Consider the following 57,671-nt stretch of genomic DNA (forward strand, 5'->3'; position numbering starts at 1 on the left):
CTTCGCACGCAGGACTTTTTGCTTCACTTTCTGCAGGTATTTCCGCTCTTTGGGGACCCTTGCACGGAGGTGCCAACCAAGCTGTTTTGGAAATGTTGGAAGCCATCGAGGCCGATGGTGGTGATACCAAAAAATACATGGCGAAGGCCAAGGATAAAAATGATCCGTTCAGATTGATGGGCTTCGGACACCGAGTCTATAAAAACTTTGACCCAAGGGCAAAAATCATTAAAAAATCTGCAGACGAAGTATTGGGCAACTTAGGAATTGAAGATCCTATTTTGGATATCGCCAAGGGATTGGAGAAAGAAGCCTTGGAAGACAAGTACTTTGTAGATAGAAAACTATATCCTAATGTGGATTTCTATTCGGGGATTATCTACCGTGCTTTAGGAATACCAACGGAAATGTTTACGGTAATGTTTGCTTTGGGCAGATTGCCCGGTTGGATAGCCCAATGGAGAGAAATGAGACTGAGAAAAGAACCTATCGGAAGACCAAGACAAGTTTATATTGGAGAGAAACATAGAGAATTTGTTCCATTGGAGAAAAGATAAGGTTTAGGACGAAAAGGAAAATAAAAGGGGCGATTTAAGCCCCTTTTATTTTTTTATAGCATTACAGATCAAAGCCTTCCAACGGTGTTTCCGTTCAATGATCTGTCACTATCATAGCAAATTCGCATAATTTCACATTGGTAATGTTTTTGAATGTCGGAAATGGCATTGTCGGTAAAAGCGCTTTTGGCTTTTTGAAACGTTTGGTGGATAAACTCGTGAGCGTCCACTGTGTTTAAGTTTTTTAGCGTCGAATTCATGGATTCACCGAATCTGTTCACAGACTCATTTACTTTCTTAATGCTCCAATCAACATGGTCCTTTACTTCTTTTGAGTGCATGGAATAGTCTATTGGAAAATCACTCTCTTTTATGCAATCGTCATATTTAACGGCATAAATTGTATCCATTGGTATGTTGGAATTTGCTTTAAAGGTAAAATTGAGGGTCTCAATTCTTTGGAAAGCATTTATGCCCCCCAATAAAACAAATACTGTTGCCAGTAAACCAGAAGCTAATAGCATTTTTTTCATTTGTAGGAAAAATCTTAATACAAATGTAATAATTAATAAAAAAACAGTCAAACGGATTAGATGTAAATTTTACATGAACAGCCATATTTTAACAAGGTGAGAGGCAATTGGTTATGTTAGATATAGTATTCCTATTTATCATGGGCATTCACTTAAATCAGATTGCTATTTTTCCCTTTCTAGGAGATGGTAAATAGTCAGCAAAACACTAGATTTGCCTCAGAAAATTTAAGGATTTCCTTTATCGCTTTCATTGGCCTACATTTTATGGGCATTAATACCAATTTTATGATTGAATTAAACGTTGTTGATGAGACCAGCAGGCTAAAAGCCGTGATATTGGGAACTGCTGAAAGTAATGGCCCCGTTCCTACAATTGAGGAAGCCTACGATCCTAAATCCATTGAGCATATAAAGGCAGGAACGTATCCCAAAGAAGCCGACATGGTTAAGGAAATGGAAGCCTTTGCCCAAGTATTCGACAAGTATGGCGTGAAAGTGTACCGACCTGAAGTGTTGGAAGACTGTAATCAAATATTTGCAAGGGATATTGCTTTTGTGATAGAGGACAAACTCTTCCATGCCAATATTTTGCCCGACCGCGAGCGGGAATTTATGGCCATCCATGAGGTTTTGGATCAAATTGATCCCACAAAGATTGTTCGCCCGCCCGAAGAAGTTCATATTGAAGGAGGCGACGTGATGCCGTGGAACGAACATATTTTTATTGGAACCTACACAGGCGAGGACTATGCAAGTTACATTACTGCACGAACCAATATCGAAGCCGTTGAATTTATTCGGGATATGTTTCCCCATAAAACGGTAAAATCCTTCGAACTTCGAAAATCCAATACCGATCCCAAGGAGAATGCACTGCATTTGGATTGTTGTTTCCAACCTGTAGGAAGGGACAAGGCGATTTTGCACAAAAATGGATTTTTGGTAGAGGAGGAGTACCAATATTTGGTCGACTTCTTTGGTCCGGAGAATATTTTTGAAATCAATAAGGATGAGATGTATCAAATGTTCAGTAATGTCTTTTCCATATCGCCCGAAGTGGTGGTGTCGGAAAAGCGTTTTACCCGGCTGAACAATTGGCTTAGGGACCAAGGATTCACCGTCGAGGAGATTCCCTATGCCGAAATAGCCAAGCAAGAAGGTTTGTTGCGTTGTAGCACTATGCCTTTGATCCGAGAATAATTTTTTAACCCTAACTTCCTGCTGCCACAGGTATAATCAAAACAGTCAAAGTATTGAGAAAACAGATTACCAACACCATTCTTATGGTGCGCCCCGTGAACTTTAGGATGAACGAGCAAACTGCGGTCAATAATTATTTTCAAGAAGACCCGCACCTCAAAAATGCCGAAATCAACAAAAAGGCACAGCGAGAGTTTGACCAATTTGTGGATGTGCTTCGGGAACATGGCGTTAATGTGATTACCATTGATGATAATATGGAACAGGACACGCCAGATTCGATTTTTCCGAACAACTGGGTTTCTTTTCATGAGAGCGGAACCGTTTGTGTATACCCCATGTTTGCAGAAAATAGAAGAAAGGAACGCAGGGAAGATGTTTTTGAGTTGTTGGAAGAGCATGGTTTTGTCATCAACAATATCATGGACTATACCGCTGCGGAAGATGAAGGTGTGTTTTTGGAAGGAACGGGCAGTATCCTAAAGGATAGGGTGAATCAAAAAGCATATTGCGCACTGTCCGAACGTGCCCACGAAGATCTTTTTATAGAATTCTGTGAAGATTTTGATTGCTTCCCGGTAATTTTTCATGCCAATCAAACTGTGGATGGCGAGCGACTGCCCATTTACCATACCAATGTGATGATGGCCATGGCAGAAACCTTTGCTGTGATCTGTTTGGACTCCATTGACGATAAAAAGGAACGGAAAAATGTGGTAGAGCACATCAAAATGGATGGAAAAGAAGTCATAAGGATCACGGAGGAACAAATGTGCCACTTTGCGGGGAACATGTTGCAGGTTATCGGTGCAGATGACCAACGTTATATGGTGATGAGTACACAGGCCTACAATAGCCTTACTGAACAACAGATCAACGCAATTGAAAAACACTGTGCCATAATTCACAGTCCTCTGGATACCATTGAGACCTGCGGCGGGGGTAGCGCTAGATGTATGATGGCCGAAGTATTTTTGCCAAAAGCTTAAATTGCACTTTTGAAGGGATTTTAGAGGTGTAGCCCATCGATAATTTTAATTGAATAACTTCGACCATGCGCAGAAATTTTGAAATATTGGGTTTGTGTATGGGATGGTTTGCCGTTCTCGCCCAACTATACTTAATGCTACAGAACCGAGAGGCAGGTGTTATGGAGAGTTTGGTGCGATTTGTAAGTTTCTTTACCATACTCACCAATACCCTAGTGGCATTGTTCTTTACCGCCCGTGTATTTGGTGCGGACCAAAAACGGTTGGCACTTTTCCATAAAAAAGCAACGCCCATGGCGCTTACGGTTTTTATTGTGGTTGTGGGCCTAGTGTACCAATTGGTGTTGCGTGATATTTGGAACCCAACAGGTTTGCAAATGGTGGTGGACGAACTTTTGCATACCATCATCCCTGCGTTTATGTATGTGTATTGGCTCATGTTCTGTGCTAGGACCATTGTTACTTGGAAGCAACTCTTTAAATGGTTGCTATACCCTTTAGGGTATTTGGTTTTTGTGATGGTCCGAGGGCATTTTTCCGGATTTTATCCCTATCCTTTTTTTAATGTGACCGAACTTGGTTGGGGAACAACCTTGTTGAATGTTGGGTTGGTATTTTTGCTAATACTTCTGATCATGGCAGCACTTTTTTTTCTGGGGAAACTACTTCAGCCAAAACACTGAACAATCAATTGGCAAGGAGTAATAAACAATTTGTCATTCTGAACAACGTTCAGCATCTTATTGTTCGACATGAATGACACGGATTTTCTCAAAATCGTTTTTTTGTCATTTCGAGCGCAGTCGAGAAATGTCTTGTTATGACACAAATTGCACGAATTTTCACGAAGTATCAGGTTTCACATCGAGTTGGTTCCTGAGCGGAGTCGAAGGAGCAGTCGAGAAACCTGGGAATGGTCCGGATTTCTCAATCCAACCACAATCCCTCGAAGCGCAGCGACCACTTGTTGTACCTCTTTACGGTCAAAGGTATCTTCTTCCAAATAAAACAGCATTTCTATAACCAAATCCAAAACTTTGGCCAGTTCTTCGGGAGAACCATAGCAGTCTTCAATCCAATTTGTTAAAACCTCACTATGTTCCATATCAATCCAAAACTTGCCATATATGGCATTAATAACCGTAAATATAACCCTTTTCTTGACTTGTCGAATATGGCAAGTATGGAAAGGTCGGAAGTTTTAAAGAGAATCGGCGAAAATGTCAAAAAAGCGCGGCTTGAAAAAGGCTATACCCAAGTAGATCTTGTTGGTAAAATTGAAGCTCGAATCGACACGACCAATATTTCAAGAATAGAGAAGGGTAGAACCAATGCCACGATTCATACCTTGTACCGTATAAGTCAAGCCCTGGAAGTTCCCTTGTCCGACCTCTGCAATCTTGCAACTGAGGACTAACATCTAATCTCTATTCCTCCTCAGCGGTAAACCCACGAATGGCCTGGTTGGGCTCCATAATGGTATAACCTTTCCAAAAATCGGGATCGTACCGTGGCAGGTAAGTGGCCCGAACCGTTTTATCTTCCTTATACGACTTGAACTCGTTTTCGGCAATGTTGTCTTGGTTGAACACTACCAGTTCCCATTTGGCGGTAATGTTCATCTGGAAGTCGATGTTCAGCTTTAATTCGTTTTGTTTACGGCGACCCTTTACGTGCTTGTTCTTTTCCACCACTTTTAATGGTCTGTCCACACCAAAGAATTTACCATCGGCCAATTCCATAAACTGAAGATCGTACTTGCCGTTGGGCAGTTTGGCAAATCGCATAGTGCCCTTGTACACCGTTTCGCGATAGGTAATGCCCAACAACCTGAAATTCCGTAGGCGTTGGGTGTTTGTAAAGTCCAGCCGCATTACAGCAAAGTCCTCAATGTTAATGTAGAGCCGCCCCCTAAAATCCGCGCTGCTTCGCTTGGGCCAAAAATCAACGACGTATACTCCTGCATCGCCAATATCGGCATAGCCTGCCAGTTGAAATTCGTAACGGCGGTTTTTGTCCACCAAATCCAATTTGGTGTCTTCTTTATAATACAATTGGCTCAGCATTTCCTTGAACTGCCAACGTTGGCTGTCCGTTAAGCCGGAAACGCTGTCCTTCTTCACCTGTGCCTTTACTTTTTTCATTTGCTCCATCCGTTCATCGTCCATGGTGTCCAAAATGGAATCCACTTGTATTTTTTCGCTAAAAATCCCTGATTTGATTTTGAGGTAGGAGCCGGGCTTTACATTTTGAGCAAAGATGTCCTCCATATGTTCTGCCAATTCTTCAAAGGAGCTTACATCTCTCTTATCGTACAGGTCGGCCGCTTTTATAATGCTGAGCTTATACTCGGTGTTGTTCTTGTAGAGGTCGCCAAAACTCTCGGTATAGTGCGATGCATTTTTGGGGATCGATCGGGCAATACTGTCCATCAACTCCTTGTTCAGTTCCTTGATGGAAGATTTTTCAAACCCAAAATCCACTTTGTGCATATTGGCCAGTTCAGATTTACGAAGGAAAAAGCGTTGTTTTATAGGGGCTTTATTCACATTCCGAGGAATGTTTTCTATCATTTTATCAATGATATCATCTACCTCAAGCTCCTTGTCGAACACATAGACTCCGCTCAATTCGATTGCCTTGGCATGTAAAGGAACTAAACTATCCTGTAACTGTTCCAAAGTGAAGCCTTTTTTCTCATAGCCCATTGAGGTAACGTAGATGGAGTCGGGCAGGATAGTGCCTTGTTCCAGAACAAAACTGAAACGTCCCTCATCGTTGGTAATAACGCCTTGGTGCTCCCCATACTGGATAGTGGCGTAGGGAATCCCTTTGTTGGTCTTGGCATCCACCAAGCGTGAACTAATGGTCTGGGCGGCCATGGGAAGTGCCATCAAAAGCGAAAAATAGGTAAGTGAAAAAGTCTGTTTAATGGACATGATCAAATGTAGGGTTTCATTAATTAGACGCCTTTTGGGGGAGGAAAGGTTGTCTGCTAATTAGACGAACTTGGCGCGATTTTGTGACAAAGTGCGAAGAAAATCGGAATAGCCGATGGGGCTTAATAGTATTTTAACAGGATGGGATTGGGTGTTGGGCCAAGGGTCAAAGTATTTGACACGAATTTGACGGATAATCCTGAATACTCTTTTCTTTGTCATTTTTGAGCGGAGTGAAGATTCTTTTTGCTCCTGAACTCGAACTTGAAAAAAGGGATTCTTCAGTAGCTACGCTTCTTCAGAATAATAGCACTGCGCTTGATTTTTGAAATTGTGCCCGCAAAAAAAAATCCAATCAATGCTTTGCATCTCTTTTGGCTGGATTCCGTGCCATAATTTAACTTCGCTCAGTCATCGCACGGAATGACATTTAAAATATAAACATTGGGATTAATCAGTTTTGGCAATATTCTTGATCATGTTCCCAAAAATAAAGAGATGAAACGGCAGGACTGAATACCAATACAATCGTCCCAATAAACCTTTCGGGCGGAAGGTTGCGGTTTGGTTCAGTACGCCGTCTTCGATTTTAAACTCCAACCAAGCTTCTCCAGGGGTCTTCATTTCGGCAAATAGGAGTAGACGCTTGGATTTTTTATCGGCCAGTAGTACTCGCCAAAAGTCCAAAGCATCCCCGGGAAAAATTTTATCGGGATGGGTACGTCCGCGTCGAAGTCCTGGTCCGCCGACCAACTTGTCCAGGAACCCTCGGACTTTCCATAGCCAATTACCGTAGTACCAGCCATTTTCGCCACCAATACGCCAAACGTTCTTTAAAACGGCCTCCTCATCTTTGATTCGGATGGATTTTTTGTCCCGTAGCACACCATATTTGGGTACTTGAATGTAATTTTCGAGGTCTTCTTTGATTTGCCCGCTAGCGATACTGTCCTTCCAACTGCTGATTACGAGGTTTTGTTCAATTTTTTTGAAGGCCAAGTCAATAGCTTCTTCATACGTGTGGGTTTCAATGCCCAACATCTCTTGTAATCGATTGTCTTGGGCCACGACCTCCATTTTCATACTGTCCACAAGGTTCATGGCCAATTTGTAGGAAGTGGAAGTGACAAAATAGAGCCAGTAAGAGGATAATTTTGGGGTCATCACAGGAACGGTAAAAATCCAATTTTTAAAGCCCCGTACCTTGGCGTAACCGTGGAGCATGTCTTTGTAGGTGAGAATATCTGGCCCGCCTATATCAAAAGATTGGTCGTAGGTTTCTTTGTTGCCCAGCACTTCGGTAAGGAACTGGATGACATCGCGAATGGCTATGGGCTGTGTTTTGGTGAGCACCCATTTCGGTGTGATCATCACGGGCAATTTTTCGCATAGATCGCGTATAATCTCAAAAGAGGAACTGCCCGATCCCACGATGATTCCTGCACGGAGCACGGTAACATCAAAAGGGCCTTTGTAGAGGATTTCTTCCACATTTTTTCTGGAACTGAGGTGCTTGGAGAGTTCTTCATCATTCACAATACCACTGAGGTAAATTACTTGCTTGCATTGGGTGTTCCCTAAAATGGTATTGAAGTTTTTGGCAGCTTGCGCTTCCTTTTCATCAAAATCCGTCACCGAAGAGGCCATGGAATGTATCAAGTAGTAGGCGGCATCAATGTCCTTGGGCACTTGATGTTTTTCAGGGTCATCCAAGAAATCAACTTCAACAACATCAATTTTGGAACGGGTCTTTGCGTCGACCGAAAGCCGTTTTTCATCTCGTACGGCACAAACCACACTGTGCCCCATATCCAATAGTTTGGGCAATAAACGCATCCCAATGTAGCCATTGGCTCCTGTCAATAATATTTTCATAGATCTTCGAGGTTGGTGGGCAGGTTGTCCGCGCGGTGGTCCATTAATTTTCGGAAGAATCGTTGAATGGCCTTGGTGTCCGAACGTACTTTTATAAAGTAGTGGTCCATATAAATAGAGTAAATACCTATGTCTCCTTTGTACACATTCAATTTGTAATAGGGGATGATCAGCGCATAGGTCTCCAAACGGGAACGGAACCGGACAATTATGCCATTTGGGCGTATTTCAACATTACAGCTATTGGTACTATTGTCCAAAACAAGCAGGTTGTAAATGTCGATACTGGCCTCGGTAATGTGTAATTTTGGGGAGCCTATCCCACCCATGGCAAAGCGCTCTTTCAAGGGTATTGTTTTACCTACGGCCTCGTTAATTTTTTTGGTGATTTTTTTATCGTTGTAGGAGACGTTCAATAGCATATCTAAAATTAATCAAATTACGGCGGACCGTTTGGTTTTGGTGTGGGAAAAGCCCAAAAAATGCGTAGTTTTGCGCCCTGAAAAGCCTTTATAGATGAGTTTGCAGAACGATTTGACCCAAAAAGTAATCGAAGCGGTAAAACAACTGTACGAAGTTGAACTGCCTACGGTAGAATTTCAGCCTACCCGCAAGGATTTTGAGGGAGACATTACCGTAGTGGTATTTCCTATGTTACGCCACGTAAAGGGGAATCCCGTCCAGATCGGGACAAAAATTGGGGAATACCTGGTTGAACATGTGGACAAGGTATCCAAATGCAATGTGGTTCAAGGCTTTTTGAACATTGTTATCGAGGATAGTTATTACTTAGACTTCTTCAACAGCATTTTTGATGAAACCGATTTCGGTTATGTAAAAACCCAGTCGGATGATGCCGTAATGGTGGAATATTCATCCCCCAATACCAATAAGCCTTTGCACTTGGGGCACATCCGTAATAACCTTTTGGGATACTCCGTAGCGGAAATTTTGAAGGCATCCGGTAAAAAGGTATATAAAACCCAGATCATCAATGATCGAGGTATCCACATCTGCAAAAGTATGTTGGCCTGGCAGAAGTTTGGTGAAGGCGAGACTCCCGAATCCTCCGGTTTAAAAGGAGACCATCTAGTAGGTAAGTACTACGTGGCTTTTGATAAAGCATATAAAGAACAGATTGCCGAATTGATCGAGGCTGGGACAGAAAAGGAAAAAGCGGAAAAGGAGGCGCCAATTTTATTGGAAGCTCAGGATATGCTCCGTAAATGGGAAGCTGGAGATGCGGAAGTTGTTTCCCTTTGGAAAAAAATGAACGGTTGGGTGTACGATGGCTTTGATACCACCTACAAAAACTTGGGAGTTGATTTTGATACCCTGTACTATGAAAGCGATACCTATTTGTTGGGTCGCGACGTTGTAAAGGATGGATTGGAACGAGGCGTTTTCTTTAAAAAGGAAGATGGTAGTGTTTGGATCGATCTTACGGATGAAGGCCTCGATGAAAAAATCGTGTTGCGTTCCGACGGTACGGCGGTGTATATGACACAGGATATCGGGACGGCCATTCAACGGGTTACCGATTTCCCTGATATCAACGGAATGGTCTACACGGTGGGCAACGAGCAGGATTACCACTTTAAGGTGCTGTTTCTTATCCTTAAAAAGTTGGGCTATTCTTGGGCCGAGCAATTGTACCATTTAAGTTATGGAATGGTGGACCTGCCCAGCGGAAAAATGAAGAGTAGGGAAGGGACCGTAGTGGATGCGGACGACCTTATTAAAAATATGGAGGACACGGCCGAATCCATTTCCCAAGAATTGGGCAAATTGGACGGTTATTCGGAAGAGGAGAAAAAACAATTGTACCGAACCATAGGTTTGGGTGCCCTTAAATACTATATTTTAAAAGTGGACCCGAAAAAGCGGATTCTTTTTAATCCTGAAGAGTCTGTGGATTTTCAAGGGAATACCGGGCCTTTTATCCAATATACCTACGCTAGAATCCAATCTATCTTGCGCAAGGCGGACAATGTCGGTTCGAGCGCTGTGGAGACCTCTTTGGACTTGCATGAAAAAGAAAAAGAGTTGTTGAAGCAGATCCAATTGTTCCCAGAAACGGTTCAGTTGGCAGCAGAAAATTTTAGCCCTGCCTTGATTGCGAATTACACCTACGATTTGGTCAAGGAGTTCAATTCCTTTTATCAGCAAGTATCTATTTTAGGCGAGACCGATGAGCATAAGAAAAACTTTAGGGTACGGTTGTCCCAAAAAGTTGGCGAGGTGATTCAGTCGGCCTTCCGTTTGTTGGGTATTGATGTTCCTGAGCGGATGTAGAACCTCTTTATCTCCCTTTTAAAAAGGGAGAAGCTTATGGGGTTTGCTTAAAGTGGTCTGCGATTTCAGACAATACGGATTCCAAGTTTTCAAATACCATTTTATTCTCAAATCGTATTACTGTATAACCTAGTTCATTTATGACTTTGGTACGTTTTGCATCGTGCTCTTTGGCTTGAGGTGTATTGTGAACCGCTCCGTCCAATTCAATTACCAATTTTTCTGAAGCACAATAGAAATCAACAATGTAATTCTTTATACTGTGTTGACGGTTGAAACGTCTGCCTTTTAATTTTTTGGCTTTTAGATATCGCCATAAAAAGGCTTCGGCTGGAGTTAGGTTCTTCCTTAACTTTTTCCGAAAATGTTCTAGTTCTTTGCGGTTGTGGATTCTTTTTTTCATCAATCTCTACTTTAAAAGTTCCTCTCTTGACCCAAGAGGGGTGATTCAGACTTTCTGAATCGTGGAGATTGATTTTATAAATCTACAAAATTTAAAAACTCACCCTAAAACTCACATTGGGTGTAATGCCCAAGGAAAAGTTTTCTATCGTTTCAATTTCGTCGTCCTCGTTGACCCGATAATATTTGTTGAGGGTATTTTTTCTATCCGTAAAATTTAAAATGGACAGTCCGGCATTGGCGCGAATGGTCCTACTGATTTGAAAATTGTAAATCGCCGATGCATCTGCCCTAAAATATTCGGGCAATCGGCTATTGTTCGGGGACTGATAATTGATTCTGGGCGGATAATAATTTTGGTCCAAGCCCTCGTCACCCTCAACAGGTTCCGTAAAGGGTTTACCCGTTCTGTAATTGAGCCCGATACTTAATTTCAAATCTTTGTATGTGTAGGTGCTCGCAAAGGTAATGGTATGCCTAATGTCCAAATTGTTCGGGAAGGATTGTGGTACAATGGAATCGAAGGTGTAATCGTTCTTATTGTAAGTATAACTGAGCCAAGTACTGTAATTGTCCCCTTTTTTATTGATGAGCACTTCTACTCCCTTAACATCGTAACTTCCGATTTCCCCCGAAAATTGATACGGGTTTTGAAACCCTTGGGTACTTGTACTGATGCCATCCACGTTTTTGTAAAAGGCCTCCACACCCACATAAAAATTGTTTTTTTCATAATTGATGCCAGCCGAACCTTGTTTACTTTTGGTTACGGGGAGAGCATTGTCATTGGATATGATCCACCTGCGTTTTTCGATGCCCAAAAAGTTTTGCTCCAAATCTATAATCTGGTTCGTTGTCTGGCTTTTGAACTCTCCCAAAACTTCGGCCCGTATATAATTGGCCAGTTTAAAGTTTAGATTGACCCTTGGTTCGATAAGGACTTTCTGAAACGTGTTTAGGTTCTCAATAAAGTTGAAACGTGCTCCTATACTTCCAATGAACTTGTTCCCTGGAGAATTGTAGTTTACCTGGGAATAGGGAGCATGGGTTCGGATAACACCTTTGATTTCACTTTCAAAATCAGGTTCGTTGATTACAGTGGCGTTGGTGATTCCTGTTTCGATGAATTGATACCCGTTGCTCCAATTAAATTCGTCGCTTAAAATGTAATTCGTATTTAGTTTTAGGGCGTTTTCGGTGACTTGGTTGTTCTGGAACAACTGCTGCACTTGATTGTCATAAACATTTTGTGCATCTAAATTGTACTTGGAATAATAAATATTGAGATGTGTTGAGAATCTATCCGTCCAATCGCTCTGTAATTGTCCCCCAACGGAAATATTGCCCTGCTTCAATAAGCTGATGTTGGTTTCATTTGTGGAGGTATTGGTTTCTTCAAATTTTAAATTGTTTTTAATATGGATGGCACTCAACCTGATTTTATGGTATTGGTTGATGTCGTATAGGATTTTTCCAGAAAAATCGTAAAAGAAAAAGTCTTCGTCTCGAATAAAATCATCATCAACGGTGCTGTTGTTTTGAAGGGTTATTTCACTGTCCTGAAATGCTCTGTTGATGAATTGTTTGTATGTAGGGGTGCTCAAAAAGTCCGTGGCCGAACGTCTTGCGGCAAATTGAACGCCCAAGTTACTGGTTACAGGTACTTCTACGAAAACATCACCACTGATCAGATTAAATCCGCCGCCCCCTTTAAAAATTTCTGGAACGTTGTTGCCTGTTTCCATTTGGATAACGCTGCTTACCCCATCGCCAAAGTTGGCGGGCGTTCCGTTTTTATATATCGTCACCTTGTCTGTTTGGTAAGGATTAAACGCGGATATCAACCCGAAAAAATGCCCCGATTGATACATTTTTATACCGTTCCACAGGATGAGGTTTTGGTCGTTGGTACCGCCGCGTACATTGATGTCGGATACGGTCTCGTCTATACTTTTAATGCCAGGCAAAGCCTGTACGGTCTGTAGAATGTCGGGCTCAATAAGTCCTGGAAGTATTCCGAACTCGGCGGTGTTCAAGGTGATACTCGCATCCTTTTCCTTTATGATTCCCGAAGTAAGGTATTTGTATACGAATACTTCATCCAATTGTTCGTAATAGGGAGCTAAAAGTATTTTAGGGCACCCACCTTGCTGTAAAAGCGTTTCGACCTTTACATATTTAGTGACGTAGCCCAAATATCGGATTTGTAGTGATGCGTTTCGAGGAACGTTTTCCAGTGAAAAAGAACCATTGTTATCCGTGATCTTGGCGGTGTCTTTCCCCAAAACTTCTACCGTGGCCCCCATAACGGTGTTGTCCGCGAAATTATCCAAAACTATACCGCATATATTGACCTGATTGTTGGTGGAGAGAGTGTAATATCGGTCATTGAGTTTTTCTGTTTCAATACGGAAGGTCTCTTCAATATATTGAAGGATTTCTTCCAGTGTACCGAAGTTTTCGGGAATTGCAATGGTCATACCTTCCAAGTCCTCATCAATGTAGGAGAACTTGACATCAAAACGATTCTCTAAGTTTTTTATATAGGAAATAAGGTCAATGGGAGACTGTTGTTTTTCCTGTGCATGAATATTGCAAACCAGAAAAAACAAGAAGCCGAGGAGGAGGCCTGAATGTTTATTGTAGTGTGTTCCCAGCATAAAAAAGTACGTTGTCTCCGTCGATTGTAAAATGTGTTTTGGAGGGGGTACTTATACTTTTTAACGCCATATTTAGGTCTGTGTTGTTAAAAGACCCTGTAAATAGTAGGTTTGTGTCTATGTTTTCTGTAGTTACCTTGATATTGAACTGTCTTTCTAGTTCGGCAAACACATATTTTAGAGGAATGCTTTCAAAACTACTTTCGTTGTTCATCCAAGAGGGAGAGCTGCCATCTGTTGCTCCGGTACTTACAATGTTCCCATTGATTACCAAGAAAGAGGTTCCGGCAGGCAATTTGGACTCTTTATTGTTATGGGTCACACTGACCAATCCTTCGTAACAAGTCACCTCAAAGAAGCCTTTTCTATTTTCCACATTAAACTGTGTTCCCAAAACGGCAACGGTGCCATGGTCGGTGGAAACGGTGAATTTTTTCCCTTTGGCCACTTTAAAGAAGGCCTCACCCTTTAAATCAACATTTCTTTTATTGTCCCAATTCTTTTTGCTGTAGGATATTTGGGAGTCTGCGTTCAAAAAGATTTCGGAATCATCGGGAAGCACTACTTCGGAACGTTCGGCAAATTCAGTGCTCACTTTTTCGTCCAAAGTGTTTATGTAGAAATAAGAACCGGCAATTAGAACGGCTATAACTGCAGCGACCCTAAGGAATTTCTTGAACGGGTTCAGGGTAATCACCTTTGGTGCATTGTCGATGTGCTCGTCTTTTAAGCGCTGCAAAGCTTGGTCAGCATCAAATTGAGGAGCTGCCAACCTACTTGAAGCCTCTTTGAGCTTTTGGTAGGAAGCATACGCTTCGGAACTTTTAAATTCCCGAAGTTCTTCCTCTGAAAGCTCATCGCTCAGCCATTTTGCCAAATAATTTTCTTGCATGGGTTTATGCTTTACGTTATTGTAACAACTAACTTTTAAAATACCCTACCTTGTAATGTAAGGATAAACTCAAATTCTTAGATTCCATCAATCTGTTCCCGTAAACTCTTTAGGGCCAAATGCATCCTTTTTTCAATGGCTTTTACACCTACCCCTTCCATTTCTGCAATTTCCGCGTACTTTTTTCCATCTATCCTATTGAGTAAAAAAGTGGTCCTTTGGTTGTCGGGCAAAGCGTTTATGGCATCGTCCAGTTTTTTCTTGTATTCCTTTTCCTCCATCAAAAACTCTGGAGACTCATTGGTACGGTCTTTTACAAGACTGTCAGCATGTTTTAGTCTGACCTTTTCCGCCTTTAAAACATTTAAATAAAGGTTGTTGGCAATCGTGTAAACGTAGGATTTGGCTTTCTCGGGACTTACCTTGGCACAGTTTTGCCATAGTTTCACAAAGGCTTCCTGTACGGCATCGTGTGCTTTCTCCTCATTCCCAAACTTATAAAAGATATAGTTGAAGACCGTTTTGGAATGGGCCTTGAAAACTTTACTGAAAACATGGTCTTCGCATACATTGCTCATGGGTGGGAGTTTGTTTGTCGACTCAAATATATTTGAAAATTTTTTAGAAAAAGTAGGGTTTTTATCTGGATGGTTGTTTTAAAGTTGAATTATAACCCCAAAAGTTCAATTATTATGAAAAAGTTGATGAACAATATATTGCGCGCAACACTTGTTGTACTTGTTTTTAGTTTGTCCGCATGCCAAGAAGAATACGAAGAAGTTGGCGGTGGCAGTGAAAGTGAAACCATTGCCGCTAGTTCCACTACTGCGGTTTTGATTGAAAACACGTCTTCGAATGACGGTTCTTACGATAATATTGTAGATGGAGCCAGTTGTTTTGCCGTTCAATTTCCATATACCGTTAATGTTAACGGAGTTGATGTGACCATAGATTCCGAAAGTGATTTGGAAGTGGTTGAAGAAATTTTTGATGAATTTGAAGACGATGATGACATCCTAGATATTGCTTTCCCTATTACCATTACACTTTCTGATTTTAGTGAAATAAGCATCGAAAACCAAGACGAGCTCGAAGCCTTGGCAAGTGAATGTCTTGAAGGTGGTGATGATGATGACATCGAGTGTATAGATTTTGTTTATCCGATCACCCTGTTCACATTTGGTGTGGATAACCAACAAGCCAACGAAGTTCAGGTGCAGAGCGATCAGGAATTGAGAAGGTTTTTTGATGAGCTGGAAGATGATGACCTGATCAGCATTGAATTTCCGATTACATTAAAGAAATATGACGGTACCGAAGTAACGGTACAGAACAATGCCGAATTGGCGGCAGCCTTGGAAATGGCCAAAAACCAATGTGACGAAGATGATGACGATGATTACAATGATGATGATTTCACAGAAGAAGAACTAGATGCGTTTTTGGTTGCTTGCCCTCTTGAGGTTAGACAGGTAATCCGCGAGGAGATCGACAATTCAGAGCAGTACGTTGAACAACTATTGACATTCAGCGAGGACGGGACAGTTGTATTGTCCAATTATACAGGGGCATCTGTCTCAGGTTCTTGGAGCACTAGTATGACCGATAATGGAGCCCTATTGAGCCTAGAGTTTGAGGCGTTGGTTGACTTTTCTTTGGAATGGTATGTTTATGAATTGGAAGAAGGAGTTATCAAACTTTACAAAGATGGAGGGAACAGAATAATTCTTAAAAAAAGGTGTGATGTAGACCCTTCTGAAGGAATTGATAGGGAGGCTTTTGTAGCCCTGCTCAAAGAATGTGAGTGGGTAGTTAAAAAAGTTAAGAACCAAGGAGAAGAAATAGAAAGGCTTTTGGGTTATGAATTCCAATTTATGGCGGACGGTGCGGTAACCCTTGGAAATGGAGTGAGTACCATAGAAGGCACTTGGGAAATTGGATTGAACAGCCAATTCCAACTTTCGCTTATGATAAACATGGGTGACGAACCTGGAGTTAGTTTTGAATGGCCTATCAGGGAAATGTTGGAAACCCGTTTAAAGTTTAAGATAGAAGAAACAGACCACGAAATGGTATTGTTACGGGTCTGCGATGATAGTGCCAATGATGGCGATGTCACTGAAATTAGAGATATAGCTATGGGCGGACCATGGAATGTGGCCCTTTATCAAGAAGGAGAAGTGGATATGACCGCCTCATATGCCGGAATGGATTTTGATTTCTCTACAATGTATCAAATAGAAGTGTCTGTCAATGCCGACCCTATAGCCAATGGACTTTGGAGAGTGCTGAGAGACTCTAACGAAGGTTTGAAGTTCTACATCAATTTTGATACCGGTGATGATTTGGCCGATCTAACTGATGACTGGCAGATAGTTTCCGTTACAGCTACTCGAATCGAATTAAAGGATGTTAGTGATGATGGTTCGGTAGATACCCTGGTATTCGAGAAACCATAATCTTTAATTACAACGAGAACACTATATTTTATATTGAACAATTATGAAGACCTCATTTTTAAAAATAGTAACAATTGCAATGTTGGCGATAACATTGGGTTGTGAAAAAAGCAATGATGATGATATGTTGAATAATCTCTCCGCGGCTCAGATAACAGAGTTAAATGGTATAGCCACGAGCGGAACATGGATCATTGCTTATTACTATGATACTGATAAGGAAGAAACAGATCATTTTACTGGATATACATTTAGCTTCAACACTGATGGAACTTTAGTTGCTACGGATGGTGCCACGGATACTAATGGAACATGGTCCATTACAGATTCCGATGACAGCAGCGATGATAGTAGTGACGACAGTTCTGATGATGATAGTGATGTGGATTTCAATATTGCTTTTTCATCACCTGCAGATTTTGCAGATTTGACCGATGATTGGGATATTGTGGAATTTACATCTGTTAGAATCGAACTGATTGATGTCAGTGGCGGAAATGGTGGAACCGATAAATTGATTTTCGAAAAGAATTAAATAAGTTTTTCCCCAATCTTTTTTCCAAAAGAAGGACGGCTCTCCCCAAAGCCGTCCTTTTTCTTTTATATTATTCTTAAATTTGTCCCTCTTTAAAACAAAGAACACATGTTCGATAATTTAAGCGAAAAATTAGATAAGGCGTTCCACGTCCTCAAAGGGCACGGACAGATTACGGAAATCAATGTAGCAGAGACCCTTAAGGAAATTCGAAGAGCCTTGTTGGATGCCGATGTTAACTTTAAAATTGCCAAGGAATTTACCAATACGGTAAAGGAAAAAGCGCTTGGTCAAAATGTACTGACCTCATTACAGCCAGGTCAGCTTATGGTGAAATTGGTCAAGGATGAGCTTACCGAACTTATGGGCGGTGAAGCAGAAGGAATAGATTTATCAGGTAATCCTTCTGTTATTTTAATGTCCGGTCTTCAAGGTTCTGGTAAAACCACCTTCTCGGGGAAACTTGCCAATTATCTCAAAAACAAAAAAACAAAGAAACCACTTTTGGTGGCGTGCGATGTCTACCGTCCGGCGGCGATAGATCAGTTACATGTAGTCGGGGACCAAATAGGGGTAGAGGTATATTCCGATCGCGATAACAACGATCCCGTTGCCATTGCCAAGGCTGGTATTGCACATGCAAAAAGCACGGGGTGCAATGTAGTGATCATCGATACCGCAGGTCGTTTGGCCGTGGACGAGCAGATGATGACGGAAATCTCCAATATCCACAAGGCCATTGAGCCTCAAGAAACTTTGTTTGTTGTTGATTCCATGACCGGTCAGGATGCCGTGAATACCGCGAAAGCCTTTAACGATGTCTTGAATTTTGACGGGGTTATTTTAACCAAGTTGGATGGTGATACACGAGGTGGTGCAGCCATTTCCATTAAATCCGTAGTCGATAAGCCGATCAAGTTTATCGGTACAGGGGAAAAAATGGAAGCGATCGATGTTTTCCATCCATCCCGTATGGCGGACCGTATCCTTGGAATGGGGGACGTGGTGTCCTTGGTAGAACGTGCGCAGGAACAGTTCGATGAAGAGCAGGCACGAAAAATCCAGAAAAAAATTGCCAAAAACAAGTTCGGATTTGATGATTTCCTGAACCAGATACAACAAATCAAGAAAATGGGGAACATGAAGGACCTCATGGGAATGATTCCAGGTGCAGGAAAAGCATTGAAGGGATTGGATATTGATGACGATGCTTTCAAACACATCGAAGCCATCATCCATTCCATGACCCCAGAAGAAAGATCTACACCCTCTAAATTGAATGCCAGCCGGAAAAAGAGAATTGCTGCGGGTAGCGGAACCTCCATTCAAGAAGTTAATCAGCTGCTCAAGCAGTTCAATCAAATGAGTAAAATGATGAAGATGATGCAAGGTGGCGGAGGCAAGAAGATGATGCAGATGATGCAAAACATGAGATAACCTTAGTCAGAACAGAAATAAGTAGTAAAACCAACACGACCCATGGAAATCCTCGACGGAAAAAAAGTATCGAACCAGATTAAAGAAGAAATCACCGTTGAGGTGGCCCAAATGAAAGAGCGTGGGGAAAAAGTTCCCCATTTGGCAGCCGTTTTGGTAGGTAACGATGGTGCTAGCCTAACTTATGTTGGAAGTAAGGTACGATCCTGCAAAAAAATTGGGTTCGAATCCACATTGATCCACCTTCCAGAGGAAACCACTGAAGAAGATTTACTAAAACAAGTGCACCAATTGAACAACGATCCAGATATAGATGGTTATATTGTTCAACTTCCTTTGCCCAAACATATTGATGAGGAAAAAGTTTTGATGGCCGTAGACCCGGATAAGGATGTCGACGGATTTCATCCTACCAATTTTGGTAAAATGGCATTGGATATGGAAACCTTTATCTCTGCTACCCCATTCGGGATTATGGAGCTGCTAAGGCGATACAATATTGAAACTGAGGGAAAACATACTGTAGTGATAGGTCGGAGCCATATTGTGGGAAGACCCATTAGTATTTTAATGAGCCAAAAGGGAAACCCTGGAAATTCAACAGTCACACTTGCACATAGTAGAACCAAAAACTTAAAGGAATTGACACTTCAGGCAGATATTGTGATTTCTGCATTGGGGGTTCCTAAATTTTTGAAGGCGGATATGGTCAAGGATGGAGTAACCATTATTGATGTGGGCATTACCCGAGTACCTGACGAAACCAAAGAAAAAGGGTATTACATAACAGGGGATGTGGACTTTGAAAATGTCAGTAAAAAGGCATCGTACATTACTCCGGTACCTGGTGGAGTTGGCCCAATGACCATTGCCATGCTGCTCAAGAACACCTTGTTGGCGCGGGAACGCCACAACGCATAAAGCTTTAGTTTACATTTTCTTGTTCTGCTTTTAGTGCAGCATTTTGCTCTTCTTCCGGAGTAAGAAATTCAAATTCGGTATCACTTTCATCATTGGTACAACTGGATACGGCCATAGCAGAAAAAATAAGGGTGACCAAGAGTAAGATTGTCTTCATAACAGTAGGATTTGGGTTCGATTTAAATGTCTAATTGGTAGACTTATAACGAATTACATTTAAAATTCTTGTTTTTGTGTTCAAAATATCGATAACTTACCTATCGATAAATCAGGCATTATGGCTCAAACGGCAAGAAACAAAGTAGCTTGGGTGGTTTTCGTGTTCCTGGCCATAGGAATTGGTCTTTATCCTTTGGTCTATGTATTCGCTTCCGACAATTTTGGACTTTTAATGAATAAGTCCAATGAATTGTTGGCAAGCACCGTATGGAAAACAGCCTTTTACGGTCATATCAGTTTTGGAGGCTTGGCCTTGTTGGTCGGGTGGTCACAGTTTATTAAAAAACTCCGGGCCAAAAGACTGAAACTTCATCGAAACCTTGGTAAAATATATGTTATCTCAGCCCTGTTGAGTGGACTTTGCGGAGTATACCTCGGTTTTTTTGCCACTGGTGGTTTGGTTTCATCCATAGGTTTCATCAGTTTGGGCGTAATATGGATTTTTACCACTACAAGGGCATACATTGCAGTCAAAAACAAAGACCTTTCACTTCATCAAGGTATGATGATCTATAGCTATGCTGCTTGTTTTGCCGCTGTCACACTGCGTATTTGGTTGCCCTTGCTCACTATCGTTTTTGGAGAATTTTTAACGGCCTATAAAATAGTGGCTTGGCTATGTTGGGTGCCCAATATGATTTTCGCCCAAATATGGGTAAAGAAAAAAGGCCTGAACCTCGTTTGACCTATTTGGCAAAAAGTTGTCCCATATCTTTGAATGCCTTGAATTCCAAAGCATTACCTGCGGGGTCCAGAAAAAACATGGTAGCTTGCTCCCCAGGCTCACCCTTAAAACGGATGTAAGGTTCGATTACAAATTCAATTCCCTTTTCGATCAAGTCCTTGGAAAATGTTTGAAAGGTGTCCCACGGCAGAACAACACCATAGTGTGGAACCGGTACGTTTTTACCATCAACCGGGTTGGTATGGGTCTCTTCCTCGGATTTTGGTTTGTAATGAATCACAAATTGGTGGCCGAAAAAGTCGAAGTCTACCCATTGTTCGGCACTTCTCCCTTCTTTACAACCGAGTACATCTCGGTAAAAGGTTCTACATTCATCTAAATTGTGCACAGGAACGGCAACATGAAAGGGGGTTATTTTTTGCATGGTCTATTTTTTCTGAAAATTAGGACAACTTTATCAAGCTTCCAAAAATGATACGATTTGATTGTTCACATCATCTTGGTGCATGGAGTGCCCGAGGCCTTCGGTGCTTACCAGTTCACTGTTTTCCCAACTTTTGTTAACGGCTACAGATGCATGGTAGGGCGCAATTTTATCGTGTTTATCGTGGAAGAGCAACCCTTTCTTGCTGATGGATCGTGCAAATTTGGATGTGGAAAACTCATCAATTTTGAAGCCGAAACGATTATGGACATATTTATCCAATTGCTTCATCACTCGATTATTGAACTTTAAAATATCTTGAAAGTGTCCCATGATCTCATGAAACTCTGAAGGGGAACCAATAGTGACCATTTTTTCCACATGGGAGCTGGGGTTTTTATATTGATTGTAAACAATGGTCATACCTCCAACGGAATGCCCTACAAGGTGTTTTGGATTATACTTTTTCACCATGTAATTTACGGCCTCCTCATACAAGGGCACGTATAAGTGCTTACCGGACGAACAGCCATGGGAAGGTGCATCAAAAGCAATAATGTTAAAGTCGGCCTCCCTGAGTTTTTTAATGAGATTCCGCCATCTAAAGGTATTGCTCTCCCAACCATGTACCAGTAAAACGGTTTCTTTGTTCCCTGGCCAATGGTACGATTGTATTTTATGTCCGGCAACTTCTTCAACGGTGAGCTTAAAATCATCCAGATAAGAGGCCTGTTCCGGTTTGATACTACCTTTTCTTACAGTGCAAAATACGTGGAAAGCACTATTTGCCATCTTTTTTGGGGCAATAAGGCTATATGCGTTAAAGTATTGCCCATAGGCCAAAGGAATAATTTTGTTAAGTAACTTTTTCATTTGGGGACCTTGTTTGGAGCTTATTCCCAGCCCAACATCAAGTATTTGATCTTGGCATCGTCAGGAATTTGTACAGCCTCGATATCGGAAGTTGAAAAACGTAAATTTTCTGGCAGTTCTTCCTTATCAATAGTGAAATAGAGATTGCTGCCTTTTGGGAAAACAACAATACTGTTCAAGGTGGTCACAATTTTTTTGATGTCGTATTTGCTCTGAATATCCTTAAAGGTACTTCGAAGCCCAATACCTTTTTCTGTAACATATCGAGAATCCATAATCCTGATATTCTCAATAGTTGGTATACTGTCTGAATTTGAGGTAAGCGTTAAAAGATGTTTGCCTCCTTTTTCAAAAATCTCAATTTTTTTAGGTGAAAGCCCCAGACTGATTTGGGCGGTATCCCCTACAACGGAATCTTTTGCGAAAGTGGATTCCATCTCTTTCACTTTGGTAGACTGGGTCAATGGTCCAACACTGGTTTCGGTAATCAAAAATGTAGTGTCTTTTTGGCAAGAATGGAGCAATACAATCCCAAAAACGAGGGCAATGATTCTACTTTTCTTTTTCATATAATTTATCGAATGACTTTTTTTAATACTCCCAAAACCCCTCTTATAAATGTGGCACTGGTCAAAACTTTGACCACAGGGTTCATTCGGGTACTTCTTCGGCTCGATGACCGACGGCTTGTTGATTTTTCTTCTTTCTTTTCTTTCTCTGCCTCTTTTTCAGCTTTTTCTATTTTTTCCGACAAGATTTCATAGGCACTTTCGCGGTCTATTTCTTCATTGTATTTTTTGATCAATTTGGAACTGTCCAAAACTTCTTTTATTTCGGAGTCGCTTAAAATATCCATTCGACTCATGGGAGCTCTCATCATGGTCGCTGCCAAAGGAGTAGGGCGCCCTTTTTCGTCCAAGGCAGATACCAAAGCTTCTCCGGTTCCCAATGAAGTGAGTACTTCAGCGGTATCATAAAATTCAGAAATCGGATAGTTCTGTGCAGTAAGCTTAATGGCTTTTCTGTCCTTGGCGGTAAACGCACGGAGTGCATGCTGTATTTTTAATCCCAATTGTGCCAAAACGTCGTCCGGCACATCTGTTGGGTTTTGGGTCACAAAATAAAGACCGATTCCTTTGGAGCGAATCAGTTTTACAATACTTTCAATCTGATCTAAAAGTGCTTTGCTGGCATTGTCAAAAATCAGGTGTGCCTCGTCAATGAACAGGACCAACTCAGGCCTGTCGCTGTCGCCCTGCTCTGGAAAGGTAGAATAAATCTCGGCCAAAAGGCTCAGCATAAATGTTGAGAACAGTTTTGGGCGATCTTGGATATCGGTCAAACGGATAATGTTCACATAACCACGGCCATTTTCGTCAATTCTAACCAAATCGTCCACATCGAAGGATTTTTCGCCAAAGAAAAGGTCGGCACCCTGCTGCTCCAGTTCAATGATTTTTCTTAAAATGGTACCGGTAGAACTTGTAGAGATACGTCCGTATTCTTTACGGAACTCCTCTTTTCCCTCGCCAGTGGCATATTGCAGCACCTTTTTAAAGTCCTTAAGGTCTAGCAAGGGCAATTTATTGTCATCACAGTATTTAAAAACCACGGCGACGATACCTTCTTGGGTAACGCTCAGGTCTAAAATTCTAGACAGTAGCACCGGGCCGAATTCGGATACCGTGGCCCTTAAACGCACCCCATGCTGTTCCGAAAGTGATAAAATTTCCACAGGAAATCCCTTGGGTTCGAACGGAAGTCCGATTTTTTCTTGGCGCTCATCAATTTTGGGGTGTCCCGGGCTAGGTTGGGCAATACCGCTTAGGTCCCCTTTGAGGTCCATGAGCAATACCGGGATACCTTTGTCGGATAGGTTCTCGGCCAGTACCTGTAGAGTCTTGGTCTTTCCAGTACCTGTGGCACCAGCGATAAGCCCATGGCGGTTCATTGTTTTTAGAGGTACTTTTATGTAGGCATTGGTCATGGTTTCCCCATCCAACATTCCTGCGCCCACAGTAATGTAATCGCCTTTCATGGCATACCCCTGCTCTATATGCTCAAAGAATTTTTCTTTGTTGCCCATCGCGTTCAATTTGCGATAAAAATAGGGTAATTTTAAGCAAAACTAAAAACGAGATTATGAAACCTTTTCAGTATGCACTGTTGTCTATTTTGATGAGTGGGGTCATAGCTACTTCCTATGCGCAAGAAAGTACGGAGATTATTTTCCACAAATCACACGAACCAAAAAAGCAAAACGCTCCTTTTAGTGATGTGGTAGAAGCGGGCAATATGTACTTTTTAGCCGGGCAAATAGGGATGGACCATACCACTCGAACATTGGTTGAAGGAGGGATTAAAGCTGAAACCGAGCAAGCGATTCAAAATATTGAGGAGGTGCTGGCTCAACATGGACTAACCTTGGATCATGTGGTGAAATGCACGGTGATTTTAGCGGATATTGACGATTTTTCAGCGTTTAATGAAGTCTATACCCAATATTTCACCAAAAAACCAGCTCGGACAACCTTTGCGGCCAAGGGGCTTGCTGCAAACAGCAGCATAGAAATCGATGTTATCGCCGTAAAATAGGTGAAACCATAGAAGTGGATTATCTTTGCACCATGGTAGAAGAAAATGTAATGGATTTGGTGGAAAAGGGCCTGATGCTGCCCCTCATGGAAGAGTTTTATACCATTCAAGGGGAAGGTTACCACAAAGGAACCGCTGCTTATTTTATAAGGGTTGGCGGATGCGACGTGGGCTGCCATTGGTGCGATGTAAAAGAAAGTTGGAATGCGGAAACGCATCCCCCAACGGCTATTGATAGTATTGTGGCCAATGCTGAAAAATATTCGGATACCATTGTGATCACCGGAGGTGAACCACTTACTTGGGACATGGGACCTTTGACCCAAGCCCTTAAGGAAAAAGGCATGACCATTCATATTGAAACTTCGGGAGCTTACCCTTTAACGGGGGTATGGGATTGGATTTGCCTTTCGCCCAAAAAGAACAAACTTCCCGTTGGCGATATTTATGAGAAAGCACATGAGCTCAAGGTAATCGTTTACAACAAACACGATTTTATTTTTGCCGAGGAGCAAGCGGCCAAAGTCAATGATGATTGTATCCTTTATTTACAGCCAGAGTGGAGCGTTCGCGACAAAATGGTGCCGCAAATCGTGGATTATGTCATGAAACATCCCAAATGGAAGGTTTCCCTACAGACCCATAAGTATTTGAATATTCCTTAATCCAAGGAGATTAACGCCCCCCGTATTTTTGAAGGTCCAACAGGCATTCGGCATCAAAATCCGGTATGGAGGCCAAACCTTTGGAGGCATTTTTTTCCATCTGCTTTAAAAGGGAGGCTCCAAACTGCAATTCGGCACGCATTAAACAACCATCCACATTGCAATGGTTTTCAGCATCCACATCCTCATGGTCGTTTACCGATTCCGTGGACAAATTGACCAATCCGAACAAATGTCCAAACTCATGAAATAATGTAGCGGTTTCAACATCGGAAATGGTAACGGTCTCGCTGCTATTTGCCATCTCCTCCACAGTGGATTCATAGATCACCATAGAAGTATTGCGATACACCGCCCCCAAGGTTACGAGTCCTTCGTCGTCTTTATCCGAGTCGGCGGGAGCATCGGCGAAATAAATATATACCGCCAAAGTGTTGTCGTTGTTGTACTGGGTCCTGTTCTCTGATTCTAGGTCAACCACTTCTTCCAATGTAAGAGTTTCTTCCGAAGGGGTAGATAGGGAAGTATACTTGAATTCGATAGTTTGCTTATACGTTCTTTCGAGTAAAAAATCCTCAAAGTTGGCAATGGCCTCAAAAGTGGGCTCAAAACCAGCGACATAGGCAATCTCGATTACCAGCTTATCAAAATTCTCGTTGGATAACAGGTCTCTAGCCGATGCACCCGTTGATAGGAGATTTCCGGCTTTAAGGTTTGCTTCGGAATTGGATGAAGAAGTAACTTCCGAATCTTTGGAGCACCCTAAAAGCAGTCCAAAACTTAGAAGAGTGTAAAGAGCAATTTTTTTCATAGCAAGTGAATATGTACTACAACGTTTTATATCGGAATCTATTATTTCTTTAACGTAAGCTTTGCTAAATAGTCGTAATGTTCTCCCGAAATTACAAGCTCACAATTGAAACCATTGGATTCGCAGGCATTCTGCAAGGTATTGAAATCTATATAAACCCAATTAAATGGTTTGCTTTTTTTGCCTTTGTATTCCATGGTAAAGGCAACTTCACCATAATAAGCTTCATTGTTTGGAATCCAATATCCGCCATCTTCATCTTGTTCAAACATATAGATGATATCACTGGAATCCAACAAAATCTGTCCATTAGGCCGTAACAATGAGGCCAAATGCTGCAAAAAATGACTTAAGTTGTTCAGCTTTCCGGCCAACCCAATACCATTCATGAGCAAAAGTAGGGTGTCGTACTTTTCTCCTGAATAGTCCATGATATTGCTGAGCACCGTGGATTTTAGACCCCTCTGCTTGCACACGGTAATGGCACCCTCAGAATTGTCCAAAGCCGTTACCTCCAGTCCTTTCTTTTGCAGATAAAGGGCATGGCCACCTGCGCCGGCACCAACATCCAACACTTTACCGTTAGCCAATTGAAGTGCTTTCTGTTCAATTTTGGGCATCTCATCAAATGTTCGGAACAAATATGGAATAGGAATCACATCTTCTTCATCTAAAGATGAGTAGGTTTTTATGTCTTCTGTATACGCCCCATTTTGATAATCGCGCAGGGCCATTCCAAAAACATCTACCATAGCTAGAGTTTGTTTTTTGCAAAGGTGGGACTTTAATTGCTTGGAAAGGTTTAAAATGGATAAGTTTGTGCACTATGGATGAAATACTCAGGGATTTACCACAAAAGGCCAGGGAGAAACATTCTGAGAACAAAAAGTTCTTCGCCAAGCTTAAAAAGCGGCCCCCAAAAAATCTGGATTACACCATGCAGGAACTGCATGAGGCCGAGTTTGAACGAACCGATTGCCTAAGCTGTGCCAATTGTTGTAAAACCACGGGACCATTGTTCACCAATGCCGATATTGAACGGATTGCCAAACATTTTAGGATGAAGCCCTCACAATTTATTGATGAGTTTTTAAAGGTGGATGAGGAGAACGATTATGTGTTGCAAAGCGTTCCCTGTACTTTTTTAGGAGCTGATAATTACTGTTCCATTTATGATGTGCGGCCCAAAGCGTGCCGGGAATTTCCGCATACGGACCGAAAAAAATTCCAACAGATAGCGAACCTTACCATGAAAAACGTGGCGATTTGTCCTGCTGCATTCAACATTGTAGAAGAGATGAAAAAAAACATCAAATTTTAATGATTTGTTATATTTGAAGGGATGGAACAAATAATTTCATACTTCGAGACTATCCCTTCATGGCACCGAAGCCTAATTTTGGTAGGAGGGATTACTTTTTTCTGGATTTTGGAAGGGATGGTGCCCCTGTTCAATGTGCCCTATAAAAAATGGCGGCACTCCGTTCCCAACTTCTTTTTTACGCTGACCACCATTATTGTGAATTTTCCGCTCGCGTTTTTGTTGCTAAAATCGTCGGATTGGGCTGTTGAGAATCAATTCGGGATTATTAACTGGCTGCCAGAAATACCGTTATGGCTTTACGTGCTTCTTGGCGTAATGCTCTTGGATTTGATAGGGGCCTATGCGGCACATTGGGTGGAGCACAAGGTAAAACCATTGTGGATGGTTCATTTGGTGCACCATTCCGATCATAATGTGGACACGACTACGGCCAATCGTCATCATCCTTTGGAAAGTTTGATCAGGTATGCATTTACGTTGGCGGGTGTTGTTATTGTTGGAGCGCCCATCGGCATTATTATGTTGTACCAAAGTTTGTCCGTTGTGTTTTCACAATTCAATCATGCGAACATTCGCTTGCCCAAAAAAGTGGACAATGCCATCAGCTGGTTCATTGTAAGTCCCGATATGCACAAAGTGCACCATCATTATCAATTGCCCTATACCGATTCCAACTATGGAAATATTTTCTCTATTTGGGACCGATTGTTCGGCACATACATGTCCATGGATCCTAAGAATATTGTGTATGGGGTAGATACCTTTCCCGATGAAAAGGAAAACAGTAGCATTAAAGGCTTGCTGAAACAACCTTTTCATAAATATCGAAGGCCCACAACCGAGTGATAGAATGTCTTCAGATATGAAATGTAAAAACATCGATTGAGAACCGACTGAAGAATCGCTTTTTCGAGAGAAAGGAAAAACTTAGAGTCCAAAAATGAAAGATTCTTAGCTCTGCTCAGAATGATGAAGAAAGAATGTTCGGCTTTTCTAAAATTTGTGTCCATCACATTTCCTGTCATTCCGCGCCCGACACGGAATCCATAAAAGCGGGGTCATGAAACGAGTTCAGGTTGGTGAGATTCTTCGCTCTGCTCAGAATTACAAAGAAAGAATGTTCGGGTCAATCTGTGCAATTCATGTTAAGCTATGTATCAATTGTAAATTAAATACTTAGCCCGTATTTTTTTAAAGTTTTCCAGGTCGTCTTGCCAAGTAGCCTTGATTTCATTGTTGGACAAACCTTCCTCAATCTGTTTTTGAAGCAGGGGAGTACCTGCGTGTTTGGTGAATCCACTGGTTAAAAAGAATTTGGATTTGTCCAAAGTGTGGTTGTAAGCATCAATGATCCATTCCATGGTTACCTCGTTCATTCTTGGAGTATTGGACAAGTCTCGGCCATAGCAGGTTTTACCTTCTTCTTTGGGGTATTTGGAACCAAAATTGGGCTCGGGAACATAACTGAAATCATAGGCGGTACTATCCATAAAAGAGGCCCCGTACCTTTGAAACTGGAATTCGGTGCCGCGGCCGGCATTTACATTGGTGCCTTCAAACAATCCCAAACTCGGATATAATGTGATAGCGGTATCATTGGGCAGATTGGGTGAGGGTCGAATAGGCAGGTGATATTCGGAATCGTGGGTGTAGTTTTCCAGTTCAATTACGGTCAAATCAGCTTTATTTCCATTTTCCAGCCATCCTTCACCGTTCAACATTTGGGCATATTCGCCCATGGTCATCCCATACACTAAGGGAATCGTGTTCATTCCCAAATAGCTTGTATGTTCTTTCATCATGGTGGGTCCGTCCACATAATGACCGTTGGGATTGGGTCTGTCCAAAACCATTATAGGCGTATTGTTTTCGGCGCAGGACTCCATCACCAATTGTAAGGAAGCAATAAATGTATAGAACCGTACACCCACATCTTGAATGTCAAAAACAACCACATCCAAGCCGCTCAGTTGCTCTTGGGATGGTTTTCGGTTTTTACCGTAAAGCGAAATAATGGGCAAACCTGTTTGGGTATCCATCCCATCTTTTACGTGTTCCCCTGCATCTGCAGTACCTCGAAAGCCATGTTCGGGAGCAAAAACCTTTTTTACATCCACACCCAAGGAGAGCAAAGAATCCACCAAGTGAGTATGGCTTTTTCCCGTGAAGATGACACTTGTTGGATTGGCCACTATGCCAACCTTTTTACCTTGAAGAAGAGGAAAGTAGGCCTCGGTTCGGTTGGCTGCCACTTTTATGGGAGCGAACACTTCGGTTTTGGCATCTGAAGCTGAAATGGTTTCTTTTTGTTGTCCCTTGCATGCGGAAAACACCAAAAACAACAATAAAACTGTACTTTTGAATCTAGATAAAATGGGCATTCGTTGAATTTAGAATTATTTATTGCCAAACGCCTTGTTACAGGGAAGGAACATAAAATTAGTATTTCCGCCCCGATAATAAAAATTGCCATTGCCGCTATCGCCATCGGGGTGGTGATGATGCTCATTGCCATTGCTACAGGTGTGGGGCTTAAAAATAAAATACGGGAAAAGGTTGCGGCCTTTAACGGCCATATTCAAATTTCCAGTTTCGATAATAATAACTCCGAGGTTTCCCTGATGCCGATTCCCTTAAATCAGGATTTTTACCCGGAATTCAAAGATGTAGAGGGCATCAGACACGTTCAGGCAGTGGCCACCAAAGGTGGAATAATCCGAACAGCCGATACGTTTGAAGGGATGTTGGCCAAGGGAGTGGGAACCGATTACGATTGGAGCACTTTTGAAGAGTATCTGGTCGATGGTAGGATACCCGATTATAGTGGAGACCTCAATGAAGAAGTGCTCATATCCAGTTTAATGGCCAATAGATTGCAGTTGAAAGTTGGTGATAGTTTCTTTTCCTTTTTTCTTCGTGATGGTGATGCGTCCAAGCCACCGAACAATCGCAGGTTCGAAATAGTTGGTATTTATGACAGTGGTTTTGAGGAGTTTGATGAAACCTATGTGTTTGTGGATATCCGACATATTCAATTGATGAACAGATGGGAAGAAAACGAGATCGGAAACTTTGAGGTTTTTATTGATGATTTTGATCAACTTGATGAGAAAAGTAATGAGATATACAATAAAACGCTCTCCAACTTGGATACGCAGAACATTAAAAGTAAATACTTCCGCATTTTTGAATGGATCGGTCTTTTTGATTTTAATATCGCCCTGATCATTGGTATCATGATCATTGTAGGAGGCATAAATATGATAACCGCTTTGCTGGTCCTTATTTTGGAGCGTACCCAAATGATCGGGATTTTAAAAGCATTGGGGTCTGCCAATTGGAGTATACGGAAAGTGTTTTTGTACAATGCTGCTTATTTGATTGCCATCGGACTTTTTTGGGGCAACTTGATTGGTTTGGGGCTTATTTTTCTTCAGCATAAGTACCGAATGTTCAAATTCCCCAACCCCGAGGAATACTATATCGATTATATTCCCGTGCATATGGACTTGCCAACTGTCTTACTATTGAACATTGGGGTGATGTTACTTTGTTTGTTGATGCTTTTGGTCCCATCATACATCATCACCAAAATCACACCTGTAAAAGCCATTCAGTTCGAGTAGAAGATATGCTGTTGAGTGGGCTTTATCAATCTAAATTGATAACTTGTCGAACAAAATAACCCACCATGAGATTCAAATTTTATTCAACTTTATTTGCGTTAGCTATAACCGTTTCTTTATCAGCACAAAAACTTTCCAGGGCTGAAAAAAAGATTGTTTCCACCATTGAAAAAAATAATGCTGAAGCCATTGATTTTCTTGAAAAAGTGGTCAATATCAACAGCGGAACCCTAAATGCGGAAGGCGTAAAAAAAGTAGGGATGGTATTTAAGGATGCCTTCGATGATATCGGTTTCGAAACTACTTGGATAGAAATGCCGGCCGATATGAACCGTTCTGGCCATTTGTTTGCGGAAACCACGGGTTCAAAGGGGAAAAAGCTGTTGCTCATTGGACATTTGGACACCGTTTTTGAAGAGGACAGTCCTTTCCAGACTTTTGAAATGGTGAACGATAGCATTGCCCACGCCCCAGGTGGCAACGATATGAAAGGCGGGGATGTAATTGTACTATATGCCTTAAAAGCACTTTCTGATAACGGTTTACTGGACGATGCACAGATCATTGTGGCATTTACCGGGGACGAGGAGAGCACGGGCAAACCTTTGTCCATAAGTAGAAAAGATTTGATAGATGCAGCCAAACGAAGCGATGTTGCCCTTGGTTTTGAAACTTCCACAGGATTTAATTATGCCACAGTGGCCAGAAGGGGAGCGTCTGGTTGGGCCGTGGAAGTGGAAGGAAAACGTGCCCATTCCTCTGGAATTTTTAGCGAAGGTACAGGGGCCGGGGCCATATTCGAAATGTCCCGAATCCTTCATCAATTTTATACAGATGTCAAGGGCGAAGATCTGTTGACCTTTAACCCTGGTGTTTTACTTGGAGGAACTTTTGTCAATTACGATGAATTGACCAGCAAGGGAGATGCCTTTGGAAAAACCAATGTAGTTGCCCAAAAAGCCATAGTAAAAGGCGGACTCAGATTTATATCCGAGGAACAAAAAGAACGTGCCAGGGCAAAAATGAGGGAAATCGTGGCGAACAACTTGCCTAAAACTTCAGCAACCGTAAGTTTTACCGATAGTTACCCGGCCATGCAGCCAACTGAAGGCAACCTTGAATTATTGAGCACTTTGAACAAGGTTAGTCTGGATTTGAAGCAGGGGGAAGTGTTGGCCTATGACCCAGGAAGAAGGGGTGCTGCCGATGTTTCCTTTGTGGCTGAATACGTGGATGGGTTGGACGGATTGGGTACCATGGGTTCCAATGCCCACACCCCACAAGAAACCGTTAACCTAAATACGATTGAAGCATTGACAAAGCGTACTGCCATTTTGATCTACCGATTGATAAACACAAAATAATGGTAAAACTTAAAAGAAATAACACCACAGTTAAGATTGATGCTGGAGAGTTGGTGGGTTATGAAGTAAACGGATACCAGTTCATACATCAAAAGGGAAGCCCAGGATGGAGCAGTGCCGATACCGAAATGTTTCCCATAATCGGGCCTGTCAACGAGGCTGATTTTCGTGTAAAAACGCCTAAAGGCGAAGCGGTCCAAGACCAACATGGGCATTTACGACAAATGGATTACGAATTGGAGCATCAAACAGATACTTCTGCTGTTTTTGCCAAGGAATATGAGTCGGGAACCGAGGTTTCCAATTCAAAATTTCCTGAAAAATCCACGGAAGAGGCACTGTCCTGGCCATACGATTTTAGGTTTGAGAAATCGTTTTTGTTGACCGATGATGACCTTGAGGTTCATTTTAAAATTTCAGGAGAAGAGGGGATGCCCTTTATGTTGGGGTATCATCCTGCATTTAAACTGCATTCAAAATCACCGGTGATTTTGGCAAAAGGCAAAACGATTTCACTGGATGAGGTGTTGGCCGTTGGGAGTCGAGCATTGCAAGTGGCGGATTGTACTTCCATCACACTAAAGGACGAGAAGGAAATTACCATCGAGACCGAAGGTTTTGGGAATTTTATGTGTTGGACAGAGGTCAGGAACATGGTGTGTATAGAACCCATTTCCTTTTATCCCTATGCCGTTGAGCAAGTCAATATTCACCAAGGATTTCAAATGTTGAAGGATTCCGCTCAATTTAAGGTCGTTCTAAAACCTAAAGCATAGCTTTTAAGAAGCAGGGACTTGGTTATTGCTGTGCTTCAAAAAATAGTGGGTAAGAATACTTTCTGTTTCCAAAGTATGTTTCTGTGGACTGATAAAGGCCTCGACATCTTCAATGGAGGATACTTCAATGTCCGTATCGATAAAACCAAAGCCTTTGTAAATGCCATCTGCAATTAAAATAATCGCGCTTTCGTTTTCGTTCCTGCCCTTTTCTTTAATAATACGCACTTCAGAGGACAGCATTTTCATATGTGCTATCGCTTCCTCGACCTTTTGGTTATAATCCTTTGGGGACTCTTCGCCTCTGCAAATTCCTCCGCAGGTATTAATTTCATGATGGGAGCAAGCTGAATTGGTCTGCTGCAGATGGCAATACTTGGGGCAAAGCGCAAAACTTTTGCATACTTCTTCCAGATATGCTCGGCATTCGGTTTGATTATGAAACACTTTCAAGGGACTTGGAACCCCTTTAATGGTGTTGTAAGCCAGGTGTATAATTCCATTTCTGTCTTCATAGGCAAAAATAGCATACTGTCTACCTTGTCTTTTTTGCGCACGGTTATAGGGTGGAAAAAGCCGTTTTATTTCTGCGGATTCCATCAAAAGTGCCACTAATTCGCTGCCAGCCAGCTTAAAGTCAATATTTGCAGTCTCCCCGCACATTTGAATTTCTTTGCGGCTTTTGTCGTAAAAGTGTCCCAACACCCTTTTTTTAAGATTAATGGCCTTTCCTACATAGATGATTTCCCCATTTTGATTCATAAAATAATAGATGCCCGGTTTTTGGGGAATCTTATCAAAAACAGTTTTGGGCAAATGTGGCGGAAGGGTCGCTTCTTGACTTCGGGCATTCAAGAATTTTTTGAATACCATTTCGGATTCAGGTTTTTCCAAAAGTTTTTCGAACAGAAGCACGGTAGCATGCGCATCTCCGCGGGCACGGTGGCGATCTACCAAGGGAATTTCCACAGCGGAACACAATTTTCCCAAGCTGTAGGAACGGAGTCCCGGTATCAATTTACGCGATAGACGGACGGTACAGAGTTTTTTACGGGTAAAATCAACTCCTATTTGTCGGAACTCTTCTTTGATCACACCATAGTCAAAATTAACAGAGTGAGCTACAAAAATGCATCCCTCGGTAATATTCAGGATGTTTTGGGCAACCTCTTGGAAAGTAGGTGCATTTTTCACCATGTGATCATCAATTCCCGTTAGGCCTGTTATAAAATAGGGGATGGGACTTTCCGGGTTGACCAATGAGGTGAATTCGTCCACAATCTGTCCATTATCATATTTAAATATGGAAATCTCAGTAATCTTGTTCCCTTTGATTCCGTTTCCTGTGGTTTCTATGTCAATTATGGTGTACAAACTCGTAGTGCTGAATAAAGATTGAAATTATGGATAAAGTTTTCAGCATCCAAGGGGTAATGGTCTTGCCTTTAAAATTGATTACGGTATTGGGTTGGTGTGCAGTTTTTAAACGTTTTGAACTTGCGGTTAAAATTGGCAATATTGTTGAATCCGCATTGTTCCGCAATTGCGGCAACGGATAGCTCTGGGTTTTTGATGAGAATTTTGCAGGCGTTTTCAATCCGTATTTCAATCAAAAACTGAAAGAAAGTTTTATTGGTCCGCTTTTTAAAATATCTGCAGAATGCATTTTTGCTCATATTGGCTCTTTCCGCTATCTCATCCAATGTAATAGGCTCTGCATATCGCTCCATGGCATATTCGTACACCTGGCTCATTCGCTTACCCTCGTCATCGGTAAACGATTTTCGATAAACAAAGGAGGAAAGAGGAGTGGTTTTGGACTTGTTGATTTGATTGATGATCATTAACAACGATGCGATTTGTTCCACTTTGTTTTGATGTGATAGCGCATTGAACAAGGGAATGATTTTGCTTTTCCGAGAAAGGATACGCATCCCAAATACCGATTTCTTAAAGAAATTTTGGGTTGATGATAGGTCCGTAAGCTGAAAAAAATCCGTACCAAAAGAATCTTGATCAAAAAATAGGGTGTGCATCAAAGATTCCTCCTTGATACGGGTGTCGCTGCGAAACACGTGGGGTATAAAACTACCGATCACTAACACGTCCCCAGCCTTATATTCATTTATACTGTCGCCCACAATAAGAGAGCCTGCTCCTTTTTCCACATAGCTGATCTGAATTTCCCCGTGTTGGTGCAATTGGTCATAAAACACCTGTTCCCTGTCAATTTGATAGACAAGTGCCTCGTTTTTGGGTTTGGGTATTTTAAAGGGAAGGACTTTCATTGATGAGCCTAAATTATTTCAAAAATGTATTTTATGGCTAAATTAGGGTAATATAGTATAATAATAAGCTAATAATAGTATAAATGATAGTGTGTTCGGCTTTGTAATTTTAGATGGAAATAATTTAAGAAGACTATGGTAAAATGGGAGGGCGTAATGCCTGCTGTAACTACGAAGTTTACAAGTGACGACAAATTAGATCTTGTCATGTTCGAAAAGAACATCAAGGCGCAGATTGAAGCCGGGGTTCACGGAATAATTCTCGGGGGCACTTTGGGAGAAGCAAGTACCTTGGAGCAAGAAGAGAAAGAAACCTTGATAGAAAAGTCACTCGAATTGGCCAAGGGTAAAATTCCGGTAATAATGAATGTGGCCGAGCAAAGCACCAAAGCAGCCATTGAGGCAGCCCAACGAGCAGAGAAAGTGGGCGCAAACGGGTTAATGCTTTTGCCACCAATGCGCTACAAAGCGACGGATTACGAGACCGTTGCCTATTTCAAGGCAGTGGCAAACAGTACTTCGCTGCCCATTATGCTCTACAATAACCCAGTGGACTATAAAATTGAAGTGACTTTGGATATGCTTGAGGAATTGATCGAATGCGATAACATTCAGGCCATAAAGGAGTCCACTCGGGATATCACCAATGTGATTAGAATTCAAAACAGGTTTGGAGATCGAGTCAAAGTCTTTACGGGAGTGGATACATTGGGCTTGGAAAGCCTGGTAATCGGTGCTGTTGGTTGGGTAGCTGGATTGGTTTGCGCGTATCCTGCCGAAACAGTTGCCATTTACGAGTTGGTAAAAGCAGGAAGAATTCAGGAAGCTCTTGGGATATATCGGTGGTTCATGCCATTGTTGGAGCTGGATATAAGTCCGCAATTGGTCCAAAATATAAAGTTGGCGGAAGTCGCTACGGGAATCGGCACCGAACATGTACGTGCCCCTAGATTGCCATTGCAAGGAGCGGAAAGAGAAAGAGTTTTAAAAGTGATAGCAACCGCAATAAAGAATAGACCGGAACTTCCGGAATATAAAAATATAAATAGTGTAGTATGATTACAGGTAAAAACTGTATTGCAGGACAATTTAAGGCTGATGGGTCCGTGGAGTTCAGGACCATCGATCCGAAGGAGAATGTTCAGAACCCGACAGTATTTTTGGAAGCAACAAAAGAAGAAATAGAAAGTGCTGCCGAATTGGCTTGGGAAGCTTTTAAAACATTTAGAGGAATTCCAGGAAAACAACGAGCAGATTTTCTGAACACCATTGCCGATGAAATTTTGGCTTTGGACCAAGAGTTGACCGACACCTATATGTTGGAATCCGGCCTGACTGAAGGTAGGGCCATTGGAGAGCGTGGAAGAACTGTTTTTCAGTTGCGCTCGTTTGCTGAGCTTGTTTCCAATGATGACTGGCGTGAAAACACCTTTGATGCAGCTCAACCGGAGAGAAAACCCCAGCCCAAAGCAGATTTACGGAAAACTATGATTCCCTTAGGGCCCGTGGCGGTTTTTGGAGCCAGTAATTTCCCATTGGCCTACTCCACAGCGGGTGGGGATACGGCAAGTGCTTTGGCTTCTGGTTGCCCGGTAATCGTAAAAGGTCACCCTATGCATGCAGGTACCAACGAATTGGTGGCTTCGGCCATTGTAAAGGCTGCGGAAAAAACAGGAATGCCGAAGGGCGTTTTTTCGAGTGTTAATGGAGCAGTGCAGACCGGAATTGATCTAGTGAACCACCCAAAAATAAAGGCTGTTGGATTTACAGGTAGCATTGGAGGGGGAAGGGCACTTTTTGATTTGGCTGCCAAACGAGATGAACCTATACCAGTTTTTGCGGAAATGGGGAGTGTCAATCCTGTGATCATGACTGCAAATGCTATATCCAAAAGAGCGAGTGAGCTGGCAAAGACGTATGCTGGCTCCATTACTTTGGGTACAGGGCAGTTTTGTACAAATCCAGGACTTTTGTTAACGGTAAAGAGTAAGGATACCGAAGCCTTTATTCAGGAGTTGGCTAAAGAAACCATTGCCATTGCCCCCCAGACCATGCTACATCCCAATATTAAAAAAGGATACGAGTCCAAAGGAGAGGATGTTATCGCTCAGGAGGGAGTAGAGGTAGTTGGCAAATATGATGGGGATTTAAGCGTAAATGATGCAGCTTCGATTATTGCCAGTGTTTCTGGATCGGCATTTCTGAAGAACCCCAAAATGCATCAGGAGGTCTTTGGGCCGTTTTCCCTAGTGGTTCAATGTGAGGATGAAGCCGAACTTCTTCAGATTATAGAAGGATTGGAGGGCCAATTAACAGGAACCCTTATAGCGGAGAAGGATGATGATGCAAACCTATTGGAAATAGTGGAAGCGCTGCAAAATAGAGTGGGAAGGATCATTTATAATGGGGTTCCCACGGGAGTTGAAGTATGTCCGTCCATGCAGCATGGAGGACCTTATCCCGCGTCCACCGATTCAAGGTTTACGGCAGTAGGCATCCACTCGATCAAGCGTTGGGTGAGGCCTATCAGCTATCAATCTTTTCCCATGGAACTGTTGCCGGACCATTTAAAAAAATAGCGAGTGGCCAGAAAAACATTTTTTTGTGTAGACGCACATACTTGCGGGAATCCCGTGAGGGTCGTTGCAGGTGGAGCCCCTAATTTGGTGGGCAAGGATATGAGCGAGAAGCGTCAGCACTTTTTAAAAGAGTACGACTGGATCAGACGGGGATTGATGTTCGAGCCACGTGGGCACGATATGATGAGCGGAAGCATTTTGATGGCACCGCACAGCCCAGAAAACGATTTTGCCATCCTTTTTATAGAAACATCGGGCTGTTTGCCCATGTGTGGCCATGGTACGATCGGAACCATTACGGTTGCGATCGAAGAAGGACTGATTGTGCCAAAAACACCGGGCAAGATTAGAATGGAGGCGCCTGCGGGGCTGGTTGAAATCGAATATCAATTGACCGGCAAAAAAGTGGAATGGGTAAAATTGGTGAATGTAAAATCATATTTGGCGGCCGAGAATTTAACGGTGGTATGTCCAGAGTTGGGTGAGATTACTTTTGATGTGGCCTATGGAGGAAATTATTATGCCATTGTGGATCCACAACAAAACTTTACGGGATTGCAGGATTATTCGGCAGGTCAAATAATTCATTTTTCACAAGTGGTCCGAAAAAAAATCAATGAAAAGTATCCCGATAGGTTTGTCCATCCGGAAAATTCGACCATAAGGGATGTAAGCCACATGATGTGGACAGGACATCCCTTGGATGCCTCCTCATCGGGTAGGAATGCTGTTTTTTATGGAGATAAGGCCATAGACCGGTCTCCTTGTGGTACTGGGACTTCGGCACGTATGGCACAATTATATGCGAAAGGGAAACTGAAGCTGGGAGAACCTTTTGTACATGAAAGTTTTATAGGCAGCAAGTTCGTGGGAAAGGTCGAGGCAGAAACTACTTTGGATGGTAAACAGGCCATTGTCCCTAGCATTCAAGGTTGGGCGCAGGTAATTGGTTATAATAATATCATAATCGATGATGATGACCCTTATGCACACGGATTTCAAGTTCTGTAATGCAATAATCAGTTTATAAAATAAATGTTGAGATAATCAGTATGAAACCAATAAAATTATTCATTACGGTACTATTCTTACTCGTTTGGTCCACAAACTTTGTACAAGCACAAAGTGGCAACCAAATTTTGGATGGGATTGGTGAAACCGGAATGATTTCCCGCTATATTTTTGATGGAGATGCCAAAGATTGGTCTAGAAACAATCTTCATGGGAGAGTTTATGGCTCGGATACCCAGTTTGAAGATGATGGGCAGTTTGGCAAAGTGCTTTCTTTGTCTGCAGAAGACAAATCCTATGTTTCCATTCCAGGTGAATCTTTGGAGGGTGAAGAATCGTTGAGCATCACGACTTGGGTGAATTTCAATTCCTTGGAACAAGGTCAAACACTTTTTGATTTTGGGAAGGATGGCCGAACACACTTTTTCTTAGCTCCCGCAGGTAACTCTGAACAAGAGGGTTTTCAGGTTCAGGTTGTTAGAGATGGTGAAAAAGCGTACGGGATTTTTGTGGTCGATTCTAAAATTGAAACCGACCAATGGGTTCATCTTGCCTTGGTTTTCGATATTCCTTCAAAATCCATCAACCTATTTATTGATGGGAAGCAAGCAGGTACGGTAGATAATATGGAGATGCAATTGGGTGAAATGTTCACCCACGAAAACGTACTCTACATTGGTAGGTCAATTACATCTGGAAATCCCTACCTCAATGCCAGGATTCACGATTTTAGATTATACAGAATCCCATTGAGCGAAAAGCAAATAGCAAGGATTCGCTACATTGCTTTAAGGGGAGGCGATGAAGCGGTGAAAAGGGAGAAACCGGAAGATGACCTTCCAAAATTTGCTCCAAATAACCCACAATTGTACAATGAATATTTGGTAGGCGTATCCGATGTTGAGGTAGAAACCGCCGTAGGCTTTTTACCTAGATTGCCAAGGTTTGTTCAAGGAACGTACCGCAATGGTATAGAAGGACCAAAAGTGAGGGTGTTATGGCCAGCTCCAAAAGATAATTCCATGGTTTTGCAAACCGGGAATTACATGGTTACGGGTCGAGTAGCTGGAACAGATTTTCAACCTAAGGCAAAAGTAACTGTTGTTGCCAATAAAAAACCGGAAACGCCCAACCTTACATTGGATGTGTTTGGTCTGGACCAAGTTTCTTTGGATGTTGATGCGCATGGGAATCAAACAAAATTCATTGAAAATCGAGACAAGTTCATAAACACGCTCGCTCAAACCAATCCAGATTCTTTTCTTTATATGTTCCGTAATGCTTATGGTCAGGAACAACCTGAAGGCGCGCAACCCTTGGGAGTTTGGGACAGTCAAGAAACAAAGTTGAGAGGACATGCTACGGGCCATTACTTAACGGCCATTGCTCAAGCCTATGCTAGTGCCGGCTATAACAAAGAGTTGCAAGCCAATTTCGCCGAAAAAATGGATTACATGGTGGAGGTGTTGTACCAGCTTTCCCAGATGTCAGGTCGCCCCGCTAAAACAGGTGGAGCGTATGAAGATGACCCTACCGCCGTTCCTCCCGGTCCGGGCAAATCAACCTACGATTCCGATTTGAGTGAAAACGGTATACGTACAGATTATTGGAATTGGGGCAAAGGTTTTATAAGCGCCTACCCACCGGACCAGTTCATTATGTTGGAAAAAGGAGCTACCTATGGAACACAGCCTTCTCAAATATGGGCACCCTATTACACCCTGCACAAAATTTTGGCTGGGTTAATGGATGTTTATGAGGTCAGTGGAAATGAGAAAGCCCTGGAAATAGCGAAAGGCATGGGAGATTGGGTATATGCCCGGTTGAGCCAATTGCCTACAGATACACTCATTAGTATGTGGAACACTTACATTGCGGGAGAGTTTGGCGGTATGAACGAAGCCATGGCCCGTTTGGATAGAATCACCGACGAACCAAGGTATCTGAAAGTGGCGCAATTGTTCGACAATATAAAAATGTTTTTCGGTGATGCCGAACACTCCCATGGATTGGCGAAAAACGTGGATACCTTCCGAGGTCTGCATGCCAACCAACATATACCGCAAGTTATGGGCGCGCTCGAAATATACCGTGATTCGGAATTACCGGAATATTACCAAGTGGCCGATAACTTCTGGTACAAAGCAAAAAATGATTACATGTATAGCATAGGTGGTGTAGCTGGAGCAAGGAACCCCACAAATGCGGAATGTTTCATTGGCCAACCGGCCACGTTGTATGAAAATGGATTTTCATCAGGAGGCCAAAATGAAACATGTGCCACTTATAACATGCTTAAACTCACAAAAAATCTATTTCTTTTTGACCAACGAACCGAATTAATGGATTACTACGAGCAAGGCTTGTATAATCATATTCTAGCTTCGGTGGCAGAGGACAGCCCTGCCAATACGTATCATGTGCCCTTGCGGCCTGGTTCGGTCAAGAGGTTTGGAAATTCTGATATGACCGGCTTTACCTGTTGTAACGGTACAGCTTTGGAAAGTAGCACCAAACTGCAAAACTCGATTTATTTCAAAAGTCAAGACAATAGTGCACTCTATGTGAATCTATTTGTTCCTTCCACCTTGGAGTGGACCGAGAGAAATATCACCGTAGAACAGCAAACAGCTTTTCCTAAAGAAGACAACACGCAATTGAAGATAAAGGGCAAGGGTAAATTTGATTTGAATATTCGAGTGCCTCAATGGGCTACCAAAGGCTTTTTCGTCAAAATAAATGGGAAGAAGGTCAAAGCAAAGGCTGAGCCAGGTGCGTATCTTAACTTGAGCCGTACATGGAAAGATGGAGATGTAATTGATATAGATATGCCTTTTGAATTCCACCTGAACCCCGTAATGGACCAGCAGAACATTGCTAGTATTTTTTACGGTCCCGTATTATTGGTGGCACAAGAAACAGAAGCCAGAACCGATTGGCGGAAGGTAACATTGGATGCTAAGGATATTGGTAAATCTATTCAAGGGGACCCCGAAACATTACAATTTAGCATTGATGGAGTGCTATTTAAGACATTCTATGAAACGTACGGGCGGCATTCGGTCTACCTTGATATCACATTGGAATAAATGTCAATCAATATCAAATAAAAAACATTGAAAAAACCATTTACTACCTTTAGGTAGCAAAGCAATCAACTAAATATGACCAACATGGGTTTAAAAAAAATAGGAATTATAGTGGTGGCCATGGTAGGCTTTCATTCAACTGCTCAAACAAGCAAGTTAGCCGACCTTGTAACCGAGTTTGAAACGGATAATAGAGCTTTGAACCGCACTTACATTGTGGATGAATCGGAAGAATACTATCAACGACTCTCCAGATTCTATTCCGACTGGAAAAAAAGGATGAATGATGTAGATTTCGCATCATTGTCGCAACAAGGCAAGGTGGACTATATCCTATTAAAAAATTTGGTTGCCAAGAGGGAATATTTTTTAACCCAAGATTATGATGCCTTTAAACAAGTTAATCAAGTAAGCAACTTTGCCAAGGACATCTTTCCATTTATCGAAAATAGAAGAAGAGGCAAAAAACCAGATGCCAAACAATTGTCACAAGTCTTTCAAGATGCGACCGAGATTATTGATTCCGAAATGGAAAATTGGAAAGCCAAACCTTTCAAAGATTGGCAAACGGCAGATAAAGCTTCGGATGTGGTGCTCTCATTTCAAAAAGGGTTGGAAGAAGCTTACAATTTTTACTTTGGTTATGACCCGGACTTTACATGGTGGGTGGAAAAGCCTTATGAAAAGCTGAACGAAAAACTGACTGCTTATGCCGAGTTCCTAAAGGAAAATTATTCAGAAGACAGTGTTAGGGATGACGGTAGCGGAATTATAGGAAAGCCCATTGGCGAGGAGGCATTAAAAGAAAGCCTAGCATTGGAATTGATTCCCTATACACCTGAAGAACTCATAAAAACGGCACAAGAACAATTTGAATGGTGCAAAAATGAAATGATCAAAGCTTCTCGGGAACTTGGGTACGGCGATGATTGGAAAAAGGCCTTGGAACATGTTAAAAACACCTATGTTCCCGTTGGAGAACAACCACAGGCTATTTTTGATCTCTATCAACATTCCGTGGATTTTATTGAAGAAAGGGATTTGATCACCTTGCCCGAACTCGCCAAGGAAACTTGGGGCATGAAAATGATGAGCCCGGAAAGGCAAAAGGTAAGCCCCTTCTTTTTGGGAGGTAGGGATATTATAATTTCTTATCCCACTATGGAAATGGACCATAACGACAAGTTGATGAGTATGAGGGGAAACAATCCAAATTTCTCCTTTCCCACGGTACAGCACGAATTGCTTCCTGGACATAACCTTCAATATTTTATGACCAGTCGCCATAAAAGCTACAGAAGACCTTTTTATAATCCTTTTTGGACGGAAGGTTGGGCGCTTTATTGGGAAATTATTTTGTGGAACAAGGATTTTCCCCAGACTCCAGAGCAAAAAATGGGCATGCTCTTTTGGAGGATTCACCGATGTGCACGGATTATTTTTTCCCTTAAATTTCATTTAGGTGAGATGACCCCTCAGGAATGTATAGACCTTTTGGTTGATGAAGTCGGGCACGAATATGCCAACGCTGAAGCTGAGGTGAGGCGTTCCTTTACAACAAGTTATCCGCCATTGTACCAATTGGCGTATATGATGGGAGGGTTGCAATTTTATGCCCTTAGAAATGAAATGTTGGACAAAGGATGGACAGAGAAACAGTTTCATGACCGTGTCATGCACGAGGGCAGAATGCCCGTGGAAATGTTACGCGCTTTGTTGCAAGAACTTCCTTTGAACAAGAACTATAAAACCAAGTGGAAGTTCTCTACAGAGTTTAAATAGGGTGGTTAACCCACAACCTAAATCAAAGTCCAGGAAATAAACAGCGGGTTTATAGTTTAAAGATAAACCCGTCTTCCTCAACTTTTTTCTGATACTTTTCTTTATCAAAAACATATAAATAGGCCCCTTTTCTGGAAGCACTCATGTCCTTCTCATCCAGTCTCACAAGGATGTCAAGTGAATTTATTTTGTTAATGAAATTTCGCTTGTCAAGCTTTTTGTGCAAAATGGATTCGTATAAGTTTTGGAGCTGTCTCATTGTAAATTTTTCTGGAAGGAGTTCAAACCCGATTGGTTTGGTTAAGGCACGCCTCCTTAAACGGGCTTTTGCCTTTTCTACCATTTCGTTGTGGTCAAAAATTAGGTGTGGAGCTTCTTTGACATCAAACCAGTGGGCGGAATCTATCTGTATTCCGTCAAATTGGTGGCTCTCTACATCGATCAATGCATAATAAGCTACAGAAATTGTACGTTGTCCTGGATCTCTATCTATTTTACTATAAGTATGTAGTTGTTCCAGGTAAATATCGTTCAATCCTGTCAATGTTTCCAGGACGCGTACGGCTGCTTCGTCCAAGTTTTCATTTTTCTTCAGGAATCCACCGATAAGGGACCACTTCCCCTTTTCAGGATCAAAATTCCTTTTAATTAGTAAAATCTTAAGGTTTTCTTTATCGAATCCAAAGATAATGCAGTCGACTGCCAGTAGTACTTGATCTTCTTTTTGATAATAATTGAGATGAATATTTGGGTCTTCTGACACCTCTAAGTCTTCTTCAAACATTTTAATAGTATATAAAGTCCTAACAAAAATATAAACAATTATCTAATAGCGCACCCTTAAAATGATTTACAAGTGTTAAAAATACATTTTTTTAACGAAAAGTTTGCAAAACCAATATTTGTTTTATTACTTTACATGTGTACAAAGCACACTTAAAACAAATTAAACTAAACAAAATGCTGAAAAACAAACAATTACAGATAGAGAGGCTGTGGTTTTCAAAAAAGACTTGGATACTTTTTATGTTCTCTCTCTTCCTTGGACTGCAAATGCAGGCCCAAGATGTGAAAACTGTTTCCGGTACGGTTGCCGATTCTGCTACGGGAACACCTATTCCCGGTGCTAATGTGATCGTTAAAGGAACTACGAATGGTACCGTTACCGATTTTGATGGTAACTACACTATTGAGGCATCATCTAATAGCATATTGGTGTTTAGCTATGTAGGATTCAGGCCTCAAGAAATCGAAGTCGGTAGTCGGACAACGATCAATGTTGCAATGACTGAAGACGTTTCCACCTTGGACGAGGTTGTTGTTGTGGGGTATGGTTCCCAAAAGAAGGAAGATCTGACGGGGGCCGTAAGTTTGGTGGATCCAGAAGAAATGACCAAGCAAGCTACAAACGATGTAACCCAAATGATGCAAGGCCGTGTTGCAGGGGTTTCTATTACTTCCGATGGCCAACCAGGTGCAGCGCCAAGTGTACGTATTAGAGGTGTTGCTACTTTTGGTATAGGGGCCAGCGCTGAGCCCTTATACGTAGTTGATGGGGTGCCCATTGATGGAATTAGAGATATTAACCCTAATGATATTGAGTCTGTTCAAGTGCTGAAAGATGCATCTGCCGGTGCTATTTATGGTAACAGAGCTGGTAATGGGGTAATCATAATCACTACAAAATCTGGTAAAAGGTCTCAAAAGGTGACTTTTAGTTTTTCATCATATTTTGGTGTACAAAACATAACGCAGAAACTTCCAGTTCTGGATAGAGTGGGTTATCAAACCATTAATAGAGAGTTAATAAGTAATGGTGGAAATACAGTACCAATACCTACCGGGAATGATCCCAACTCGCCAGATTTTATCGATGATATTGATACCGATTGGCAAGAAGAAGGTTATGTTACAGGTTTTATCCAAAATCATAACTTTAATGTAACCGGTGGTACTGAGAGTACTAAATATTTTATGTCCTTGGATTATTTGGACAATGAAGGTACACTGGTGGGGCAAGGTCCAAATTATGAGCGTTATTCTTTTAGGGTTAATACGGAAGCAAAATTCGGGAAATTCACAGTTGGTGAAAATCTCTTTTTTGTGCGTTCGGACGAGAATCCTTTATTTGATACAGCTACCATTAATTTACCAGGCGGAAGACCAACGTTGGTCAATGACTTGCTTCAAGCTGCACCAACTATTCCAGTAGAGGATCCAAATCGTTTAGGTGGATTTGGTGGTGCAAATTCTGTAATACATCAATCAATAACACTTAATGTGCCCGGTATAAATACATTGATTGATAACCAATCAAAGGTAAACAGGTTAAATGCTAACCTGTACTTAAGTTACGAGCCAATTGACGGGCTGGTTTTAAAATCTAGTGCATCATACAATACTACTAATATTGAAGGTCAACTATTTGTTCCCGAATACGATTTGGGTTACTTTTTCCCGAATCCTTTGGCTCAGTTACGTGTTGTAAATACTAGTATTGACCGATTTTTGATTGAGAACACGGCCAATTATACCAAAGAGTTTGACAAGCATAATCTATCCGTCTTAGTTGGACAAACTTATCAAAAAGATAATTTTAGAGCTATTACGACTGTGGGTGGAGGTTTGACTGCGCCTTACATCTTAAACTTGGAAAATGCCACCGAATATAGTGTTTTCGATAACATCCAAGAATCGGCATTATATTCCTTTTTGGGACGTGTGAACTATTCTTTTGATGACAAATATTTCCTTACAGGAAACCTTAGATATGACGGTTCTTCAAGATTTAATCCTGATGTTCGGTACGAAGTTTTTCCATCAGTCTCCGCGGCTTGGAAAATACATAACGAATTCGATTTACCCGACTTTATAAGAAGCCTTAAATTAAGAGGTGGTTGGGGTGAAGTGGGTAACCAAGAAATTGGAAACTATCTTTACCAAAGAACCGTAAACAGGGGTATTCCTTATCAATTCTCGGGAGGGCCGACTGTTGTGGGCGGGGCTGTAACCCAGCTTATTGATGAGGATATCAAATGGGAAACCAGAAGAACGAGCAGTATTGGCATTGATGCTACCTTGTTCAAAGGAGGACTGGATTTTACTGCGGAATATTATAGAAATACATCTGAGGATGTTTTAGTTAATATTCCCATACCATTGTCAAACACGGTAGGTGCATTTAATTCTGAAATATTATCCAATGCAGGTTCAATTAGAAATTCAGGTATAGAATTATCCGCTGTTTATAGACAACCAATTGGTGATGATTTTTCATTTGAGATTGCCCCAAACTTTTATACAGTAAATAACGAGATACTAGAAATTGGCGGTCAAGAATTTATTACCGGTACGGGAAGCAGAAATATTGTAGGTCGTTCCTTAGGGGAACATTATGGTTGGGTTTATGATGGCATATTTCAAAGTGCTGATGAAGTAAGCAATGCACCTTTTCAAGCACCGGGAACGGCACCGGGAGATATTAAATTTGCGGACATAAGTGGTCCTGATGGAACACCGGATGGTGTTGTTAATGACGATGACCGTACTTTCTTAGGTCAAGGATTACCAACCTATTACTACGGTTTGAACATAACGGCCAATTATAAAAACTTTGATTTCACTATTTTCGGACAAGGAAGTGGGGGAAACTTGATCAACAGTAATCTGTATCGTGGTTTGATGCCAACTACTGGATATACCAACTGGCATGAGGATATTTTAGATCGTTGGACACCTTCCAATACAAATACCGATGTGCCACGTGTAGTTTTCGGAGATCCAAACAACAATCAGCGTGATTCCAATAGGCCAGGATGGTTGCAAGATGGAGATTATTTTAGGATTAACACCATATCGTTGGGTTATTCATTACCTAATAACATTCTCGAGAAGTTTCATATGTCCAAGGCGAGATTTTATGTTACATTCCAAAATGTAGCTGTTTTTTCAAAATATAAAGGGTATAATCCAGATTTTCAAGCTGGAGTCTTGAACCCTGGTTTTGATTTTGGAACATATCCAAGACCAATGACATCCATGTTAGGTGTTCAATTAAAATTTTAAAAGCTAAGAAAAATGAAAACATATTTCACAAAGATATTTTTACTTGTAGTTGTTTTTACACCACTTATTTCGTGTGATAATGAACTGGATATTAAAAACACAAACAGGCTTGCAACTGAAGAATATTATCAAAGTCAAGAGGAAGCTCAAGCTGCCGTAGATGCCATTTATAATGGACTTATTATAGATGGTAATTATCAGAGAATGACACCAATTATGGGTGACGCAAGAGGAGATGAAGCGCGATCAAGGAGTCCTTGGATATTTTTAGCTCAAACAGCTAATTTTACAGTGCCATCTACAGATGGAGCACTCGAAATAGCTTATTTAGGCTATTATACGGTAATCAATAGGGCTAATCAGGCTTTAGAAGCTATTGACCAAATAGAGGATATTCAACCAGAGCTTAGGGACCGTCTTCTTGGCCAGGCTTATTTTTTAAGGGCTTTGGCATATTTTAATGCTACGAATGTTTACGATAATGTCCCTTTGGTTTTAGAAGTGCAAACTGGAGCTGAAACTTTTTTTCCTTCTAATCAAGAAACTACCCAGGCGGAGATATATGCACAGATAGAATCAGATTTAAATGAGGCTATAACCAAACTTCCTGTGAGCTACGATAATGTTTCTGGACCGGATATGGGTCAAGCAGCACGTGCTACTGTCGGAGCGGCCAATTCATTAATGGGCAAACTCAAATTATATCAAGGCGATTATGCCGGAGCTTTACCGTATTTTCAAACTGTTGTTAATTCTGGTGTATATGATCTAGCTCCCAATTATGGGGATTTATTTTCTCAGGATCCGGCAATTGAAAATGCAAATCCTGGTAGAATATTTTGGGCAGAATTTACGCAAAGCGCAAATGTAGATTTCAATTGGGGCGGCGATCCAACAGTTAATTGGAGACAATTTTCGGCAATCGCTCCAACATATTCAGGTGCGGATTTTTACGACTTCATCCCAACTCAATTCCTTGTTGATGAATTAAAAGAAGAAAGAACCATAAACGATGAAATAGATCCGAGATACCCCGCTACCATTCTGTCCTATCTTCCAGATGAAGGATTGACACAATCTTATGGTCAACCATATTTCTTAGATCAAAATGAAAATTATATTGCTAAATATACTTTAGCAAATACTGGAGGAGATCCTTTTGTTTGTGGTATTAACTACCATGTTATACGTTTTGCGGATGTATTGCTCATGTATGCGGAATGTTTGGCGAATACGGGTAATATTCCATCGGCAGCAACTCATGTTCAGCGTGTTAGGGATAGGGCAAACCTTCCTGATCGAGAAGCGGAGTTTGCTGCCTATAACCTAAATGAATTTATGGATCAGTTGGCACACGAGCGTGTTACTGAATTGGCAATAGAAGGTTTAAGATGGTACGATATAAAAAGATGGGGATGGTTAGATGATCCTGCAAAATTGAATGAGCTTCAAGCAAATGATCCAGATTTTAACAGCTATGCTCCAAATAGGAAATATCAACCATTTCCTCAAACTGAATTGGATCGTAATCCAAATTTAGTGGGTAACTCAGCGAACGATTAGCCTCAATTGTGCATTATCCCTTGGTTGCTGTTCGTTTGAGCAGAAAACCAAGGGATTTTTATTAAAAATTAAATCAATATCATGGAGCAAATAAGAACATTTAGTTATTTATTTCTATTGGTGTTGACGTTTTCTTGTGGTAAATCTTCCGGTAAGAACACCTTATTTCAGCTGTTGCCTTCAAACAGGACCGGAGTTGACTTCATAAATAGAATAACCACAAGCGATAGTGTGAATCTACTTACCTATGAGTACTTGTACAACGGTGGAGGAGTTGGTGTGGGTCATTTCAACAAAGACAGTCTGCCCGATTTAATATTTACTTCCAACATGGAAGAAAGTAAAATTTATTTAAATAAGGGGAACTTACAGTTTGAGGACATTACCCTTAAATCAAATATCAACACTAACAACAATTGGTGTACAGGGGTCAGTGTAATCGATATAAATGGTGATGGCCTTGATGATATTTATATTTCTGTGGGAGGTATGGGAAACAAGGATAGCTACCCAAATTTACTTTACATAAATCAGGGAGATTCAACCTTCGTAGAATCTGCAAAAGAATATGGTCTAGATGATAAGGGTGAATCAATCCAATCCATTTTTTTTGATTATGATCGGGATGGTGACCTAGACATGTATTTGCTAACTGGAGGTGGGTTTGAAAATTCGGCCATAATGGTGAGGCCAATGGTTACCAATGGAACCTATAGAAACACGGATAGACTTTATAGAAATGATTTTAATGAGTCCATTGGTCATCCGGTTTACACCAACGTATCCAGAGAAGCAGGTATAAATTTTGAAGGATTTGGTTTGGGTGTTTCGGTCATTGATGCAAATAATGATACTTGGCCGGATATATATGTCTCCAATGATTATTTATCAAGGGATTTATTGTACGTAAATAATAAAGATGGATCGTTTTCGGAAGAAGCATTGACATATTTTGGGCATACAAGTCATTTTTCCATGGGCAATGATGTTGCCGATATCAACAATGATGGTTTAATGGATGTCATCACTTTGGATATGCTACCCGAACAGCGCAAAAGAAGAAAGCTTATGTCCGGCTCACATTCCTACGATATGTTCCAAATGGCTAAGAAGTTCGGTTATGGGCACCAGTATATGCGCAATATGCTGCATTACAATAATGGCAATGGTACTTTTAGCGAAATTGGACAACTAGTAGGAATCGATAGAACAGATTGGAGCTGGGCCCCCCTCATATCTGATTTTAACAACGATGGAAATAATGACATTTTCATCACCAATGGTTATGGCAAAGATATCACTGACCTTGATTTTGTTAAGTTTAGGCAAAGTGGCGCTGGGACATTTTCCGATCCCGAAGATATTCGAAAATCTGTTCTTGATTGTCTGGTTGTTAGGCCTACCATAGCGCTTAGCAACTATATTTTTGCTAATAAGGGGCAGTTGAAATTTCAAAAAAGGGCTAATGAATGGGGTCTTCAGCAAAAATCCATTTCTAATGGAGCATGCTACACAGACTTGGATTTAGATGGTGATTTGGAACTTGTGGTGAACAATATTGATCAGCCAGCTTTCATATATAAGAACAACACAAGGGAGTTGGGAGAAAATTCTAACTATATTCAAATTTCACTTGTAGGCGATAAATTCAATCCACAGGCCATAGGTGCCGAAGTTACCCTGTATCATGGAAGTGATATTCAAAAGAAGGTGCTTCAGTCGGTCCGGGGGTTTCAGAGTAGTGTAGAGAAAGAACTTCATTTTGGTTTGGGGGCAACTAGTCAAATCGATAGTATCGAAATAATCTGGCCCAACGGTAAAACCTCTACGCAAACAAATGTATTGCCCAATCAACGTCTCAAAGTGAATTATTCAGACGTAAATACAATCGAAAAGAGAAAATATGAAAATGGGCAACCGATTTTCCAGATTGATTCCTTAGTTGATTTTAAACACGAGGAGAGGGTTTTTAACGACTTCAACGTACAGTCACTCTTAAACCATGGATTTTCAAATTTAGGGCCTGGCCTTGCTGTGGGCGATATTAATGCTGATGACTTGCAGGATATATTCGTAGGAGGGTCATATGGTTTTGCTTCAACTATTTTTGTTCAGCAGCAATCTGGAGGATTTGAGAAAATAGAAATTCCAGATAGTGAATTGTACGAGGATTTGGGAGCTTTATTTTTTGATGCTAACGGGGATGGTCTACAGGATTTATATGTTGTCAGTGGCGGATCCGAACGGTATACGGGGCATCAGGGGTATCAAGATAGACTGTACCTTAATAATCCTGATAAAGTAGGCACTTTTGCCGAAGGTGTTCTCCCTACAATGCATGAAAGTACTTCTACTGTTGTTGGTGGCGACTTTGATGGTGATGGGGATATTGACTTGTTTGTTGGAGGCAGAGTAGTTCCGGGACGTTATCCTGAATCGCCGGCAAGTTATGTGTTGGAAAATAGAAATGGTCAATTTGTTGATGTAACTCAGGAGGTTGCTCCATCAATCGAAAATATTGGAATGGTTTCATCAGCGGTGTGGACAGATTATAATAACGATTCCCACCTGGATTTGGTATTGGTCGGTGAATTTATGCCTATTACCGTTTTTAAGGGAAATGGAATAAAATTAAAAAACATAACCGATCAAACCTCACTTGCCGAAACCAATGGTCTATGGAACAGCATTGTTGCAGAAGATTTTGATAATGATGGAGATATTGACTTTGTAGTGGGTAATATCGGGCTCAACTCACCACTTAAAGGGACCGCTGAGCATCCTTTAAGATTGGACTATGCGGATTTTGATGAGAATGGATTCATTGACCCCATTTTTTCGGTTTATGAAGAGGGGGGCTACCACCCTATGACTTCCTTGGATGAATTGACTGCACAGTTGCCACATTTAAAAAAACAGATATTACATTATAGAACTTATGCGAAATCGACCACGAAAGATATTTTGGAAATTTTGGGTTCTAAACAATATGCAACTCTGGAGAGTAAGGTGATGAGCTCATCAATAATTCAAAATAATGGCAAAAATGGTTTTTCAGTTTACCCATTGTCCCTTGAAACCCAGTTTGCACCAGTCTATGGAATATTGGCGGAGGACTTAAATTTTGACGGTCTATTAGACCTTGTTCTTGTAGGAAATTCATTTGACACAGAAGTAGTCTATGGGAGATACGACGCCTCTATTGGCACTGTATTATTGAACAAAGGAGGAACATCTTTTGAAGGGATTGACCCTGCTATATCTGGTTTTAAAGCGTTTGGGGACTCAAAAAGTATGGTCCGTTTGGATATTTCTAATGGACAGTCTCTGGTACTTGTTGGAAAAAATAATGGTTCAATGGATAATTTTATTATTGCGGAATCTGAAAAACAGAAAAAAATTGACTTTCAAAATGGTGAAAGCACTGCCAAAGTTTTTTTTAACAATGGGAAGAAAAGAAAAGAAGAAAATTTGATGGGCACTGGCTACCTCTCCCAGACTTCCAATAGTATTATTGTTTCAAGTGTAGTCGATTCCATCCAATTTTTTGATGTGACCAAAAAGCTGGTCCGCACGGAAATTCCAAATAAAAACTAAGATCACTGGCACCGTGTATTTTTTATAATTCTACAAAACAGTTGATAATGTTAAAAACACAAGTTCTTTTTCGAATAAAAATGCTTGGATATAAAATCCTCTTCATAACCATAGTGTCTTTTTTAGTGGTAACGGTTTCTTGTTCAAAAGAAAATCTTGAAGATACACCGCCCGTAGTAAGTGAGCCTAACCCTGACTCCGAACCGAATCCTGAACCAGAGCCCAATCCGGCCCCTGTATACACTGTGGATAATATTACGGATACCTATTTTGGTATCGCTGGTGAGGAAAATGCCTCGCAGTGGGGACCTTATAATGTGCATGATCCATCAGTGATAAAAGTGGGGGAAACCTATTATTGCTACAATACCGATGTTTCATTTGGTTCTGAGGTTCGTCCGGGAATCCAAATTAGAAAATCCCAAGATTTGATCAATTGGGAGTTTTTAGGGTGGGCTTTCAATGGCCTGCCATCTAAAGGTAGTTCCTATATTCAGAGTCAAGGCGCGGAACCTTTTAATTCCTTATGGGCTCCATTTGTTATGCAAGTTGGTAATGAATTCCGTTTGTACTATTCGCTCTCTTCAGATGTCGGAAGACTGAGTGCTATTGGCTTGGCAACTTCAAGTTCACCGGAAGGTCCATGGATTGAAAAAGATTTGGTTGTTACTTCTGCTGCCGACGGTACCGTTCAGACCAACGCAATTGACCCCTCCGTTGTCGTGACCCCAAATGGCGAACAATGGTTTTATTACGGATCCGCCTACGATGGTATCTATAAATTAAGATTAGATCCAGCTACAGGTTTGGCCGTGGTAAATGGAGATAAGGGTGTTAGGGTAGCGCAAAGGGGATTTACAAATGGAACGGTAAACGGAAATATCGAAGCTCCCGAGGTAATTTACAATGAAAACCAAGGCATGTACTATATGTTTATTGCCTATGATTGGTTAGAAACCAAATATAATGTAAGGGTTGGAAGGAGTGTGAATCCAGAGGGTCCTTTTTTGGACATAAATGGACTTGACATTAATACCGAGGCGGATAATGCTCCGATGATTTTGGCACCTTATAAATTTAAAGACCACTCAGGTTGGCAAGGGGTATCGCATCCCGGTGTCTTTAAAGATGGAAACGGCCAATATTATATGGCGCATCAAGGACGGCCTGGGGAAAACCGTTTTTTTATGGTCCTTCATGTTCGTAAAATTCATTGGACGGAAAATGGTTGGCCGGTAGTTTCACCAGAGCGATATGCTAATGTGGTCCAAACTGAAATTTCAGAACCAGATTTAGTAGGTAATTACGAACAAATTTTATTTGGATATCGAGTGGTTCCCGGCTACGCAGACGAACAAACCTCGGCAGATTTTCAATTTTCGGTGAATTTGGAGTTAATGGCAGATGGGACGATTAACGGAGAAGCCATAAATACATGGACTTATGAGGCTCCATGGCTGACGATAAGTCTAGATAACGGGGAAACAAATTACAAACTTTATGTTGAACGTGGCCGTGATTGGGAAAATAGGATTGAATCCACAATTTTGTTCAGCGGACTGGATGGAAACGGTACGGCGATTTGGGGTAAAAAAATAATGGATTGATGAAGCAAATAAATATAGGTTATTCGAATGTGGTAATGGTTTACAGTTAAGGCCAATATGCTGAGTACACTAAAGAAACTCAAATTGAACCTAACCCAATTCTGCACTGACTTAAGATAAATAGGGAAGTTGAAATGACTCAATACTGTGCGCGAAAAAATAGGAGGTACTAAGAGAATAATGCGCAATCCACTAAAGTCTTCAAATAGGTAACCTAAAATGCCACTAAAATCCAGTCTGAAAAAGAGGGCCAAATATAAAATATGATTTGTATAAATATCAGGTAATCAACAACATAGGTATTTTTGAATACTATTAAATAATATGAGGAAATATTTTTTTTGTTTTAACGAGAAAACTTTCGTTATTTTATAAATGTAAAAAAAACACTTATAAGATTTTTACGTAGCGTAAAGTCAATCTTATTTGGGTTAGTTTAAGTTTAGTAATTTTTAAAGACCACGATTTTGGTCGTGGTCTTTTTTAAACAAATGCACATGAAATTTTTTAACTATTCTACGGTCTTATTGGCCTTTTTGTGTTCGGTAGCTGTTTCTGCACAAGAACCTGTTCAAGTAACTGTAACGGAAGATACGGATGCCCCTGTAATAAGTAAACATATTTACGGACATTTTTCCGAACACCTGGGAAGATGTATCTATGGTGGACTCTACGTTGGAGAGGAAAGTATGGTTCCCAATACGGCCGGGGTAAGAAATGATATTATTGAAGCCCTGAAGGAGCTTAAGATCCCAAACTTAAGATGGCCTGGAGGTTGTTTTGCGGATACTTATCACTGGAAAGATGGAGTGGGTCCCAAAGATGAAAGACCAACTATGGTTAACAGATGGTGGGGAGGTGTTACGGAAGATAACAGTTTTGGTACGCATGACTTTCTAAACCTCTGTGAAACCCTAAATGCTGAACCTTACCTGGCCGCCAACGTGGGAAGCAGTACCGTTAAAGAATTTACTGAATATGTGGAGTATGTACTTCACCAAGGAGGTAGCCCTATGGCCGAATGGCGTAAGGAAAATGGTAGGGAAGAACCTTGGGATGTGAAATATTGGGGCGTAGGAAACGAAATGTGGGGATGCGGTGGAAATATGACCGCAGAGCATTATGCGGATGTATATCGTCAGTATGCAACATTTATGACGGATTGGACCAATAGTGATGGTTTGTTCCGTATCGCATCTGGTGCCAATGTTGATGATTATCACTGGACCGAGGTTTTGATGAGGGATGTTCCAAAGCATTTGATTGAAGGCGTTGCATTGCACTCCTATTCTTTTGTGGAATGGAATGAAAAAGGGTCCTCTATAGACTACAGTGAAGAGCAGTATTTTTCTACCATGAAAACCGCCCTTAAAATGGACACCTTGGTTACAAAGCATTCTGCTATAATGGATAAGTACGATCCTAACAACACTATAGCGTTGGTTGTAGATGAGTGGGGTGGTTGGTACGACGTAATGGAAGGAACGAATCCTGGATTTCTCTATCAGCAAAATACCATGCGCGACGCTATGATAGCTGGAACGAGCCTCAATATCTTCAATAATCACGCAAGAAGGGTGAAAATGGCCAACCTGGCACAAACCGTCAATGTATTGCAAGCCGTTGTTTTAACCGAAGACGAGAAGATGTTGCTTACGCCAACTTACCATGTTTTGAAGATGTACAACGTGCATCAAGATGCCAAATTACTTCCAGTTAACTTTGATTCTCCAACCTATAATTTCGAAGGAGAGGAACTACCGGCGATTTCAATATCGGCATCTAAAACCGATGCCGGTGAAGTCAATGTTTCCATGGTAAATATTGATGCTCACAAATCACATACAGTGGAAATCAACCTTGGTGATATGGATGTCAAAGATTTTTCGGGTACCATTTTATCCTCTGAAGATTTACAGGACCATAACACCTTTGATCAACCCGAAAAAATCACACCAAAAGAGCTGAAAAAAGTAAAGTACCGCAAAGGGGTTTTGGAAGTGGTACTGCCACCATTTTCCGTTTTGGTGGTAACGGGAAAATAAACTTTAAATTCAATATCAGATGCATATTTCCATCTCATCAAAAACTCTACGAATACTGCTCCTACTTTTATGTATTACCGTCGGTGCATTTGCTCAATCCGATGTAGTTGTCCACGATCCGGTGGCAATCAAAGAAAAGGGTGTATATCATCTATTTTGTACAGGTAAGGGTATATCACATTTTGTTTCGTCGGATATGAAGAATTGGGAGAAACTTGATCCTGTTTTTTCTGAAAAACCATCATGGGCCGATACGGTGGTCCCCGATTTTAAAAACCATATTTGGGCGCCGGATGTTATTGAGCAAGACGGAAAATATTATCTCTATTACTCGGTTTCGGCCTTTGCGAAGAATACATCAGCAATTGGATTGACAATCAACAAAACCCTTGACCCCAATTCGGAAGATTATCAATGGAAAGATCAGGGAATCGTAGTTCAATCTGTTCCCAATAGGGATATGTGGAATGCCATAGATCCCAATATTGTATTTGATGAAAATGATACACCTTGGATGGCTTTTGGGTCTTTTTGGGATGGCTTGAAGATGGTGAAACTGGATGATTCATTGTTGAAGATTGCGGAACCACAAGAATGGTACACCATAGCTAGGAGGGAACGAAGCTTTGATTTAGCGGATACCGACCCTGGTGATGCAGCACTGGAAGCTCCTTTCATCTTTAAAAAGGACGACTATTACTATTTGTTCCTGTCTTGGGACTTATGTTGCCGAGGGGAAGACAGTACCTATAAAGTTGTTGTCGGAAAATCTAAATCGGTTACTGGACCTTATCTAGATGCTGAGGGTAAAGATTTGGCTAAAGGGGGAGGCACAGTGGTGATTCAAGGAAACAAAAACTGGTACGGTGTAGGTCACAATAGTGTTTACACTTTTGAAGGTAAAGATTATTTCTTTTCGCATGCCTATGATGCTAACGACAATGGCCGTCCCAAATTAGTGACCAAGAAAATAAAATGGGTCAACG

At 41.4% G+C, this 57,671-nt stretch carries 49 protein-coding genes (2 of these 49 cut by a window edge); 29 read left to right on the plus strand and 20 right to left on the minus strand.

The window, feature by feature from the left end:
- Positions 1 to 557, plus strand: the final stretch of a protein-coding gene (locus J0X13_RS00610; RefSeq protein ID WP_207069560.1) for a citrate synthase. Its footprint begins 727 nt before the window's first position; the window shows 557 of its 1,284 coding nt (coding positions 728–1,284); its start codon lies beyond the left edge, outside the window; it ends in the stop codon at positions 555 to 557.
- Positions 558 to 625: 68 nt separating this feature from the next.
- Here the strand turns inward: J0X13_RS00610 and J0X13_RS00615 are convergent, their stop codons facing one another.
- Positions 626 to 967 carry a hypothetical protein gene (locus tag J0X13_RS00615; RefSeq protein WP_207069561.1) on the minus strand — a complete coding sequence of 114 codons (342 nt, stop codon included), beginning with the start codon at positions 965 to 967 and terminating at the stop codon, positions 626 to 628.
- A gap of 411 nt (positions 968 to 1,378) precedes the next feature.
- Between J0X13_RS00615 and J0X13_RS00620 the strand changes: the two genes are divergently transcribed.
- The 3 genes from J0X13_RS00620 to J0X13_RS00630 all read left to right on the plus strand — a co-directional run bounded on the left by J0X13_RS00620 (position 1,379) and on the right by J0X13_RS00630 (position 3,965).
- Positions 1,379 to 2,293 carry a dimethylarginine dimethylaminohydrolase family protein gene (locus J0X13_RS00620; RefSeq protein ID WP_207069562.1) on the plus strand — a complete coding sequence of 305 codons (915 nt, stop codon included), beginning with the start codon at positions 1,379 to 1,381 and terminating at the stop codon, positions 2,291 to 2,293.
- A gap of 83 nt (positions 2,294 to 2,376) precedes the next feature.
- Positions 2,377 to 3,282 (plus strand): citrulline utilization hydrolase CtlX, encoded by a 906-nt coding sequence (ctlX, locus tag J0X13_RS00625; protein ID WP_207070776.1) that lies wholly within the window; start codon positions 2,377 to 2,379, stop codon positions 3,280 to 3,282.
- A gap of 65 nt (positions 3,283 to 3,347) precedes the next feature.
- Positions 3,348 to 3,965: a Pr6Pr family membrane protein gene (locus J0X13_RS00630; RefSeq protein ID WP_207069563.1), complete on the plus strand. Its 618-nt coding sequence runs from the start codon at positions 3,348 to 3,350 to the stop codon at positions 3,963 to 3,965.
- Positions 3,966 to 4,141: 176 nt separating this feature from the next.
- Here J0X13_RS00630 and J0X13_RS00635 read toward each other — a convergent pair whose 3' ends face one another.
- Positions 4,142 to 4,387 (minus strand): hypothetical protein, encoded by a 246-nt coding sequence (locus J0X13_RS00635; RefSeq protein WP_242535582.1) that lies wholly within the window; start codon positions 4,385 to 4,387, stop codon positions 4,142 to 4,144.
- On the opposite strand from J0X13_RS00635, the gene J0X13_RS00640 reads away from it, so the two are divergent.
- Positions 4,379 to 4,699, plus strand: a complete 321-nt coding sequence (locus tag J0X13_RS00640) for a helix-turn-helix domain-containing protein (protein ID WP_242535583.1) — start codon at positions 4,379 to 4,381, stop codon at positions 4,697 to 4,699. The genes J0X13_RS00635 and J0X13_RS00640 overlap by 9 nt on opposite strands.
- Before the next feature lie 10 nt (positions 4,700 to 4,709).
- On the opposite strand, the gene J0X13_RS00645 is transcribed toward J0X13_RS00640, so the two are convergent.
- The 3 genes from J0X13_RS00645 to J0X13_RS00655 all read right to left on the minus strand — a co-directional run bounded on the left by J0X13_RS00645 (position 4,710) and on the right by J0X13_RS00655 (position 8,518).
- Positions 4,710 to 6,221 carry a peptidase associated/transthyretin-like domain-containing protein gene (locus tag J0X13_RS00645; RefSeq protein WP_207069564.1) on the minus strand — a complete coding sequence of 504 codons (1,512 nt, stop codon included), beginning with the start codon at positions 6,219 to 6,221 and terminating at the stop codon, positions 4,710 to 4,712.
- A gap of 450 nt (positions 6,222 to 6,671) precedes the next feature.
- A complete protein-coding gene (locus tag J0X13_RS00650) occupies positions 6,672 to 8,096 on the minus strand; it encodes an SDR family oxidoreductase (protein WP_207069565.1) in 1,425 nt (474 codons plus the stop codon).
- Positions 8,093 to 8,518 carry a hypothetical protein gene (locus tag J0X13_RS00655; RefSeq protein WP_207069566.1) on the minus strand — a complete coding sequence of 142 codons (426 nt, stop codon included), beginning with the start codon at positions 8,516 to 8,518 and terminating at the stop codon, positions 8,093 to 8,095. The genes J0X13_RS00650 and J0X13_RS00655 overlap by 4 nt, the downstream gene beginning before the upstream one ends.
- A 94-nt stretch (positions 8,519 to 8,612) precedes the next feature.
- On the opposite strand from J0X13_RS00655, the gene argS reads away from it, so the two are divergent.
- Complete coding sequence (gene argS / locus J0X13_RS00660) at positions 8,613 to 10,391, plus strand: arginine--tRNA ligase (RefSeq protein ID WP_207069567.1); 1,779 nt, start codon at positions 8,613 to 8,615, stop codon at positions 10,389 to 10,391.
- A gap of 34 nt (positions 10,392 to 10,425) precedes the next feature.
- On the opposite strand, the gene J0X13_RS00665 is transcribed toward argS, so the two are convergent.
- From J0X13_RS00665 to J0X13_RS00680, 4 genes are all read right to left on the minus strand, one after another.
- A complete protein-coding gene (locus J0X13_RS00665; RefSeq protein WP_207069568.1) occupies positions 10,426 to 10,794 on the minus strand; it encodes an endonuclease domain-containing protein in 369 nt (122 codons plus the stop codon).
- 91 nt (positions 10,795 to 10,885) lie between these two features.
- Positions 10,886 to 13,453, minus strand: coding sequence for a TonB-dependent receptor (locus tag J0X13_RS00670; protein WP_207069569.1), 2,568 nt, complete (start codon positions 13,451 to 13,453; stop codon positions 10,886 to 10,888).
- Positions 13,431 to 14,345, minus strand: coding sequence for a FecR family protein (locus J0X13_RS00675; RefSeq protein ID WP_207069570.1), 915 nt, complete (start codon positions 14,343 to 14,345; stop codon positions 13,431 to 13,433). The genes J0X13_RS00670 and J0X13_RS00675 overlap by 23 nt, the downstream gene beginning before the upstream one ends.
- A 77-nt stretch (positions 14,346 to 14,422) precedes the next feature.
- The gene (locus tag J0X13_RS00680; RefSeq protein WP_207069571.1) at positions 14,423 to 14,923 is read right to left on the minus strand and encodes an RNA polymerase sigma factor; all 501 of its coding nucleotides are present in this window, start codon (positions 14,921 to 14,923) and stop codon (positions 14,423 to 14,425) included.
- 114 nt (positions 14,924 to 15,037) lie between these two features.
- On the opposite strand from J0X13_RS00680, the gene J0X13_RS00685 reads away from it, so the two are divergent.
- The 4 genes from J0X13_RS00685 (at position 15,038) to folD (ending at position 19,697) form a co-directional block, all read left to right on the plus strand.
- Entirely contained in the window at positions 15,038 to 16,804 is a 1,767-nt protein-coding gene (locus J0X13_RS00685; RefSeq protein WP_207069572.1) for a hypothetical protein, read from the plus strand.
- 43 nt (positions 16,805 to 16,847) lie between these two features.
- A complete protein-coding gene (locus tag J0X13_RS00690; RefSeq protein WP_242535584.1) occupies positions 16,848 to 17,339 on the plus strand; it encodes a hypothetical protein in 492 nt (163 codons plus the stop codon).
- Between the two features lie 108 nt (positions 17,340 to 17,447).
- A complete protein-coding gene (gene ffh, locus J0X13_RS00695) occupies positions 17,448 to 18,776 on the plus strand; it encodes a signal recognition particle protein (protein ID WP_207069573.1) in 1,329 nt (442 codons plus the stop codon).
- A 42-nt stretch (positions 18,777 to 18,818) separates the two neighbouring features.
- On the plus strand, positions 18,819 to 19,697 hold the full coding sequence (gene folD, locus J0X13_RS00700; RefSeq protein WP_207069574.1) for a bifunctional methylenetetrahydrofolate dehydrogenase/methenyltetrahydrofolate cyclohydrolase FolD: 879 nt from the start codon (positions 18,819 to 18,821) through the stop codon (positions 19,695 to 19,697).
- 4 nt (positions 19,698 to 19,701) lie between these two features.
- On the opposite strand, the gene J0X13_RS00705 is transcribed toward folD, so the two are convergent.
- Positions 19,702 to 19,854, minus strand: coding sequence for a hypothetical protein (locus tag J0X13_RS00705; RefSeq protein WP_207030307.1), 153 nt, complete (start codon positions 19,852 to 19,854; stop codon positions 19,702 to 19,704).
- A 120-nt stretch (positions 19,855 to 19,974) separates the two neighbouring features.
- Here J0X13_RS00705 and J0X13_RS00710 point away from each other — a divergent pair, with 120 nt between their 5' ends.
- Entirely contained in the window at positions 19,975 to 20,601 is a 627-nt protein-coding gene (locus J0X13_RS00710; protein ID WP_207069575.1) for a DUF2306 domain-containing protein, read from the plus strand.
- 1 nt (position 20,602) lies between these two features.
- Here J0X13_RS00710 and J0X13_RS00715 read toward each other — a convergent pair whose 3' ends face one another.
- Genes J0X13_RS00715 through J0X13_RS00730 form a run of 4 tightly spaced genes read right to left on the minus strand, consistent with a single transcriptional unit; the run spans position 20,603 to position 23,984 of the window.
- On the minus strand, positions 20,603 to 21,025 hold the full coding sequence (locus J0X13_RS00715) for a VOC family protein (RefSeq protein WP_207069576.1): 423 nt from the start codon (positions 21,023 to 21,025) through the stop codon (positions 20,603 to 20,605).
- A gap of 33 nt (positions 21,026 to 21,058) precedes the next feature.
- The gene (locus J0X13_RS00720; RefSeq protein WP_207069577.1) at positions 21,059 to 21,898 is read right to left on the minus strand and encodes an alpha/beta hydrolase; all 840 of its coding nucleotides are present in this window, start codon (positions 21,896 to 21,898) and stop codon (positions 21,059 to 21,061) included.
- Between the two features lie 20 nt (positions 21,899 to 21,918).
- Entirely contained in the window at positions 21,919 to 22,467 is a 549-nt protein-coding gene (locus J0X13_RS00725) for a hypothetical protein (protein ID WP_207069578.1), read from the minus strand.
- Positions 22,468 to 22,472: 5 nt separating this feature from the next.
- Positions 22,473 to 23,984, minus strand: coding sequence for a helicase HerA-like domain-containing protein (locus tag J0X13_RS00730; RefSeq protein ID WP_207069579.1), 1,512 nt, complete (start codon positions 23,982 to 23,984; stop codon positions 22,473 to 22,475).
- 56 nt (positions 23,985 to 24,040) lie between these two features.
- Here J0X13_RS00730 and J0X13_RS00735 point away from each other — a divergent pair, with 56 nt between their 5' ends.
- The gene (locus J0X13_RS00735) at positions 24,041 to 24,493 is read left to right on the plus strand and encodes a RidA family protein (RefSeq protein ID WP_207069580.1); all 453 of its coding nucleotides are present in this window, start codon (positions 24,041 to 24,043) and stop codon (positions 24,491 to 24,493) included.
- A 32-nt stretch (positions 24,494 to 24,525) separates the two neighbouring features.
- Positions 24,526 to 25,158, plus strand: coding sequence for a 7-carboxy-7-deazaguanine synthase QueE (locus J0X13_RS00740; protein ID WP_207069581.1), 633 nt, complete (start codon positions 24,526 to 24,528; stop codon positions 25,156 to 25,158).
- 10 nt (positions 25,159 to 25,168) lie between these two features.
- On the opposite strand, the gene J0X13_RS00745 is transcribed toward J0X13_RS00740, so the two are convergent.
- Both J0X13_RS00745 and J0X13_RS00750 read right to left on the minus strand, forming a co-directional pair.
- Complete coding sequence (locus J0X13_RS00745) at positions 25,169 to 25,969, minus strand: hypothetical protein (protein WP_207069582.1); 801 nt, start codon at positions 25,967 to 25,969, stop codon at positions 25,169 to 25,171.
- A 41-nt stretch (positions 25,970 to 26,010) separates the two neighbouring features.
- The gene (locus J0X13_RS00750) at positions 26,011 to 26,721 is read right to left on the minus strand and encodes a class I SAM-dependent methyltransferase (RefSeq protein ID WP_207069583.1); all 711 of its coding nucleotides are present in this window, start codon (positions 26,719 to 26,721) and stop codon (positions 26,011 to 26,013) included.
- A 74-nt stretch (positions 26,722 to 26,795) separates the two neighbouring features.
- On the opposite strand from J0X13_RS00750, the gene J0X13_RS00755 reads away from it, so the two are divergent.
- Together J0X13_RS00755 and J0X13_RS00760 are read left to right on the plus strand one after the other, a co-directional pair.
- Positions 26,796 to 27,290, plus strand: coding sequence for a YkgJ family cysteine cluster protein (locus J0X13_RS00755; RefSeq protein WP_207069584.1), 495 nt, complete (start codon positions 26,796 to 26,798; stop codon positions 27,288 to 27,290).
- 21 nt (positions 27,291 to 27,311) lie between these two features.
- Positions 27,312 to 28,139, plus strand: a complete 828-nt coding sequence (locus J0X13_RS00760; RefSeq protein WP_207069585.1) for a sterol desaturase family protein — start codon at positions 27,312 to 27,314, stop codon at positions 28,137 to 28,139.
- Between the two features lie 311 nt (positions 28,140 to 28,450).
- Here J0X13_RS00760 and J0X13_RS00765 read toward each other — a convergent pair whose 3' ends face one another.
- On the minus strand, positions 28,451 to 29,674 hold the full coding sequence (locus J0X13_RS00765; RefSeq protein ID WP_207069586.1) for an exo-beta-N-acetylmuramidase NamZ family protein: 1,224 nt from the start codon (positions 29,672 to 29,674) through the stop codon (positions 28,451 to 28,453).
- Positions 29,675 to 29,677: 3 nt separating this feature from the next.
- Here J0X13_RS00765 and J0X13_RS00770 point away from each other — a divergent pair, with 3 nt between their 5' ends.
- The 3 genes from J0X13_RS00770 to J0X13_RS00780 all read left to right on the plus strand — a co-directional run bounded on the left by J0X13_RS00770 (position 29,678) and on the right by J0X13_RS00780 (position 33,059).
- Positions 29,678 to 30,919: an ABC transporter permease gene (locus tag J0X13_RS00770; RefSeq protein WP_207069587.1), complete on the plus strand. Its 1,242-nt coding sequence runs from the start codon at positions 29,678 to 29,680 to the stop codon at positions 30,917 to 30,919.
- 65 nt (positions 30,920 to 30,984) lie between these two features.
- Positions 30,985 to 32,283, plus strand: coding sequence for a M20/M25/M40 family metallo-hydrolase (locus J0X13_RS00775; RefSeq protein WP_207069588.1), 1,299 nt, complete (start codon positions 30,985 to 30,987; stop codon positions 32,281 to 32,283).
- Positions 32,283 to 33,059, plus strand: coding sequence for an aldose epimerase family protein (locus tag J0X13_RS00780; protein WP_207069589.1), 777 nt, complete (start codon positions 32,283 to 32,285; stop codon positions 33,057 to 33,059). The genes J0X13_RS00775 and J0X13_RS00780 overlap by 1 nt, the downstream gene beginning before the upstream one ends.
- A 3-nt stretch (positions 33,060 to 33,062) precedes the next feature.
- Here the strand turns inward: J0X13_RS00780 and J0X13_RS00785 are convergent, their stop codons facing one another.
- Both J0X13_RS00785 and J0X13_RS00790 read right to left on the minus strand, forming a co-directional pair.
- Complete coding sequence (locus J0X13_RS00785) at positions 33,063 to 34,433, minus strand: exonuclease domain-containing protein (RefSeq protein ID WP_207069590.1); 1,371 nt, start codon at positions 34,431 to 34,433, stop codon at positions 33,063 to 33,065.
- Positions 34,434 to 34,504: 71 nt separating this feature from the next.
- Complete coding sequence (locus tag J0X13_RS00790; protein WP_207069591.1) at positions 34,505 to 35,347, minus strand: AraC family transcriptional regulator; 843 nt, start codon at positions 35,345 to 35,347, stop codon at positions 34,505 to 34,507.
- Between the two features lie 135 nt (positions 35,348 to 35,482).
- Between J0X13_RS00790 and J0X13_RS00795 the strand changes: the two genes are divergently transcribed.
- From J0X13_RS00795 to J0X13_RS00815, 5 genes are all read left to right on the plus strand, one after another.
- Positions 35,483 to 36,406 (plus strand): dihydrodipicolinate synthase family protein, encoded by a 924-nt coding sequence (locus J0X13_RS00795; RefSeq protein ID WP_207069592.1) that lies wholly within the window; start codon positions 35,483 to 35,485, stop codon positions 36,404 to 36,406.
- Entirely contained in the window at positions 36,403 to 37,926 is a 1,524-nt protein-coding gene (locus tag J0X13_RS00800; RefSeq protein WP_207069593.1) for an aldehyde dehydrogenase (NADP(+)), read from the plus strand. The genes J0X13_RS00795 and J0X13_RS00800 overlap by 4 nt, the downstream gene beginning before the upstream one ends.
- A 3-nt stretch (positions 37,927 to 37,929) precedes the next feature.
- Positions 37,930 to 38,937 (plus strand): 4-hydroxyproline epimerase, encoded by a 1,008-nt coding sequence (locus J0X13_RS00805; RefSeq protein WP_207069594.1) that lies wholly within the window; start codon positions 37,930 to 37,932, stop codon positions 38,935 to 38,937.
- Positions 38,938 to 38,978: 41 nt separating this feature from the next.
- On the plus strand, positions 38,979 to 42,026 hold the full coding sequence (locus J0X13_RS00810) for a beta-L-arabinofuranosidase domain-containing protein (RefSeq protein WP_207069595.1): 3,048 nt from the start codon (positions 38,979 to 38,981) through the stop codon (positions 42,024 to 42,026).
- Between the two features lie 84 nt (positions 42,027 to 42,110).
- Positions 42,111 to 43,808 carry a DUF885 family protein gene (locus J0X13_RS00815; RefSeq protein ID WP_207069596.1) on the plus strand — a complete coding sequence of 566 codons (1,698 nt, stop codon included), beginning with the start codon at positions 42,111 to 42,113 and terminating at the stop codon, positions 43,806 to 43,808.
- Between the two features lie 49 nt (positions 43,809 to 43,857).
- On the opposite strand, the gene J0X13_RS00820 is transcribed toward J0X13_RS00815, so the two are convergent.
- Entirely contained in the window at positions 43,858 to 44,592 is a 735-nt protein-coding gene (locus J0X13_RS00820; protein WP_207069597.1) for an NUDIX hydrolase, read from the minus strand.
- Between the two features lie 176 nt (positions 44,593 to 44,768).
- Between J0X13_RS00820 and J0X13_RS00825 the strand changes: the two genes are divergently transcribed.
- From J0X13_RS00825 to J0X13_RS00850, 6 genes are all read left to right on the plus strand, one after another.
- A complete protein-coding gene (locus J0X13_RS00825; RefSeq protein ID WP_207069598.1) occupies positions 44,769 to 47,873 on the plus strand; it encodes a SusC/RagA family TonB-linked outer membrane protein in 3,105 nt (1,034 codons plus the stop codon).
- Between the two features lie 12 nt (positions 47,874 to 47,885).
- Complete coding sequence (locus tag J0X13_RS00830) at positions 47,886 to 49,436, plus strand: RagB/SusD family nutrient uptake outer membrane protein (protein WP_207069599.1); 1,551 nt, start codon at positions 47,886 to 47,888, stop codon at positions 49,434 to 49,436.
- A gap of 81 nt (positions 49,437 to 49,517) precedes the next feature.
- The gene (locus tag J0X13_RS00835; RefSeq protein ID WP_207069600.1) at positions 49,518 to 53,033 is read left to right on the plus strand and encodes a VCBS repeat-containing protein; all 3,516 of its coding nucleotides are present in this window, start codon (positions 49,518 to 49,520) and stop codon (positions 53,031 to 53,033) included.
- 47 nt (positions 53,034 to 53,080) lie between these two features.
- Complete coding sequence (locus J0X13_RS00840; protein ID WP_242535585.1) at positions 53,081 to 54,640, plus strand: arabinan endo-1,5-alpha-L-arabinosidase; 1,560 nt, start codon at positions 53,081 to 53,083, stop codon at positions 54,638 to 54,640.
- A 497-nt stretch (positions 54,641 to 55,137) separates the two neighbouring features.
- Positions 55,138 to 56,685, plus strand: a complete 1,548-nt coding sequence (locus J0X13_RS00845) for an alpha-N-arabinofuranosidase (protein WP_207069601.1) — start codon at positions 55,138 to 55,140, stop codon at positions 56,683 to 56,685.
- Between the two features lie 19 nt (positions 56,686 to 56,704).
- Positions 56,705 to 57,671 carry the 5' portion of an arabinan endo-1,5-alpha-L-arabinosidase gene (locus J0X13_RS00850; protein ID WP_207069602.1) on the plus strand. The gene runs 29 nt beyond the window's last position, so the window shows 967 of its 996 coding nt (coding positions 1–967); it begins with the start codon at positions 56,705 to 56,707; the stop codon falls past the right edge of the window.

Origin of the sequence: [Muricauda] lutisoli (nom. illeg.), assembly GCF_017313105.1 — a bacterium.
GTDB lineage: Bacteria > Bacteroidota > Bacteroidia > Flavobacteriales > Flavobacteriaceae > Flagellimonas > Flagellimonas lutisoli.

Excerpts from the sequence above, each read along its gene's own strand:
- J0X13_RS00640 (WP_242535583.1), top strand. The coding sequence starts at position 4,379 with ATGTTCCATATCAATCCAAAACTTGCCATATATGGCATTAATAACCGT.
- J0X13_RS00825 (WP_207069598.1), top strand. The coding sequence starts at position 44,769 with ATGCTGAAAAACAAACAATTACAGATAGAGAGGCTGTGGTTTTCAAAA.
- J0X13_RS00690 (WP_242535584.1), top strand. The coding sequence starts at position 16,848 with ATGAAGACCTCATTTTTAAAAATAGTAACAATTGCAATGTTGGCGATA.
- J0X13_RS00790 (WP_207069591.1), bottom strand. The coding sequence starts at position 35,347 with ATGAAAGTCCTTCCCTTTAAAATACCCAAACCCAAAAACGAGGCACTT.
- J0X13_RS00710 (WP_207069575.1), top strand. The coding sequence starts at position 19,975 with ATGGCTCAAACGGCAAGAAACAAAGTAGCTTGGGTGGTTTTCGTGTTC.
- J0X13_RS00680 (WP_207069571.1), bottom strand. The coding sequence starts at position 14,923 with ATGAGCAATGTATGCGAAGACCATGTTTTCAGTAAAGTTTTCAAGGCC.
- J0X13_RS00735 (WP_207069580.1), top strand. The coding sequence starts at position 24,041 with ATGAAACCTTTTCAGTATGCACTGTTGTCTATTTTGATGAGTGGGGTC.
- argS (WP_207069567.1), top strand. The coding sequence starts at position 8,613 with ATGAGTTTGCAGAACGATTTGACCCAAAAAGTAATCGAAGCGGTAAAA.
- J0X13_RS00720 (WP_207069577.1), bottom strand. The coding sequence starts at position 21,898 with ATGAAAAAGTTACTTAACAAAATTATTCCTTTGGCCTATGGGCAATAC.
- J0X13_RS00775 (WP_207069588.1), top strand. The coding sequence starts at position 30,985 with ATGAGATTCAAATTTTATTCAACTTTATTTGCGTTAGCTATAACCGTT.
- J0X13_RS00800 (WP_207069593.1), top strand. The coding sequence starts at position 36,403 with ATGATTACAGGTAAAAACTGTATTGCAGGACAATTTAAGGCTGATGGG.
- J0X13_RS00845 (WP_207069601.1), top strand. The coding sequence starts at position 55,138 with ATGAAATTTTTTAACTATTCTACGGTCTTATTGGCCTTTTTGTGTTCG.
- ctlX (WP_207070776.1), top strand. The coding sequence starts at position 2,377 with ATGGTGCGCCCCGTGAACTTTAGGATGAACGAGCAAACTGCGGTCAAT.
- J0X13_RS00620 (WP_207069562.1), top strand. The coding sequence starts at position 1,379 with ATGATTGAATTAAACGTTGTTGATGAGACCAGCAGGCTAAAAGCCGTG.
- J0X13_RS00745 (WP_207069582.1), bottom strand. The coding sequence starts at position 25,969 with ATGAAAAAAATTGCTCTTTACACTCTTCTAAGTTTTGGACTGCTTTTA.
- J0X13_RS00830 (WP_207069599.1), top strand. The coding sequence starts at position 47,886 with ATGAAAACATATTTCACAAAGATATTTTTACTTGTAGTTGTTTTTACA.
- J0X13_RS00750 (WP_207069583.1), bottom strand. The coding sequence starts at position 26,721 with ATGGTAGATGTTTTTGGAATGGCCCTGCGCGATTATCAAAATGGGGCG.
- J0X13_RS00760 (WP_207069585.1), top strand. The coding sequence starts at position 27,312 with ATGGAACAAATAATTTCATACTTCGAGACTATCCCTTCATGGCACCGA.
- J0X13_RS00835 (WP_207069600.1), top strand. The coding sequence starts at position 49,518 with ATGGAGCAAATAAGAACATTTAGTTATTTATTTCTATTGGTGTTGACG.
- J0X13_RS00725 (WP_207069578.1), bottom strand. The coding sequence starts at position 22,467 with ATGAAAAAGAAAAGTAGAATCATTGCCCTCGTTTTTGGGATTGTATTG.
- J0X13_RS00820 (WP_207069597.1), bottom strand. The coding sequence starts at position 44,592 with ATGTTTGAAGAAGACTTAGAGGTGTCAGAAGACCCAAATATTCATCTC.
- J0X13_RS00645 (WP_207069564.1), bottom strand. The coding sequence starts at position 6,221 with ATGTCCATTAAACAGACTTTTTCACTTACCTATTTTTCGCTTTTGATG.
- J0X13_RS00650 (WP_207069565.1), bottom strand. The coding sequence starts at position 8,096 with ATGAAAATATTATTGACAGGAGCCAATGGCTACATTGGGATGCGTTTA.
- J0X13_RS00685 (WP_207069572.1), top strand. The coding sequence starts at position 15,038 with ATGAAAAAGTTGATGAACAATATATTGCGCGCAACACTTGTTGTACTT.
- J0X13_RS00670 (WP_207069569.1), bottom strand. The coding sequence starts at position 13,453 with ATGCTGGGAACACACTACAATAAACATTCAGGCCTCCTCCTCGGCTTC.
- J0X13_RS00665 (WP_207069568.1), bottom strand. The coding sequence starts at position 10,794 with ATGAAAAAAAGAATCCACAACCGCAAAGAACTAGAACATTTTCGGAAA.
- J0X13_RS00755 (WP_207069584.1), top strand. The coding sequence starts at position 26,796 with ATGGATGAAATACTCAGGGATTTACCACAAAAGGCCAGGGAGAAACAT.
- J0X13_RS00795 (WP_207069592.1), top strand. The coding sequence starts at position 35,483 with ATGGTAAAATGGGAGGGCGTAATGCCTGCTGTAACTACGAAGTTTACA.
- J0X13_RS00780 (WP_207069589.1), top strand. The coding sequence starts at position 32,283 with ATGGTAAAACTTAAAAGAAATAACACCACAGTTAAGATTGATGCTGGA.
- J0X13_RS00765 (WP_207069586.1), bottom strand. The coding sequence starts at position 29,674 with ATGCCCATTTTATCTAGATTCAAAAGTACAGTTTTATTGTTGTTTTTG.
- J0X13_RS00740 (WP_207069581.1), top strand. The coding sequence starts at position 24,526 with ATGGTAGAAGAAAATGTAATGGATTTGGTGGAAAAGGGCCTGATGCTG.
- J0X13_RS00615 (WP_207069561.1), bottom strand. The coding sequence starts at position 967 with ATGGATACAATTTATGCCGTTAAATATGACGATTGCATAAAAGAGAGT.
- folD (WP_207069574.1), top strand. The coding sequence starts at position 18,819 with ATGGAAATCCTCGACGGAAAAAAAGTATCGAACCAGATTAAAGAAGAA.
- J0X13_RS00630 (WP_207069563.1), top strand. The coding sequence starts at position 3,348 with ATGCGCAGAAATTTTGAAATATTGGGTTTGTGTATGGGATGGTTTGCC.
- ffh (WP_207069573.1), top strand. The coding sequence starts at position 17,448 with ATGTTCGATAATTTAAGCGAAAAATTAGATAAGGCGTTCCACGTCCTC.
- J0X13_RS00705 (WP_207030307.1), bottom strand. The coding sequence starts at position 19,854 with ATGAAGACAATCTTACTCTTGGTCACCCTTATTTTTTCTGCTATGGCC.
- J0X13_RS00815 (WP_207069596.1), top strand. The coding sequence starts at position 42,111 with ATGGGTTTAAAAAAAATAGGAATTATAGTGGTGGCCATGGTAGGCTTT.
- J0X13_RS00635 (WP_242535582.1), bottom strand. The coding sequence starts at position 4,387 with ATGGAACATAGTGAGGTTTTAACAAATTGGATTGAAGACTGCTATGGT.
- J0X13_RS00655 (WP_207069566.1), bottom strand. The coding sequence starts at position 8,518 with ATGCTATTGAACGTCTCCTACAACGATAAAAAAATCACCAAAAAAATT.
- J0X13_RS00715 (WP_207069576.1), bottom strand. The coding sequence starts at position 21,025 with ATGCAAAAAATAACCCCCTTTCATGTTGCCGTTCCTGTGCACAATTTA.
- J0X13_RS00675 (WP_207069570.1), bottom strand. The coding sequence starts at position 14,345 with ATGCAAGAAAATTATTTGGCAAAATGGCTGAGCGATGAGCTTTCAGAG.
- J0X13_RS00810 (WP_207069595.1), top strand. The coding sequence starts at position 38,979 with ATGAAACCAATAAAATTATTCATTACGGTACTATTCTTACTCGTTTGG.
- J0X13_RS00840 (WP_242535585.1), top strand. The coding sequence starts at position 53,081 with ATGTTAAAAACACAAGTTCTTTTTCGAATAAAAATGCTTGGATATAAA.
- J0X13_RS00730 (WP_207069579.1), bottom strand. The coding sequence starts at position 23,984 with ATGGGCAACAAAGAAAAATTCTTTGAGCATATAGAGCAGGGGTATGCC.